Annotated in this window: 38 protein-coding genes, 1 pseudogene and 1 other annotated feature; of the genes and pseudogenes, 26 read left to right on the top strand and 13 right to left on the bottom strand. The window is 66.2% G+C overall.

Annotated features, from left to right (window positions below):
* The 9 genes and pseudogenes from ACH2AT_RS04965 to ACH2AT_RS05005 form a co-directional block, all read right to left on the bottom strand.
* A pseudogene (locus ACH2AT_RS04965) lies at positions 1-293 on the bottom strand (carbamate kinase); the annotation flags it as partial.
* 28 nt (positions 294-321) lie between these two features.
* Complete coding sequence (locus ACH2AT_RS04970) at positions 322-1,740, bottom strand: DUF1116 domain-containing protein (protein ID WP_394964096.1); 1,419 nt, start codon at positions 1,738-1,740, stop codon at positions 322-324.
* 5 nt (positions 1,741-1,745) lie between these two features.
* Positions 1,746-3,287: an acyl-CoA synthetase FdrA gene (gene fdrA, locus ACH2AT_RS04975; protein WP_394964097.1), complete on the bottom strand. Its 1,542-nt coding sequence runs from the start codon at positions 3,285-3,287 to the stop codon at positions 1,746-1,748.
* Entirely contained in the window at positions 3,280-4,140 is an 861-nt protein-coding gene (locus tag ACH2AT_RS04980; protein ID WP_394964098.1) for a DUF2877 domain-containing protein, read from the bottom strand. The genes fdrA and ACH2AT_RS04980 overlap by 8 nt, the downstream gene beginning before the upstream one ends.
* 69 nt (positions 4,141-4,209) lie before the next feature.
* The gene (locus ACH2AT_RS04985; RefSeq protein WP_394964099.1) at positions 4,210-5,832 is read right to left on the bottom strand and encodes a hypothetical protein; all 1,623 of its coding nucleotides are present in this window, start codon (positions 5,830-5,832) and stop codon (positions 4,210-4,212) included.
* A gap of 34 nt (positions 5,833-5,866) precedes the next feature.
* Positions 5,867-6,541: a cysteine hydrolase family protein gene (locus ACH2AT_RS04990; protein WP_394964100.1), complete on the bottom strand. Its 675-nt coding sequence runs from the start codon at positions 6,539-6,541 to the stop codon at positions 5,867-5,869.
* A 27-nt stretch (positions 6,542-6,568) separates the two neighbouring features.
* Complete coding sequence (locus tag ACH2AT_RS04995; RefSeq protein ID WP_394964101.1) at positions 6,569-8,107, bottom strand: hypothetical protein; 1,539 nt, start codon at positions 8,105-8,107, stop codon at positions 6,569-6,571.
* A 287-nt stretch (positions 8,108-8,394) separates the two neighbouring features.
* On the bottom strand, positions 8,395-9,993 hold the full coding sequence (locus tag ACH2AT_RS05000) for a PucR family transcriptional regulator (protein ID WP_394964102.1): 1,599 nt from the start codon (positions 9,991-9,993) through the stop codon (positions 8,395-8,397).
* A 78-nt stretch (positions 9,994-10,071) separates the two neighbouring features.
* Positions 10,072-10,887, bottom strand: coding sequence for a hypothetical protein (locus ACH2AT_RS05005; protein ID WP_394964103.1), 816 nt, complete (start codon positions 10,885-10,887; stop codon positions 10,072-10,074).
* Between the two features lie 97 nt (positions 10,888-10,984).
* Positions 10,985-11,235, top strand: a binding site (T-box leader).
* Between the two features lie 87 nt (positions 11,236-11,322).
* On the opposite strand from ACH2AT_RS05005, the gene asnS reads away from it, so the two are divergent.
* On the top strand, positions 11,323-12,708 hold the full coding sequence (asnS, locus tag ACH2AT_RS05010) for an asparagine--tRNA ligase (RefSeq protein ID WP_394964104.1): 1,386 nt from the start codon (positions 11,323-11,325) through the stop codon (positions 12,706-12,708).
* A gap of 224 nt (positions 12,709-12,932) precedes the next feature.
* Here asnS and ACH2AT_RS05015 read toward each other — a convergent pair whose 3' ends face one another.
* Positions 12,933-13,247, bottom strand: coding sequence for a helix-turn-helix domain-containing protein (locus tag ACH2AT_RS05015; RefSeq protein WP_394964105.1), 315 nt, complete (start codon positions 13,245-13,247; stop codon positions 12,933-12,935).
* A gap of 190 nt (positions 13,248-13,437) precedes the next feature.
* Here ACH2AT_RS05015 and ACH2AT_RS05020 point away from each other — a divergent pair, with 190 nt between their 5' ends.
* From ACH2AT_RS05020 to ACH2AT_RS05140, 25 genes are all read left to right on the top strand, one after another.
* On the top strand, positions 13,438-15,132 hold the full coding sequence (locus ACH2AT_RS05020) for an LPXTG cell wall anchor domain-containing protein (protein WP_394964106.1): 1,695 nt from the start codon (positions 13,438-13,440) through the stop codon (positions 15,130-15,132).
* Between the two features lie 91 nt (positions 15,133-15,223).
* Entirely contained in the window at positions 15,224-16,039 is an 816-nt protein-coding gene (locus ACH2AT_RS05025; RefSeq protein WP_394964107.1) for a class B sortase, read from the top strand.
* A gap of 294 nt (positions 16,040-16,333) precedes the next feature.
* Entirely contained in the window at positions 16,334-17,344 is a 1,011-nt protein-coding gene (locus tag ACH2AT_RS05030) for a LacI family DNA-binding transcriptional regulator (RefSeq protein WP_394964108.1), read from the top strand.
* A gap of 67 nt (positions 17,345-17,411) precedes the next feature.
* Positions 17,412-18,734, top strand: coding sequence for an extracellular solute-binding protein (locus ACH2AT_RS05035; protein ID WP_394964109.1), 1,323 nt, complete (start codon positions 17,412-17,414; stop codon positions 18,732-18,734).
* Positions 18,735-18,819: 85 nt separating this feature from the next.
* Positions 18,820-19,671, top strand: a complete 852-nt coding sequence (locus ACH2AT_RS05040) for a carbohydrate ABC transporter permease (RefSeq protein ID WP_394964110.1) — start codon at positions 18,820-18,822, stop codon at positions 19,669-19,671.
* Positions 19,668-20,516 carry a carbohydrate ABC transporter permease gene (locus ACH2AT_RS05045; RefSeq protein WP_394964111.1) on the top strand — a complete coding sequence of 283 codons (849 nt, stop codon included), beginning with the start codon at positions 19,668-19,670 and terminating at the stop codon, positions 20,514-20,516. Before ACH2AT_RS05040 ends, ACH2AT_RS05045 begins: the two co-directional genes overlap by 4 nt.
* The gene (gene malQ, locus ACH2AT_RS05050; protein WP_394964112.1) at positions 20,513-21,991 is read left to right on the top strand and encodes a 4-alpha-glucanotransferase; all 1,479 of its coding nucleotides are present in this window, start codon (positions 20,513-20,515) and stop codon (positions 21,989-21,991) included. The genes ACH2AT_RS05045 and malQ overlap by 4 nt, the downstream gene beginning before the upstream one ends.
* Positions 21,992-22,164: 173 nt before the next feature.
* Entirely contained in the window at positions 22,165-22,902 is a 738-nt protein-coding gene (locus ACH2AT_RS05055; protein WP_394964113.1) for a lysophospholipid acyltransferase family protein, read from the top strand.
* 14 nt (positions 22,903-22,916) lie between these two features.
* A complete protein-coding gene (locus ACH2AT_RS05060; protein WP_394964114.1) occupies positions 22,917-23,666 on the top strand; it encodes a hypothetical protein in 750 nt (249 codons plus the stop codon).
* 51 nt (positions 23,667-23,717) lie between these two features.
* Positions 23,718-24,515 carry a hypothetical protein gene (locus tag ACH2AT_RS05065; RefSeq protein ID WP_394964115.1) on the top strand — a complete coding sequence of 266 codons (798 nt, stop codon included), beginning with the start codon at positions 23,718-23,720 and terminating at the stop codon, positions 24,513-24,515.
* Positions 24,512-24,670: a hypothetical protein gene (locus ACH2AT_RS05070; RefSeq protein WP_394964116.1), complete on the top strand. Its 159-nt coding sequence runs from the start codon at positions 24,512-24,514 to the stop codon at positions 24,668-24,670. The genes ACH2AT_RS05065 and ACH2AT_RS05070 overlap by 4 nt, the downstream gene beginning before the upstream one ends.
* Positions 24,671-24,765: 95 nt before the next feature.
* Positions 24,766-25,857 carry a bifunctional chorismate mutase/prephenate dehydratase gene (locus tag ACH2AT_RS05075; protein ID WP_394964117.1) on the top strand — a complete coding sequence of 364 codons (1,092 nt, stop codon included), beginning with the start codon at positions 24,766-24,768 and terminating at the stop codon, positions 25,855-25,857.
* Positions 25,858-25,861: 4 nt separating this feature from the next.
* On the top strand, positions 25,862-26,884 hold the full coding sequence (aroB, locus tag ACH2AT_RS05080; RefSeq protein WP_394964118.1) for a 3-dehydroquinate synthase: 1,023 nt from the start codon (positions 25,862-25,864) through the stop codon (positions 26,882-26,884).
* A 4-nt stretch (positions 26,885-26,888) separates the two neighbouring features.
* A complete protein-coding gene (aroC, locus tag ACH2AT_RS05085; RefSeq protein WP_394964119.1) occupies positions 26,889-28,001 on the top strand; it encodes a chorismate synthase in 1,113 nt (370 codons plus the stop codon).
* 15 nt (positions 28,002-28,016) lie between these two features.
* Positions 28,017-29,267 carry a shikimate kinase gene (locus ACH2AT_RS05090; RefSeq protein WP_394964120.1) on the top strand — a complete coding sequence of 417 codons (1,251 nt, stop codon included), beginning with the start codon at positions 28,017-28,019 and terminating at the stop codon, positions 29,265-29,267.
* Positions 29,248-29,682: a type II 3-dehydroquinate dehydratase gene (locus ACH2AT_RS05095; protein ID WP_394964121.1), complete on the top strand. Its 435-nt coding sequence runs from the start codon at positions 29,248-29,250 to the stop codon at positions 29,680-29,682. The genes ACH2AT_RS05090 and ACH2AT_RS05095 overlap by 20 nt, the downstream gene beginning before the upstream one ends.
* Positions 29,683-29,714: 32 nt before the next feature.
* Complete coding sequence (gene aroF, locus ACH2AT_RS05100) at positions 29,715-30,731, top strand: 3-deoxy-7-phosphoheptulonate synthase (protein ID WP_394964122.1); 1,017 nt, start codon at positions 29,715-29,717, stop codon at positions 30,729-30,731.
* 16 nt (positions 30,732-30,747) lie between these two features.
* A complete protein-coding gene (locus ACH2AT_RS05105) occupies positions 30,748-31,866 on the top strand; it encodes a glycosyltransferase family 2 protein (protein ID WP_394964123.1) in 1,119 nt (372 codons plus the stop codon).
* Between the two features lie 36 nt (positions 31,867-31,902).
* On the top strand, positions 31,903-33,174 hold the full coding sequence (aroA, locus tag ACH2AT_RS05110; protein WP_394964124.1) for a 3-phosphoshikimate 1-carboxyvinyltransferase: 1,272 nt from the start codon (positions 31,903-31,905) through the stop codon (positions 33,172-33,174).
* Positions 33,171-34,037: a prephenate dehydrogenase gene (locus tag ACH2AT_RS05115; RefSeq protein ID WP_394964125.1), complete on the top strand. Its 867-nt coding sequence runs from the start codon at positions 33,171-33,173 to the stop codon at positions 34,035-34,037. The genes aroA and ACH2AT_RS05115 overlap by 4 nt, the downstream gene beginning before the upstream one ends.
* A gap of 3 nt (positions 34,038-34,040) precedes the next feature.
* Positions 34,041-35,033: a helix-turn-helix transcriptional regulator gene (locus tag ACH2AT_RS05120; protein ID WP_394964126.1), complete on the top strand. Its 993-nt coding sequence runs from the start codon at positions 34,041-34,043 to the stop codon at positions 35,031-35,033.
* Positions 35,030-36,088, top strand: a complete 1,059-nt coding sequence (locus ACH2AT_RS05125) for an A/G-specific adenine glycosylase (RefSeq protein WP_394964127.1) — start codon at positions 35,030-35,032, stop codon at positions 36,086-36,088. Before ACH2AT_RS05120 ends, ACH2AT_RS05125 begins: the two co-directional genes overlap by 4 nt.
* Before the next feature lie 107 nt (positions 36,089-36,195).
* Complete coding sequence (locus ACH2AT_RS05130) at positions 36,196-36,396, top strand: phosphatase (RefSeq protein ID WP_394964128.1); 201 nt, start codon at positions 36,196-36,198, stop codon at positions 36,394-36,396.
* Positions 36,397-36,563: 167 nt separating this feature from the next.
* Positions 36,564-37,841 (top strand): murein hydrolase activator EnvC family protein, encoded by a 1,278-nt coding sequence (locus tag ACH2AT_RS05135; protein ID WP_394964129.1) that lies wholly within the window; start codon positions 36,564-36,566, stop codon positions 37,839-37,841.
* 85 nt (positions 37,842-37,926) lie between these two features.
* A complete protein-coding gene (locus ACH2AT_RS05140) occupies positions 37,927-39,225 on the top strand; it encodes a M23 family metallopeptidase (protein ID WP_394964130.1) in 1,299 nt (432 codons plus the stop codon).
* A gap of 153 nt (positions 39,226-39,378) precedes the next feature.
* On the opposite strand, the gene ACH2AT_RS05145 is transcribed toward ACH2AT_RS05140, so the two are convergent.
* The 3 genes from ACH2AT_RS05145 to ACH2AT_RS05155 form a co-directional block, all read right to left on the bottom strand.
* Complete coding sequence (locus ACH2AT_RS05145) at positions 39,379-40,497, bottom strand: SLC13 family permease (RefSeq protein ID WP_394964131.1); 1,119 nt, start codon at positions 40,495-40,497, stop codon at positions 39,379-39,381.
* A gap of 103 nt (positions 40,498-40,600) precedes the next feature.
* On the bottom strand, positions 40,601-42,670 hold the full coding sequence (locus ACH2AT_RS05150) for an AAA family ATPase (protein ID WP_394964132.1): 2,070 nt from the start codon (positions 42,668-42,670) through the stop codon (positions 40,601-40,603).
* 3 nt (positions 42,671-42,673) lie between these two features.
* The coding region (locus tag ACH2AT_RS05155; RefSeq protein WP_394964133.1) for a hypothetical protein at positions 42,674-43,308 on the bottom strand (635 nt) is incomplete at its 5' end.

Here is a 43,308-nt window from a genome sequence, read left to right on the forward strand (position 1 = left end):
GCGGTCAGCTCGTTGTTGATGGCGTTCTGCAGGTGATAGCCGATGTAGCCCTGGCTCATGGCCCCGCACTCGGGGAAAGGCATGTCGGCCTTGATGGCCCCCGCCGCCGCGGCGGTGGAAAGGCCCAGGTTGATCATGCCCACCTGGGGGCCGTTGCCGTGGGCGATGATGACCTGGTGGCCCGCCTCGATCAGGTCCACGATGGGCTTGGCGGTGCCGGTGACCAGCGCCAGCTGCTCGGCGGGGGTGTTGCCCAGGGCGTTGCCGCCCAGGGCAATGACGATCTTAGACATGTCGAATTCTCCTTAAAGATTTTGAGGCTCAGGCTTTTTCATAAGCCTCGGCGCAGGCGGCCACGGCCTTTTCGAAGCAGAGGACGGGCGGGTGCACGATGCCCGCGCCCACCTGGCCCACGCCGGCCTCCTTGTGGGCCATGCCGGTGTTGATGACCGGCAGGATGCCGCTGGCCAGCACCTTGCGGATGTCGATGCCGGTGGCGGCCCCGCGGAAGTCCAGCGGGGGCAGCGAATAGCTGGGGTTCTCGGAGGTGGTGATGTCGTACATCTGGGTGCTGTAGGCCAGCGCGTCGGACACGCTGCCGCCCACGAACTGCACGATGGAGGGGGCCGCCGCCATGGCGAAACCGCCGATGCCGGTGGTCTCGGTGATGGCGCTGTCGCCCAGGTCGGGGGCGGCGTCGGTCTCGTCAAAGCCGGGGAACATCAGGCCCTCCACCATCTGGGCGGGGCCGGTGAACCACATATCGGCGGGCATGCCGCTGACCTTGATGCCGAACTCCACGCCGTTGCGGGCCATCACGGTGACCACGGTGGACTTGGGCACGCCGTGGGCGGCCTCCAGCATGCTCTTGCAGGCGGGCATGGACAGGTTGAGGAAGTAGTGCTCGTTGCCCCGCATGAAGGCCAGGGCCTTCTTGGCCGCCGCCTGGTCGATAGAGTCGTCCAGGAAACAGGGCAGCAGGTCGCGGATGAGCAGGGCGGTGGCCGCCTTGTTGCGGTTGTGGCACTCGTCGCCCATGTTCAGCGCCTGAGCGATGAGGTTCTTCAGGTCCACGCCGCCGGCCAGGGCGATGACCTGTTTCAGCACCGGCATGAACTCGTTCTGGATGTAGCGCAGGCGGTCCAGCACTTCGGGGCTGTTGGCGCCGAAGCGCAGCACCTTGCCCAGGCCCTCGTTCACGGTGGCGTAGCTGCAGTTGCCGTCGGTGACGTTCTTCACCACATGCACTGGCATGCTGGGGGAGATGATGCCCGCCATGGGGCCCACGGCGTGGTGCTCGTGGCAGGGCGAGAAGGTGATCTCGCCGCTGGCGGCAAGGGCGTCCGCCTCCTCGGGGGTGGCGGCCAGGCCCTCGTACATCAAAGCGCCCATGATGGCGCCCCGCATGGGGCCGCACATGTCCTTGTAAGCGACGGGCGGGCCGGCGTGGAGGATGGTCTTGGCCGTCATGCCGGGGATGACCCGGATGGCCTGGTCGATGTCCACCAGCACCGGATGGGCGTTCTTGATCTTCTCGGCGGCGATGCGGTTGGCCTCGTCCACCTCCGGGTCCTCCAGCAGGCGGTCCAGCGCGTCGATGAGCACCGGGTCGCCGCCGGCGGCGGGCTTCCAGTCCACATGCAGGCAGGGCACCTGCTGGCGGGCGATCTCTTTCTGGAACAGCGGCGTGCCCACGTTCAGGATGTGCAGCTTGCTGCCGAACAAATTCTGTTCGCTCATTTCCCTTACCTCCCATTCACCGCGGCCAGCGCCATGCGCACCGCATCCAGGTTGCTGGCGGCCACCAGAACGCCCGCCTCTTCCAGCGCGGCGCGCTGGGCGGCATAGTTCTGGAAGTCGCTGTCGGTGCCGAGGATATAGCCCACAAAGAGAACCTCGCGGCCGGCGGCCCGGTTCTTCTCCCGGGCGGCGCGGATGGCCTCCAGCGCCACGCCCGCCGGGTCTTCGTGGGAGCCGTAGCCCAGCTCAAAGTCCAGCAGCACCACGGCGGTCTCGGGGTCCAGCGCCTCCGCCAGCAGGCGGTCGTTGCGCAGCTCCGGCTCGATCATCGGGTGGGGACGGCCCACGGTGAAGGCGTCGTCGCCCAAGTCGATGATGGTGTGCGCCTCGCTCACCGCCAGGTCCTTCATCTTCTGTTCGGGCTTTTTGGCCACATTGCTGTAGACGGGGCTGCACTCCTTGGCGATCTCGTAGAGGGCCTCGGAGGCCAGGGTGCCGCCGCAGTAGAGGCCGCGGATGTACTTCTGCCCGGGCTGCAGGGCCTTGACGCTCTCCAGCAGGGCCGCGGGAGCCTCGAAGGGAGCCTCCTCTTCCAGCGGCTGGCCCTTGGAGAGGGCCACCGCCTTGCGGGCGGCGTCGTCCAGGCTCTTGGCAAACACCGCGCCGGGCACGTCCTCGCCGCCGGCGGCGCCGATGAAGCAGACCACCACCGGCTTTTTGCACCGGGCCACCCGGGCCAGGACCTTCTCCGCCACCTCTTTCACCGGGGGCTTGGAGATCAGCACGATGACGCGGGTGGCTTCGTCGGCGTCCAGCAGGTCGATGCCGTCCAGCATCATGCGGCCGCCGATGTCCGCCGACAGGTCGCGCCCGCCGGTGCCGATGGCCTGGGAGACGCCGCCGCCCAGCCGGTCCACCAGCACGGTGACCTCCTGCAGGCCGGTGCCGGAAGCGCCCACCATGCCGATGTCGCCCCGGCGCACCTGGTTGGCGAAGCACAGGCCCACCCCGTTCAGGATGGCGGTACCGCAGTCCGGGCCCATGACCAGCAGGCCCTTTTCGTGGGCCATCTCCTTGAGCTCCTTCTCCTGCTCCACGGTGACGTTGTCGGAGAAGAGCATCACATGCATGTCGTTTTTCAGCGCCTGACGGGCCTCCCGGGCGGCGTATTTGCCCGCCACCGAGATCACCGCCAGGTTCAGTTCCGGTTCGGCCGCCTTGGCCTGGGCGATGGTGCGGAAGGTCTGCTCGGTCTTTTTCTTGCCGCCCTTGCCGTTCGCGGCCAGCAGCACGTCCACCTGCTCGCTCACCTGCCGGCAGAGTTCCTCGCTGTCGGCCCGCACGGCGATGAGCAGGTCGTTGGCGCCGGCAGCCTCCACCTCGCTGTTGGACAGGTCGATGCCCGCCAGCAGCTCCTTGTTCATCTCGGTGGCCATGGAGACCACCGCGTCCTGCACGCCCTCCATCTTCTTGAGCTTGTTGGAGAGGGTCATCAGGGTGACGGAATCGTAATATGCGTTTTGTCTGACACAGATCAGATCAGCCATTGTCTTCACTCCTATTCAGCCGGCTCACAAGGCAAAGGGCCCTGTACACGCCGGAACACATGTCGTAGCCGGAACTGGCCCCCACCGCCAGCAGCGAATCCACCGCCGAGGGCAGGTCTGTCAGCGCCGGGTCGGCGCAGGCGGCGAGCACCGCCTGCAGGCTGGCCCGCCAGCGCCCGTCCAGCGCGCAGGTCAGCATCCAGCCGCCCACCCGGGTGGTGCGTCCGGCGCAGGCGGCCAGGGCTTCTTCCAGCCCTTCAAGCTCCGCCGCTCCGCCGCCCAGCACCCGCAAAGCGGCGTAAAGCCCGGTGAGGATGTCATCGCCCGAAGGGGTCAGCCCCGGGCCGAAGCCCACCAGCCGCCGCACTGCCTCCGCCGGGTCGGCGCGCTGTTCCAGCGCCGCGCAAACGCCGCCCGCCCGCAGCTCGAGAGCCTCGCGCAGCTCCTCGCCCCAGCGGGCGGCGTTTTTTTGCGCGGCGGGCGCCAGCAGCGCCTTCAGCCGGCAGGCAGCGGCGGCGGGGTTCGGAAGGGGCAGCGCCCGCGCGCCGAAGCGGCAGTCGCACACCTTCGCGCCGGCAAAAGCCAGCCGAAGCCCGTCCGTCTCCAGCACGCCCCGCTCCCAGCGGACGGCCTGCCCGGGCGAAACGCCCAGAGCGGAAAAATCCGCGCCCTCGGCCAGGATGGCGCAGGCGGGGCCGCTGTCCGGCGTGGGATGCAGCACGGTGAAAAACAGCCCCTGTGTCTCCACATTGACACTGTGACGGTAAACACCGCGCACCACGCCCTCGCCGGGCGTTTGCAGCCGCCGGTGCAGCAGCTGCTCCAGGCGCGTCACATCGATGGTTCGGTCCACTGGGCTCACCTCCCGGTCCTTGCAAAGACGCGCGGGGCGGTCAGCCACCCCGCGCGCTTTCAGGCCCGCTTATGCGTGCTCTTTTTCTTCTTCCGCCAGCACTTCCGGGTCGAGGACGTTGTCCTGCTTGCGGTAGTAGGTCATCACCACCAGCACAATGGCCATGCCCAGGTAACCCATGGTCATTGCCGGGCCCACGTTGATGCCGAAGGTGGCCGCGTGGATGATGCCGAAGAAGGAGAGCACCGCGCCGATGCCGCAGTAGACCGCGGCCTTCAGATAGTGCTTGTCGATGACGTAGATGACGATGGAGGCCAGCAGCATGGCGATGATGATATCGCCCTTGCTCAGGCGCAGCCAGCCCAGATAGGGCACGCCGTTGCCGCTCATCACCGCGTTGGTCACGTTCGCCACGCCCTCGGAGGCCACGTCGGAGATGACCACGGTGAGGTTGGAGCCGGCGGCGGCCAGCGCGCTGTTCACCGCGGTGATGGTGGAGTCGATCTTGCCGGCCAAAAAGCTGCCGATGTAGGGCAGGAAGGCCAGCACGATGGCGGGGATGTGGCGGGCCTTGGCGGTGGAGAAGGCCTGGTTGCCGATGACCATGCCGATGTAGATCAGGATGGGCAGCAGCGCCACCAGAGGAATGACGGCGGACACCAGGGCCAGCAGGCCGGTGAAGGCCAGCACCAGGATGGCCGCGCCGGTGAGGAAGGAGTAGCCCACGCGGGCGCCGGTGGCCTTCCAGCCGGGATGGCCGATGTAGATGATGGTGGGGAACACGCTGCCGATGCAGGCGCCCAGGATGGTGAGGATGGCGGGCACGCTCATGCACAGGGCGACGGGGTAGTGCTCGCCGGCGGCGTCGGCGCTTTCCAGGTTGTCAAGGCTCTCCAGGAAGTCGTAGATGCCCAGGGGGATGGCGGCGGGCAGGAAGGGAGCGATCTGGGCGAAGCCGATGCCGAAGAGGTTCACGGTGAGGCCGGGGATGGGGATGCCGAAGTCCTGCACGGCGGCGGTGACGTCGGCGGGCTGCAGGTAGCCGGTGGCCCAGGCGATGGCGGTGCCCACCAGGATGGCGAAGGCGCCGGCGGGCATGTTGAAGGGCAGCCGCTTGTGGGCCATCCAGCCCACCATCAGGATGATGAAGCAGACCAGGCCGATGTAGGGCGCGCCGAACACTTCACCCATGGGCACGCCGGAAATGAAGGTGAGGGCAAAGCCCGCCAGAGCACCCAGCATGGCCGAGCGGGGGATGTGCTTTTTCAGGGTGGGGCCCACGAAAGCGCCCACCAGCATGATGATGCCCTCGATCAGGTTCCACACCACGCCGGTGGCCCAGGCCACGGTCCAATCGCCGGTGGCGGCGTAGGTGGGAAGGATGACCGCCAGCGCCACCGCGAAGTAGTGGGGCACGCTGAGGCCGTAGGGCATGGCGGTCACGTCGCTGCGGTTCTCCTTCACCGACATGCGGCGGGCGAACCAGCCCAGGATGAAGTTGCCCAAAGCGATGCTCAGCGCCGCGCCGGGCACGATCTTGCCGAAGACGATGTCGCCGGGCATGGCGATGCCGGAAAGCAGGCCCACGGCGGTGAGGAAGTTGGTCAAGGAGTTGGAGAACAGGCCGAAGAAGCCGTTCAGGTCGCCGGATGCCCACAGCGGCGTGCCGACCGTTTGTTTCGCGTTGTTCATTATGTATTCCCCTCTCAAGTTAAAGCGTTGCGGGTCAGGCGTTCAGCGCGGCGATCACCTTGTCGGAGGTGGTGGCCCAGCCGAAGATGCCGCCCTGCTGCCAGATGTTGCGCACCGCGGCCTCGTGGTCCGCGGGGTCGAAGGCGGCGGAGCAGTCGCTCAGCAGCAGGCAGTCGAAGCCCCGGTCGTTGGCGGAGCGGATGGTGGTGCTGACGCACACATGGGTGGTCACGCCGCAGACGATCAGCTTGGTGATGCCCTTGTTGCGCAGGATCAGCTCCAGGTCGGTGGCGTAGAAGGCGTCCTTGCCGGGCTTGTCGATGATGGGCTCGCCCTCGATGGGGTACAGCTCCTCCACGATGTCGTGGCCGTACTCGCCCCGCACCAGGATGCGGCCCATGGGGCCCATGTCGCCGATGCCGGCGCCCTGCTTGCGGCCGCGGTTCAGCTTGGCGGGCGGGCAGTCGCTCAGGTCGGGACGGTGGCCCTCGCGGGTGTGGATGACCATCATGCCCTTTTCACGGGCGGCCTCCAGCATGGTCTTGACGGTGGGGATGATGCCCTTGGTCAGGGCGATGTCGTTGCCCAGCTTTTCGCCGAAGCCGCCGTGCTCGCAGAAATCGCGCTGCATGTCGATGATAACGAGGGCGGTGTGTTCCAGGTCAAAGTCGAACTCGTAGGGCAGTGCCTGGGCGGAATAGGTCTTCATATGGGTCTCCTCCTTTGATGTGGGATGTCATGCCGCGGGTGCGGCGTCGTCGGTTTGTTCGGAACGGCCGGAAAAGCGGAAGATCAGCACGCTGATCACCGCCACCAGCAGATAGCCCGCCACGGCGGACGGCTCCTGGGCCACCCCCACGCCGTTTGCGTGGATGACCCCGAAGAAGGTGAACACGGCGCCCACGGCGCAGGCGGCCAGCACGCCTTTGAGGTTGCGCTCCAGCATGAACACCAGCAGCGAAGCCCAGAGCATGCTCACCAGGATGTTGCCGTTGCCGGTGATCTCAAAGCCGCGGTAGTAGATGCCCGCGCCGCTCAGAGCCTCCAGCCCCACGGCGGCGGCGCTGGTGCCGGCGGCGGCGAGGGCGTTGTCGATCTGGGTGATGCCCCAGTCAGCCAGCCAGGGCAGCAGCGCCAGGATGACCGCCGGGAAATGGGCCTTGGGCACATGCTCAAAGGCCTGGGAGCCGATGAGGATGCCGATGTAGATGAGGATGGGCTGCAGCGCCGCCATGGGCACGATGTTGATCATGACCGAGGTCATGCCGAACACCGAGATCAGCAGCACCGCCAGGCCGTTCATCCAGGAATAGCCCAGCCGCGCGCCCACGCTCTTCCAGCCGGGATGGCCGATGTACACCGCGGTGGGCACCACGCTACCGAACAAGGCGCCCAGAATGCTGGTGGCGCCGTCCGCCAGCATGACCTGGCGGGTGTCGTAGGAGTCGCCGGCAACGGCGGCGCTCTCCAGGTTGTCCAGCGTTTCCATGAAGTTGTACATGCCCAGGGGGATGGCCGTCACCAGATAGGGCGAGGCCGCCTTGAAGCCGCCCAGCAGCGCGTCCAGCGCGGGAAGGGGCGCGTAGACCCCCATGTTGGAGAAGGACTCGGTCAGGGCCGCCGGCTCCATATAGCCGGACACCCAGCCCAGCACTGTGCCCAGCAGGATGGCCACCAGGCCCGCCGGCAGCTTGAAGGGCATCCGCATCCTGGCCACAAAGCCCAGCAGGATGACCGCGAAGCTGGCCAGGGCGATGTAGGTCACCTCAAAGCTCTGCAGCGCGCCGTTGGTCATGATGCAGGTGATGGACGCGCCCGCCAGCGAGCCCAGCAGGGCCGCCCGGGGCACCACCTTGCGGATGGCGGGGCCCAGCACAACGCCCACCGCCTCCACAACGCCTTCCACAAAGCACCAGGCAACGCCCGCGTACCAGGCAAGGTACGGGTCGCCGGTCTGAAGCTTCACCGGCAGCATGATCATGTAAACGATCAGGAACATGTGGGGCACGCTGATGCCGGTGGGCATGGCCGTCACATCGGTGCGCCCCTCTTTTTTTGCCAGCCGCCAGCCCATGAAGGCGTAGAGCAGCCCCGCAACGAAGATGCTCAGCCCCACCGCCGGCAGCACCCGCCCGAACACCAGTTCCCCGGGCATCTGCACCGTGTAGAGCAAAAGCCCCGTGAGCACCAGCACGTTGGTCAGGTTGTTGGTGAACAGGCCGAAAAAGCCGTCCACATCCGACTTTTGAAACAGCGGAATGGTCGTTCCTCTCACAAAGAAATCCCTCCTTGCACTTGCTCTGAAAACCCTCCTGCAGGAGATATCCCACCCGGCCGGCCGCGGCGTTTGTGCCCGCGCGCCGCCCCCGCGTCGGTCGGCGCGCCGCATCGGCCGTCCGGGTCGTTCCTGCTTTTAATGTTAGCACATCACAGAGCAAAAGTATTTATCTCCCGGTGACAAAACAGCTTGCCAAATTTTGTTTCTCAAAAACAATTGACAGCCCTGCCCGCCGGGGCAAAAGACAAAAAAGAGCCGGCAGGACCGGCTCTTTTTTGTCTTGTTCAGGGCTTGCGCAGGCGGTATATCTTCATGGCGAGGTTCAGGTCCTGGTAGTCGTCCAGGCTTGAAAGGCGCTTGCCCAGCTGCTCTTCGATAAGGCGCTGGCGGTAGCGCACGGTGTTGTAGTGCAGGAACATCTTTTTGGCCGCTTCCTTCAGATTGCCGTTGCAGGCCAGGATGGCGTCCAAAGTGGCCATCAGCTCCATGTTGTGCTGGGCGTCGTAGCGGATGAGGGGGCCCAGAGTGTCGCGGCAAAACTCGGTGAGTTCCCGGCTGCCCGCCGCCGCGTGGAGCACCCGGTAGGTGCCGATGTCCCGGAAATAGAGCGAGCGGTCCTGCCCGGTCTGGCGGGCGATGCGCATGGCGTCCTTGCTTTCCTGGTAGGCCCGGGGCAGCTGGCGCAGGTTCTCCGCCGGGCGGGAAAGCCCCGCCGCGTAGCCGATGTGCAGGCCGGTCAGCACGTCGCCGAAGATCTGCACCACCCGCTCGGGGTTCTCGGCGGCCTTGGCGTCCAGAAACGCCACGATGTACTTGCCGGTGCTGGCCAGGAACAGCGTTTCCAGGCTGCCGCCCCGGGCGGCGGCGGGCAGGGCGCGGTTCTTCAGCGCCCGCAGCACGCTGCCCCGGTCCCCTCCCCGGGCGGGCAGCTGCACGTCCATCAGCAGGATGCTCACCGGGAAGGTGAGCTTCCATTCCAGGGCCTTCGCCCGGGAGGCGGCGATCTGCTGGCTTTCCACCTTGCCGAACAGCAGGTCGCAGGTGAACTCCTCCCGGTAGCGGCGCTCCAGCTCGTCCAGCGCCCGCTGGCGCTGGGTCATCACCCGGAAGGCCATGGCGAACTGTTCCACCCCCATGCGCTCCATGGCGGTGAGGGTGAACCGTTGGCGGCCGGACAAAACGATGTAGCCCGCTTTCTCCGCGCCGTAGTGTACTTTATAGAAGACGGCGCAGCCGTCCTCCAGGAAAAAGCGCTTGTAATCCTCCTCGGAGGAGGTCTGGTCCAGCCGCACCGCGTCGAACACCTGCTGCTGCTCGAAATCGAAGTCCTGGTCCACCCGGTATTCCGCCAGCTTCTCCACCGCCGCGCTGTAGAGGGTGACGTTCTTGCCGGTCTGCATCGCCAGCGCCCGGGCCAGGCCCTCGTACTCCTCGCCCCGCAGCATGATCTCCATCACCTTGTTGTGGATGCCGTCCCGGTATTCCAGCTCCATGCTCTTGCGGTGCAGGCTCTCCTTCAGAAAGGTGTTGATCTGGCTGGAAAAATTGCTGCCCTCCGGCAGCACGATCACCGGAAAGCCCAGCCGGTCCGCCTCTTCCAGGCAGGCGGGAGGCACCCGGTCCACATAGCGGTTCAGCTTGACCCCCAGCCCCGAAAGCCCCAGGCTCACCAGCCGGGGAATGAACACCTCCAGCTTTCTCTTGTCGCTGTGGATGGGGTAGAGGGTGGAGATGAGGAAGTCGCCCTTTTTCACATAGTCCTCGATGTCCGGCACCTCCATGATGGCGATGTCCTCCACCATCCGGTCCAGACCCTGCCCCCCCGCCGCCACCGTGGCACCGCGGAAATGGTCCAGCGCCAGCAGCTCCCGCACTCGCAGCATCCTCGTTCCTCCCCTTCCGGCCCGCGCCCGTTTTGTACCATCTTAGCACACCCGGATGCCCCGCCGCAAGGCGGGCCCTCACGACGGCCAGCGCCGCCCCTGGGGCAGGCCCCAGACCTGCACCGTTTCGAGCAGCGGCGAAAGGGAGATGTCCCGCGGGGTGACGGGCCAGCCGCCGGCCCCGCCGACGTCGTACCCAAAGGCGGCGCAGGCGCACCACACCAGATGGGCGCACTGGGTGGCGGGCGGGCCGGCGCTCTCCCCCAGCCAGGGCAGGCCGGAAAACAGCCCGTAGGGCAGGCCCGCCAGGTTTTCCCGCGCCCAGTCGGCCATGCGGGCCCGGCGCGCCTCGCTTGCCCCTTTAAGGCGCAGCACCGCCACGGCGGCCTTGTCCTGCCAGGTGGAGAGGGGGCTCAGCCGGCTGGGGCAGCCCAGGCTGTAGGCCTCCAGCACCAGGCCCTCCTGCGCGTCCACCACCAGCGCCGCGTGGCCGTTGCGCCAACCGCCGCACCGGCTGGAGGGGGTGAGCAGGATGTCCCCCTTTTCCAGCGGGGCGAACTCAAAATCCCCCTCGGTGACCTCCAGCCGCACCACCGCCGCCCCCTTCACCGTTTTCCAGCCGCAGGGGGCGAAGTACCGGGCCTGAAAGTCCGCAAGCTCCCCGCCCCGGCCCGCTTCCAGCAGGGCGTCCACCGCCGCCGGCCCGAGGCCGGTCTGGGCAAGCAGCAGCGCGTAGTCGGCTTTCCCCGCCTCGGCCCGCGCCACCACCCCCGTCAGGTCCACCATGGGGTAATCGGGCAAGGCGTGGGCGAAGCGGGGCGCGCGGCCCGCCCACACCGCCGCCGCTGCCGCCAGCCCCAGGGCCAAAACGGATGCCGCCAGCCTCTTTTTCATGCCGCCGCCCCCCTTCCCTGCTGATAGCATACCGCCCCGGCGGCGAAAAAATGCGGCGGGCCTTGACACAAGGCGGCGAAAGGGGTACACTGTTTTCACAAAAGCTGTGAAAAAGAGCAGTACGCCGGCAAACGGCGGCCCAGCGAGCGGGGGACGGTGCGAGCCCCGCCCGGCGCCCGGCGGAAGGAACACTTTGGAGCTGCGCGCCCCAACCCGCTTTGAAAAGCGGCAGTAGGGCGCGACGTGGGCGGCGCGTTAAGCCGCGACGCTTAGATTTTGAGCGGAAAAGGGGCCGTGAAAACGGCAAGTTAGGTGGCACCGCGGATCCGGCAGCGATTCGTCCTAATGAAGGGGACGAACCAGGCTGCCGGTCTTTTTTTACCGTTTCACCGCAGAGCAAACGGAAACACACCTTATGAAAAAGGAGAGGGAACAATGGAACGCATCATCATCAAAGACCTGCTTTCCCGCCCCCCTGCCGACGGCGCCGTCGTGACCGTCTGCGGCTGGGCAAAAACCGTGCGGGACTCGAAAAACATCGGCTTCATCGAGCTGAGCGACGGCTCCTGCTTCAAAAACCTGCAGGTGGTGTTTGAGGCCGCCAAGCTGGAAAACTACAAGGAGGTGGCCAAGGCGGGCGTGGGCGCCAGCATGCGGGTGACCGGCCGCGTGGTGCTGACCCCCGGCGCAAAGCAGCCGCTGGAGGTGAACGCCGACAGCGTCCAGCTGCTGGGCAGCTGCCCGCCGGAGTACCCCCTGCAAAAAAAGCGCCACACCGTGGAATTTCTGCGCACCATGCCCCACCTGCGCCCCCGCACCAACACCTTTGCGGCGGCCTTCCGGGTGCGCAGCACCGCGGCCTGGGCCATCCACCGCTTCTTCCAGGAGCAGGGCTTCGTCTATGTGCACACCCCCCTCATCACCGGCTCCGACTGCGAGGGCGCGGGCGAGATGTTCCGGGTGACCACCCTGGACCTGAACAATGTGCCCCGCACTGAGGACGGCAGGGTGGACTGCTCCAAGGATTTCTTCGGCCGGGCCACCAACCTGACGGTGTCGGGCCAGCTGGAGGGCGAGGCCATGGCGATGGCCTTCGGCAACGTCTACACCTTCGGCCCCACCTTCCGGGCGGAGAACTCCAACACCCCGCGCCACGCCGCGGAATTCTGGATGATCGAGCCGGAGATGGCCTTCGCGGACCTTTCCGACTTCATGGACAACGCCGAGGCGATGGTGAAGTACGTCATCGGCTATGTGCTGGAACAGTGCCCCGACGAGCTGGCCTTTTTCAACCAGTTCTTCGACAAGGGCCTGCTGGAGCGGCTGAACGCCCTGGTGGGCGCCGACTTCGCCCGGGTGAGCTACACCGAGGCGGTGGCGGTGCTGGAAAAGCACAACGACCAGTTCCAGTACAAGGTGGAGTGGGGCGCCGACCTGCAGACCGAGCACGAGCGCTTCCTCACCGAGAAGGTGTACGGCAAGCCGGTGTTCGTGACCGACTACCCCGCCGCCATCAAGAGCTTCTACATGCGCGCCAACGACGACGGCCGCACCGTGGCCGCCGCCGACATGCTGGTGCCCGGCGTGGGCGAGCTGGTGGGCGGCAGCCAGCGCGAGGAGCGGCTGGACCGGCTGGAGGCCAGGATGCAGGAGCTGGGCATGAACATGGCCGACTACAAGGAATACCTGGACCTGCGGCGCTTCGGCAGCGTGCCCCACGCGGGCTACGGCCTGGGGTTCGAGCGGCTCATCATGTACCTCACCGGCATCCCCAACATCCGGGACGTCATCCCCTACCCCCGCACCGCCGGCGGCTTCTGAGCCGCGGCTCCCAAAAAGCAGAAAAGCGGCGGCCTCGCGTTTGCGAGGCCGCCGCTTTTGTTGATGTGTTTTACTGCGCCACGGGGGTGATGGAGGCGATGGAGTCTTCAAAGGCCTCGGCCCAGCCGACGGTCATGTCGGTGTAGGTGAAGGTGTAGGCCCGGAGGCCGGCGCGGAGGCAGGCTGGGAGGCCGGCGCAGACCCGGAGGCCGGCGCGCCGCCTTTTACAGACGGTATTTCTTTTTCAGCTGCTGCAAAAACTCTTCCAGCTCCCGCGCGGCGGCGGGCGGCAGGTCTTTTATGTATAAAAAGGCCGCGCCCTGGCGCTCCTGCGGCTTCTGCCTGTCCGTAAGGCCCATCAGATAATCCATCGATACTTCAAACCGCCTTGCAAGCAAAATTTTTGTCTCGTCGTCCGGGTCGGCAAGCCCCCGCTCCCAGCCGGACACGGTGTTCAGCGAAACGTGCAGCTGCTGCGCGAACTGGCGTTGGGTCAGCCCGGCGTCCTTTCGCAGCTCTGCCAAACGATCTCCGCGCATGGTTTCGTCTCTCCCTTCTCTCCCCCGCGGCATGCCGCGCACACTGTTTTTGTGTTCGTTTCTTTGAAAAACATAACATTATTTTGTTTTTATGCTTGAAAAACACATTATTACTGTGTATAATTTTGGTTAACACACAAGATCATTGTGTGTTAATATTGCGCAAATACTGCAAGATCGGGAGGAACTTATGAAACGGAAACTTTTGACGCTGGCGCTGTGTGCGGCGCTGGCGCTCTGCGCGCTGCCCATGGCGGCGTTTGCGGACGACTCTGTCGCCGCCATCGGCGACGAAAAGTATCCCACGCTGCAGGCGGCGGTGGACGACGCGCCTGACAACATCCAGATCACCATCACCCTGCTGGGCGATGCCTCCGGCGACGGCGTGATAGTGCCCAGCAACAAAAATATCACGTTCGATCTGGCTGATTCCACCTACACCGTAAGCGGCAAAACCGTCGGCTCGTCCGGTACCGAAACCAACGGCTTCCAGCTGCTGAAAGATTCGACCATCGTTTTCAAAAACGGCGGGATCAAATCCACCAGCGACACCTGCAACGTGCTGATTCAGAACTACTCTAACCTCACCCTGGAAAACGTAACGCTGGACGGCCAGCAGCTTGCGGCCGGGGCGAATTCCTACGTCCTCTCCCACAACAACGGGTCCGCCAAGCTTCTCGGCAAAACCAGCATCACCGCGCCCGACGGCGGCGTTGCCTTTGATATGTACTACTGGCCGTCAAACGGCTATAGGGACGGCGTAAAGGTCACCGTGAACACCACCGGCACCATCACCGGCAAGATCGAGTACACCAAGGACAGCATCTCGACAGATGCGGATGCCGCGGAAAAGAATGTGCTCAACATCGAGAACGTCAAACACGAGGGCGCTTTCAATGTGCCGGTAAGCGGCGCGAACATCACCGTTTCCGGTGGCACTTTCTCCAATAAAGTTCCCGATGCGTACCTGAAAAACGGCTTTGCCCCCACCCTGGGCGCCGACGGCAAATACACCGTGAGCGCCCTCTATGTGGCCCAGGTCGACGGGAAGAATTACACCGACCTTGCCAGCGCCCTGACCGCCCTGGCCACCGCCGAGAACAAGACCCTGGTGCTCAGCCCCAGCCACCCCGACGTGCCCATTGAGGTGGGCGCTCCCCTGGTCATCAATGTGGAGGGGGCCATCGTCAAGGGCGGCATCCTGCAGCCCTCCGCCAACTTCACCCGCAATGACCAAGACGGCAGCGTGATCACCGTCACCGCCAACAATGTCACCCTGGACGGCGTCACCGTGGACGCCGGCGCCGTGGACGCCGGCGCCGTGAAGTACGCCGTGCAGTTTTACAATGTCAACGGCGGCAAGGTGAGCGGCGGCACCATCAGGAACGACGGCTGGGCCGGCATCCTGCTGAACGGCAGCACCGCCACCGTCACCGGCACCGCTTTTGACCTGTCCGGCAGCTGCTACGCCGCCATCGAGCTGGGCAAGGGCAGCGGCGTGACCACCGACCCCAACCTCACCCTGGCCGGCACCGTGAGCTTTGCCAACAGCAACACCAACACGGCGGATGCGAACCGGCTGATCTGGGTGGACCTTGACCCCAACAACGACAACGAGAGCATCCCCGCGGGCATGGTGACCGCCAACAACCTGACGGTGAAGACCAGCGCCGGCGACATGACCTACGACGCCAACGGCTTGCTGGTGACCAAACCCGCCCCGCAGCCCGAGGAGCCCGACGAGCCCTCCGCCCCTGCCGCCACCCCGGCCCCCGCGCCGGTGCTGGACTCCACCCCCAAGACCGGGGCGGTGAGCCTCTCCCTGCTGCCCCTGGCGGGCCTCGGCCTCGCCGCGCTGGGCGCTGTGAGCCGCAAGCGCCGCTGAGGCGGCCCCCGGCCCAGCCTTTTCCGGCCCGAGAGGGGCCGCCCGCCGGGCGGCCCCTCTTTCCCGTTTTCACCCTGTAAAGGAGCCTTTTATGCCTTTCGACCCCTCCAAACTCAAAGCCCTCCTTCTGCGCCGCCTGCCGCTGGTGTGCTTTTTGGCGGCGCTGGCGTGCTTTCTCGTGTTTGGCGGCCTGCTGCTGCGCCAGGCCCTGGGCGGCGGCCAGCCCCAGCCGCCCTCCCTGCCCGCCTCCTCCGCCTCTTCCGCCTCTTTCCCCGCCGCCTCCGCCGCCTCCGCCGACCCCTGGGCGCTGAACGAGGAGGGCATCCTGAACGCCTACGCCCCCTACTACGAGCAGAACCCGGACATGATCGGCTGGCTGTCCATCGAGGGCACCGTCATCGACTACCCGGTGGTGCGCACCCCCGGCGACAACGAAAAATACCTGCGCCTGGGCTTTGACGGCGCCTACGCCACCGGCGGCACCCTGTTCCTGGACGAGCGGTGCGACCCCGGCGTGGAACAGGTCACCGCCAACCAGATGATCTACGGCCACGACATGCACGACGGCACCATGTTCGGCAAGCTGCACCTTTATGCCGGCGAGGAATACGGCAAAGAGCACTCCCTCATCCGCTTCGACACCCTGTATGAGGTGGGGGAATACCAGCTTCTGGCCGCCTTTTACACCCAGGTCTACTACACCACCGACACCTGCTTCAAGTACTACCAGTTCTTCGACGCGGAAAACGAGGCGGAATTCAACAGCTATGTGGAAAACGTGAAGGCGCTGGCGGAATACGACACCGGCGTGAGCGCCGAATACGGCGACACCCTGCTCACCCTCTCCACCTGCTCGGACCACGTGGAAAACGGCCGGTTCGTGGTGGTGGCCAAACGGGTGCGCTGAGGCTTTTTCCTCTGCTTTTCCCCATCGCCCCGCCCGGCCTTTTGGCCTTGGGCGGGGCTTTTTTGTCTTTTTTTGCGCCGTTTGCGCCGAATGGTTACAGCCCGGTGACAGCCTGCGCGCCATTTCTGTGGCATTTTGCACAAGAATTTTCCTTGCAGCGTTTGCATACTGATGAAAATGACTCGAACGCCTTGCAAAACGCAGTTCGGGAAGCTATAATGAACTTGCTTGGAAACGTTTCCGGCAACGTTTTTTTGCAGCAATTCCGCCGGGGGAAGCGAGGGCGACGCCGCTTTGACCATCAAGGACATTGCCCGGGAAAGCGGCTACGCCATCAGCACCGTGTCCCGGGCGCTGAACGACCACCCGGACGTGAGCGAAGAGGCCAGGCGACGCATCGCCGCCATCGTGGCGGCGAAGGGCTTCGTGCCCAACTCCAACGCCCGCCAGCTCAAGCGCCAGCAGGCCAAAAGCGTGGCCTTCATCGTGCGCGGCACCTCCAACCTGTTCTTTGCGGGCATGCTGGTGGAGCTGCAGCGCCTGGTGGGCGAAGCGGGCTACGAGGGCGTTGTGGAATATGTGGGCGAGACCGCCGACGAGGTGGCCGCCGCCCAGCGGGTGTGCCGGGAGCTGAAGCCCCGGGGCATCATCTTCCTGGGGGGCGACAGCCGCAACTTCCGCAAGGGGTTCGGCAAGATCGGCCTGCCCTGCGTGCTGGCCACCACCGTGAGCGACGAATTGCAGTTCGAGAACCTCTCGATGGTGGGCGTGGACGACCGGGCCGCCGGCAGAGCGGCCATCGACTATCTGGTGGAGCGGGGCCACCGGGACATCCTGGTGCTGGGCACCGACCCGGAGTGCTCCAGCCCCGGCAAGATGCGCCTGGAGGGCGTGCGCCAGAGCTTTGAGGCCCACGGCATCCCCTTCGGCCCGGCCCGCTTTTTGCAGGCGGAGTTCAGCATGGCGGGGGGCCACGCCGCCATGAAAGCCTTTCTGGAGGCGGGCGGCCGGGCGAGCGCGGTGTTCGCCATGAGCGACGTCACCGCCATCGGCGCGGTGCGGGCCATCCTGGACGCGGGCCTCTCGGTGCCGGGGGACATCTCGGTGCTGGGGTTCGACGGCATCCCCATGGCCCGCTTTTACAACCCCCAGCTGGCCACCATGCGCCAGCCCGCCGCCGAGATCGCGGGCCAGAGCGTGAAGCTGCTTTTGCGCTGCATCGAAACGCACCAGCCGGCGCGCACGGTGCTGTTGCAGGCCGAGCCGCTGGACGGCGAGTCGGTGCGGTCCATTAAACATCGGTAAGCGAAGCGGAACGTCCGCTTTTGTTTAAAATCGCCCCGCAAGGGGCCACAAAAAAAGGAGAACACATATGAAAAAGGCACTTGCACTCGTGCTGGCCGGCGTCATGGCCCTGAGCCTGGCCGCCTGCGGCAGCACCCCCAGCAGCACCGCCACCTCCGGCGGCGATTCCACCGGCACCAGCACCCCCGCTGCCGCCGGCAAGGTCTATTACCTGAACTTCAAGCCCGAGCAGGATGAGGACTGGCAGAACCTGGCCAAGGTCTACACCGAGCAGACCGGCGTGCCCGTGGAGGTCGTGACCGCCGCCTCCGGCACCTACGAGACCACCCTGATGGCCGAGATGGGCAAGTCCGACGCGCCCACCCTGTTCCAGGTGAACGGCCCCGTGGGCCTGGCCAACTGGAAGGACTACTGCTATGACCTGGCCGGCAGCGACATCTACAGCCAGCTGACCAGCGACACCTACGCCCTGAAGGAGGGCGACGTCGTTTACGGCATCGGCTACGTGATCGAGAGCTACGGCATCATCACGAACAAGACCCTGCTGGCCGAGGCGGGCTACACCGTGGAGGACATCCAGAGCTTTGAGGACCTGAAGGCCGTGGCCGAGGACATCACCGCCCGCAAGGACGAACTGGGCTTCTCCGCCTTCACCAGCGCCGGCATGGACTCCTCTTCCGACTGGCGCTTCAAGACCCACCTGGCGAACCTGCCCATCTACTTCGAGTACCAGGATGAGGGCATCACCAGCACCGACGCCATCAAGGGCACCTACCTGGACAACTACAAGAACATCTGGGATCTGTACATCAACAACGCCACCTGCGAGCCCACCGAGCTGGCCGCCAAGACCGCGGACGACAGCCTGAACGAGTTTTTGGCCGGTGAAGCCGTGTTCTATCAGAACGGCTCCTGGGAGTATGGCAACGTGACCGGCGAGGGCAAGTTCACCGACGACGACCTGGCCATGATCCCCATCTACATCGGCGTGGGCGACGAGGCCAACCAGGGCCTGTGCACCGGCACCGAGAACTACTGGTGCGTGAACAACATGGCTTCTGAGGAAGACATCCAGGCCACCCTGGACTTCATCAACTGGTGCGTCACCAGCGAGGAAGGCACCACCGCCATGGCCACCGACATGGGCTTCGTCATCCCCTTCAAGGCCGCGCAGGAATCCGCCAACCTGTTCGTCAAGACCGACGCCGAGATGACCGCCGCGGGCAAGACCCCTGTGTCCTGGAACTTCACCACCATGCCCTCTGAGGAGTGGAAGAACGTTCTGGGCACCGCCCTGACCGCCTACGCCGCCGGCACCGGCAGCTGGGACGACGTTGTCACCGCCTTCGTGGACAACTGGGCCGCCGAGTATCAGCTGGCCAACGGCTGAACCCTGCGATGAGAATAAATGGGGGAGCCTCTCGCTCCCCCATTTTTCGGTGCGGGCCCCATTGTAAGGAGGGATAAAAAGCGGCATGAACAAAACACTGAAAAAGTATTTCCCGATCTTTGTGCTGCCCACGCTGGCGGCCTTCGCGATCGGCTTCCTCATCCCCTTCGCGGAGGGCATCTATCTGTCGTTCTGCAAGTTCACCACGGTGAACAACGCCAAATGGGTGGGCATTTCCAACTATGTCACCGCCCTGAAGGACGAGGCCTTCCTGCACTCGTTCTGGTTCACGGTGGCCTTCACCGTGGTCAGCACCATCTCCATCAACCTGCTGGCCTTCGCCGTGGCGCTGGTGCTCACAAGGGGCATCAAGGGCACCAACATCTTCCGCACGGTGTTCTTCATGCCCAACCTCATCGGCGGCATCGTGCTGGGCTACATCTGGCAGATCCTCATCAACTGCGTGCTCAGCATCGTGGAAGAGCCCCTGCTGGGCCTGAACACCCCCGCCGGCTACTGGGGCCTCATCGTCCTGATGGCCTGGCAGCAGGTGGGCTATATGATGATCATCTACATCGCCGGGCTGCAAAACGTCTCGCCCGACCTTCTGGAGGCCGCCGCCATCGACGGCGCCAACAGCTGGCAGACCCTTGTCAAGATCAAGCTGCCCATGGTGATGAGCAGCGTGACCATCTGCCTGTTCCTGACCCTGACCAACAGCTTCAAGCTGTTTGACCAGAACCTCTCCCTCACCGCCGGCGAGCCCAACCACGCCACCGAAATGCTGGCGCTGAACATCTACAACACCTTCTACGCCCGCTCCGGGCCCCAGTGGAAGGGCATCGGCCAGGCCAAGGCCGTGATCTTCTTCGTGGTCGTGGTCATCATCGCGCTGGTCCAGCTGCGGGCCACCCGCTCCAAGGAGGTGCAGCAATGAACAATCTGAAAGCGAAACACGCCCTCAACATGGCGTTCACCGTGGTGTTCGCCGTGCTGGCGGTGCTGTATGTCTACCCGGTGTTCATGATCCTGATCAACTCCTTCAAGGTGGAGACCGCCATCAGCACCAGCACCGTGTTCCAGCTGCCCACCGCCGACACCTTTGCCGGCGCGGCCAACTTTGTGGCCGCCGTGGTCAGTCAGGGCTTTTTGCAGAGCTTTTTCTACAGCGCCTTCATCACCGTGACCTCGGTGGCGCTGATTCTTCTGTGCTGCTCCATGTGCGCCTGGTACATCACCCGCATCAACGGGCCCATTTCCAAGGCCATCTACTACCTGTGCGTGTTCAGCATGGTGGTGCCCTTCCAGATGGTGATGTTCACCCTGGCCCAAACCGCCGACAGCCTCAAGCTGAACACCCCCTACAACATCTGCATCATCTACCTGGGCTTCGGCGCGGGGCTGGCGGTGTTCATGTTCTGCGGCTTCGTGAAGAGCATCCCGCTGGAAATTGAGGAGGCCGCCACCATCGACGGCTGCAACCCCCTGCAGACCTACGGCCTGGTGGTGCTGCCCATTTTGAAGCCCACCCTGATCTCGGTGGCCATCCTGCAGGCCATGTGGGTGTGGAACGACTACCTGCTGCCCACCCTGGTGCTGGACATCCGCAAATACCGCACCATCCCCATGCTCATCCAGTACTTCCGCGGCAGCTACGGCCGGGTGGAGATGGGCCCCATGATGGCCTGCATCCTGCTGACCATCGTGCCCATCATCATCTTCTACCTTGCCTGCCAGAAGTACATCATCGAGGGCGTCGTTGCCGGCGCGGTGAAGGGATGAGAGCCGCGGGCGTCCTGCTGCCCCTTTCCAGCCTGCCGGGGCCCTGGGGCATCGGAACCCTGGGCGAAGAGGCAAAGCGCTTCGTGGATTTTCTCGCCGCCGCGGGCCAGAGCTACTGGCAGATCCTGCCCATCGGCCCCACCGGCTACGGCGACAGCCCCTACCAGAGTTTTTCCGCCTTTGCGGCGAACCCCTATTTCATCGACCCGGCCCTGCTGGAGGCGGACGGGCTGCTGGAAGAGGGCGAAGCCGAAGCCCTGGGCTGGGGCGGCGATGCGACGAAGGTGGACTACGGCGCGCTCTACCGGGGCCGCCACGCCCTTTTGAAAAAGGCGGTGGACCGGCTGGAGCCGGAGGACGAGGGCCTGGCCGCCTTCTGCGCCGAGAACGCCTTCTGGCTGGAAGACTACGCCCTGTTCATGGCCCTGAAGGGCGAAAACGGGCAGAAGAGCTGGCTGGACTGGCCCGACCCGGTGCGCCTGCGCCGGCCGGAGGCTCTGCGCCGCGCCGCCGGGCGGCTGGCGGGGCCGGTGCGCTACTGGAAGGGCGTGCAGTACCTGTTCCACCGCCAGTGGACGGCCCTGAAGGCCTACGCGAACGAGAAGGGCGTTTCCATCATCGGCGACATCCCCATCTACGTCTCCCCCGACTCGTCGGACATCTGGGCCGGGCCCCGGCTGTTCCAGCTCACCGCCGACCGGCGCATGGCCGCCGTGGCGGGCTGCCCGCCGGACGCCTTTGCCGCCGACGGCCAGCTGTGGGGCAACCCCCTCTACGACTGGGACTACCACTACACCACCGGCTACGCCTGGTGGGTGCGCCGGCTGGCCCACGCCTGCACGGTGTACGACGTGGTGCGCATCGACCACTTCCGGGGCTTTGAGAGCTATTTTGCCATCCCCGCCGGCGAGCCCACCGCCAAAAACGGCGTGTGGCGCAAGGGGCCGGGCATGGCGCTGGTGCGCGCGCTGCACAGGCAGCTGCCAAACGCGCGCATCATCGCCGAGGACCTGGGCTATCTCACCCCCGAGGTGAAGGCCCTGCTGGAGGCCAGCGGCTACCCCGGCATGAAGGTGCTGCAGTTCGCCTTTGACCGCCGGGAGGCCGGGGACTATATGCCCCACAACTACATTTCCAACTCGGTGGTCTACACCGGCACCCACGACAACACCACCACCGCCGCCTGGCAGGCCGAGGCCGACCCGGAGGACGTGGCGCTGGCCCGGGCCTACATGGCCTGCGGCGAGGGCGAGGCGCTGGTGGACGCCTTCATCCGCACCGCCTTTGCCAGCGTGAGCGACACCGCCGTCATCCCCATGCAGGACTGGCTGGCCCTGCCCGCCTCGGCCCGGATGAACACCCCCAGCAAGGCCGGGGGCAACTGGCAGTGGCGGATGGCCCCCGGCGCGGCAAGCCCCGCGCTGGCCCGGCGCATCCGCGCCCTGACCGAACTCTACGGGCGGCTGGCCCGCTAAAGCCTTTCGTTTGTGATCCCTCCTCCCGCCCCGGGCGGCGGGCCGAAGCAGAGCGCGCCTGCGCCGGCCCCGCCGCCCGGGGCGGATTTTGTCTTTTTATTTTCACAATTTCGTGCTACAATAATTTTTAACGGCCTTTTTGGGCCGAATCCCCTGTTTTGGAGGCCCGCTTCATGCGCACACTTGTCTGGTTCATCTATTTCTGGGGCTACATGCTGCTTCATCTGCCCGCGCTGCGCCGGGGCCTCAAGGCGCTGGAGGCGGGCGACTGGGCCGCGGCGGACGCCCTGGCCGCAGAGCACGTGCCCCGCTGGGCCGGCCGCCTCTTGAAGCTGGCGGGGGTGACGGTGACGGTGGAGGGGCTGGAGAACATCCCCAAGGGGAGGCCCTGCGTGTTCGCGGGCAACCACCGCAGCTACTACGACATCCCGCTGGTGCTCACCCAGCTGGACGCGCCCCACGGCCTGGTGGCAAAAAAAGAGGTGGCAAAGCTCCCCCTGGTGCGCAGCTGGATGCGCCTGTTGCACTGCGTCTTTCTGGACCGGGAGGACCCCCGCAAGGCCATGGCCGCCCTGAACGAGGCCATCAGCCTGGTGAAGCAGGGCTACTCCCTGACCATCTTCCCCGAGGGCACCCGCAACAGGGGGGCGGAGGGCAGCCTTCTGGAATTCAAGAGCGGCGCCTTCCGGGTGGCCACCAAGGCGAAGGCCCCCATCGTGCCCCTGGCCATCACCGGCAGCCGGGACATCATGGAAAACCACCACATGTTCATGCACCCGGCCCATGTGACCATCCGGGTGCTGGAGCCCATCGAGACCGAGGGGCTCACCAAGGAGGAGATCCGCGCCCTGCCCCAACGCACGGCGGACGTCATCGCGGCGCATCTGCCCGCTGACAGCGGCAACCGCTGAAAGGAAGGTCGTTTATGGCAAGCGCCCGCTACACACTGAACATCAAACCCGAGGACCTGGAGCCTGAGCAGCCCCGGGAACTGACAAAAAAGGAAAAGGCCGCCAACTGGTGGTATTATCACCGGGTGCATGTGTTCATCGCCGCCGCGGTGCTGGCGGTGGCGGTCTGGCTGGCGGCGGACTTTTTCGGCCGCACCCTGCCGGACTACCAGATCGCCCTGGTCACCGAGCAGTACATCCCCGACGCCGTGCTCTATGAGCTGGGCGGCGCTTTGAGCGCCTTCGGGCAGGACCTGAACGGCGACGGGCAGGCGGTGGTGCAGGTGAACGGCTACCAGCTTTCGCTGGGCGGCGAAGCACAGGAGAGCGGCGCTTTTGCCCCGTCCTCCTCCGCTGTGCCCGCCACGGTGGACGTTTACACCCAGATGGCGGGCATGACCACCCTTTCCGGCGACTTGACCACCCGCACCAGCCTCATCTTCCTCACCGACGACCCGGAGGCCCTCCAGAGCTCCTTCGAGCTGCTGGCCGCGGCGGACGGCAGCCTGCCGGCGGAGGGCGCGGGCCTTGAGGGGGTGGAGCTTTTCGCCTTTCCCGACTGCCCGGCGCTGGCGGGGCTGGCTTTGAGCGAGGAGACCCGCGCCTATCTGGACGGCTTTTACATCGCGCGCCGGGGCTTTGCCGGGGGGCAGACGCTGGCGGAATACCCGGAGGAAAACCAGGCGCTTTATGAAATGCTCACCGCCGGGGCCGCCGCGCAATAAGTTCAGCATCAAAAAACGCGGCCTTCGGGCCGCGGCAAAGGGGAATGACCGATGGGATTTTTCAACCGCAACTTTGACCGGCCGGGGCCGGGCGTTTCCAAGGACGCCCCCCGCAAGACCGGCCCCGCCCGCTTTTTTGAGGTGCTGGGGCGCGACTGGGGCAGCTTTTTCAAGGCCAGCCTTCTGTGCCTTCTGGGCTTCGTGCCCTGGACGCTGCTGGTGGGCATCGGCGTGCTGGGCCAGAACATGATCTTCACCCTGCTGGGCGGCCTTGTGGGCGGCGTCATCGCCGGGCCCGCCCTGGCGGGCATGCACGACACGGTGCTGCGCTCGCTGCGGGATGAGCCGGGCTTCTGGTGGCATGTCTACAAGCGGGCCTTCAAGAACAACTGGCGGGCCTCCATGGCCCCCGGCGCGCTGCTGGGCGTCCTCACCGCCGGGCAGCTGTTCATGTTCTGGTGCCTTGCCATGGGCCTTGTGTCGCTGAACCTTGTCAGCGCGGCGCTGCTGCTGCTGAATCTGCTCATCACCGGCATGTGCGTGCCCTTTGTGTTCGGCCAGCTGGTGATGATGGACATGGGCCTTGCCACCCTTTTGAAAAACAGCCTGTTCCTGGCGCTGGGCCACGGGCCGTGGGCCCTGCTGATGGCGGTGGTGCAGATCGCCTACTGGGCGGCGATGCTGCTTTTGTTCCCGGTGTCGGTGCTGGCGCTGGTGCTGCTGGGCTTTGTGCCGGTGACGGTGTTCTGCCAGCAGATCGCCTGGCGCATCATGGACAAGGTCTTCGGCCTGGAGGACCAGTTCCGCAAAAAGCGGGAGGCCCAGCTGGCGGAGGGCACGCAGGAATGAAGCTGCCCGCCTTTCTGCGCCGGGGCCCAAAAAAGGCCCAGCGCCCCCTGAGCGCCCAGCTGGGCAACCCCTACCGCCCCATCTTTGGCCGCGAGCGCCGCTTTGAGGAGCTGGTGCGGGGCAAAAAGGCGGACAAATCACATAAGAAGCCGTGAACCCCGGCGGGCGGCGCCCGCCGGGATTTTTTTATTGTGCAGCAGGCCCGTTTATGGTATACTTTACTGCGACAGAGCAAAAAGGGGGTTCGAGGATGAGCGAGCTGGACGAGGCGCGCCGCACCATCGACGAGGTGGACCGGCAGATGGCCGCGCTGTTTGAGGCGCGGATGGCCGCGGCCGGGCGGGTGGCCGCCTACAAGGAGGCCCACGGCCTGCCGGTGCTGGACGCCGGGCGGGAGGCCCAGGTGGTGGAAAAGAACCTGGCCCTTTTGAAAAACAAGGACCTTGCCCCCTATTATGCCGACTACATCAAGCACCAGATGGCCCTCTCCCGCCAGTACCAGACCAAGGTGCTGGGGCGGGACAAGGCGGCTTATCAGGGGGTGGAGGGGGCCTTTTCCCACATCGCCCTGACCAATCTCTTCCCCCGGGCCCGGGCCGTGGCCTGCCCCACCTTCGGCGGGGTGTTCGAGGAAGTGGAAAGCGGCCGCGCCGCCTTCGGCGTGCTGCCCTTTGAGAACAGCCACGCCGGCGACGTGGCGGCGGTGCTGGATCTGTGCTACGCCCACAGGGGCATCTTCGTCACGGCGGTGTACGACCTGCCGGTGCGGCAGAACCTGCTGGGCCTGCCGGCAGCGCAGCTTTCGGACGTGCGCAGGGTGTTCAGCCACCCCCAGGCCATCGCCCAGAGCGAGCGCTTTTTGAAAAGCCTTTCCCTGCCCGCCGAGAGCTGCGCCAACACCGCCATGGCGGCAAAGCGGGTGGCCGAAGGGGGCGACAAATCGCTGGCGGCCATCGCCAGCGCCGAGACCGCCGCGCTCTACGGCCTCAAAGTCCTGGCGGCGGACATCAACTCCGACGGCGACAACACCACCCGCTTCATCGTCATCAGCCGCACCCGGGCCGCCGCAGGCGACCGGTTCAGCCTTCTGTTCACCGTGGAGCACAAGGCAGGCATGCTGGCCCGGGTCATCCAGGCCATCGGCGCGGCGGGCTTCAATATGGAAAGCATCAAGAGCCGCCCCAAGCCCGGCGTGCCCTTTGAATATTATTTTTACGTGGAACTGGTGGGCCGCACCGACAGCGACAGCGCCCGCGCCTTGCTGAAAGAGCTGGAAAAAGTGTGCGACACGGTGCGGGTGCTGGGGGTCTATTCCCGCAGCGCAAAAGAGGAAAGGGTGTAAGCAGATGAAACTGACCATGCGCCTGGGCGCGCGAAGCTACGACATCATTTTGAAGCGCGGGGCGCTGAAAAGTCTCTCCGCCCTCATCAACCTGAACCGCAAGGTGTTCATCGTCACCGACAGCGGCGTGCCCGCCGAATATGCCGAGGCTGTGCGCGCCCAGTGCAGGGAGGGCTTTATTTACACCGTGCCCCAGGGCGAGGGCAGCAAAAGCCTTGCGATGTATCAAAAGCTGCTGGAGGCCATGCTGGACGCGGGCTTCGGCCGCTCCGACGCGGTGGTGGCCGTGGGCGGCGGCGTGGTGGGGGACCTCGCGGGCTTCGTGGCCGCCACCTACATGCGCGGGGTGGACTTCATCAACTGCCCCACCACCACCCTCTCCCAGATCGACTCCTCCATCGGCGGCAAGGTGGCGGTGGACCTGGGCCGCACCAAGAACATCGTGGGCGCCTTCTGGCAGCCCAAACTCGTGGTGGCGGACCCCGACACCCTGGCCACCCTGCCCCGCCGCCACTTCGTGAACGGCCTGGCCGAGAGCGTGAAGATGAGCCTGACAAGCGACGCGGAGCTGTTCCAGATGTTCGAGACCTGCGACGTGGACGCGGAACTGGAGACCATCATCCGCCGCAGCCTGCTCATCAAAAAGAGCGTGGTGGAGCGGGACGAGACCGAGCAGGGCCTGCGGGCCATCCTGAACTTCGGCCACACCCTGGGCCACGGCATCGAGGCGGTGAAGGGCGTCGGCGGCCGGCGCAAAACGGGGCTTTACCACGGCGAGTGCGTGGCCCTGGGCATGCTGCCCATGATCGAGGACCGCCAGCTGCAAAAGCGCGCCCGTGCGGTGCTGCGCAGGCTGGGCCTGCCCTGCCGCGCGGCCTACAACAAGGAAAAGGTGCTGGGCTACATGCTGCACGACAAAAAGGCCCGGGGCGGCCAGATCACGCTGGTGAAGGTGCCGGGCCTCGGGTGCTGGCGGCTGGACAGGGTGCCGGTGAGCGAGCTTGAAGCCATTGTGATGGGGAAGTGACGAGATGAGCAACTCTTTTGGCGGCGCGGTGAAACTGACCATCTTCGGCGAAAGCCACGGCCAGGCCATCGGAGCGGTGCTGGACGGCCTTGCCGCCGGCCACCCGGTAAACGAAGCATACATCGCCTTTCAGATGGACAAGCGCCGCGCCAAAAAGGACGGCCTTTCCACCGCCCGCGCCGAGGCGGACAAGGTGCGCATTTTGAGCGGCGTGTATAACGGCTTCACCACCGGCGCCCCGGTGACGCTGGTGATCGAAAACCAGAACGCCCGCCCGGGCGACTATGCCAAAACCGCGGGCCTGGCCCGGCCCGGCCACGCGGACTTCACCGCCCATGTGAAATACGCCGGCTTTGAGGACCCGAGGGGCGGCGGGCATTTTTCCGGCCGCGTCACCGCCGCCCTCACCGCCGCAGGGGCGCTGTGCCAGAGCATCCTGGCGGCGAAGGGCGTCCTTATGGCCACCCACATCGCCCGGGTGGCGGGCGTTTCGGACGCGCCCTTCGCCTTTGAGGAAAGCGCCCTGCGCGCCCAGCTTGCGGCGCTGGAGGCAAACACCGGCTTTGCGGTGCTGGACGAGGCCGCCGGGGCCGGGATGCAGGCGGCCATCCGCGCCGCCGCCGCCGAGGGCGACAGCGTGGGAGGCGTTTTGGAAACGGCGGTGCTGGGCCTGCCGGCGGGCCTGGGCGAGCCTTTCTTTGACAGCGTGGAAAGCGTTCTCTCCCACCTGCTTTTTTCCATCCCGGCGGTGAAAGGGGTGGAGTTCGGGGCGGGCTTCGGCTTCGCGGGCCTTCGGGGCAGCGAGGCCAACGACCCCCTCGCCGTGAAGGATGGGCGGGTGACGGCCCTTTCCAACAACGCAGGCGGGGTGAACGGCGGCATCTCGAACGGCATGCCTCTTGTTTTCCGCAGCTGCGTGCGGCCCACCCCCAGCATCTACAAACCGCAGCAGACGGTGGACCTGGCCAAAAACCAGGCGGCCACCCTTCAGATCCAGGGCCGCCACGACCCCTGCATTTTGCACCGGGCGGCCATCGTGCAGACGGCGGCGGCGGCCTTCGGCCTGCTGGACCTGCTCACCCGGAACGGCGGCGGCCAGCGGCAGGCCGGGCGGTAAGGGGGCGCGGGAAGTATGGAATACGGGCTCATCGGCGCCACCCTCAAGCACAGCTATTCCAAGCTCATCCACGAGCAGCTGTACCCCTGCGACTACAAACTCATCGAACTGCCCTGCGAGGCCGAGGCGCGGGAATTCCTGGAAAAGCGGCCCTTCAAGGCCGTCAACGTGACCATCCCCTACAAGCAGCTGGTCATCCCCTACTGCGCCGTGCTGGACGAAAAGGCGAAGGCCATCGGCGCGGTGAACACGGTGGTGAACGAAGGCGGGGCGCTCCACGGCTTCAACACCGACTTCGACGGCTTCGCCTTTCTGGCGGCGGCCCACGGGGTGGAGTTTTCCGGCCGGCGTGTGCTCATTTTGGGCACCGGCGGCACCAGCCGCACCGTCACCGCGGTGGCGAAGGCGGCGGGCGCATCCGAAGTGCTCTACGCCAGCCGCACCCCCGGCGAAGGGCGCATCTCCTACGCCGAGGCCCTTTGCTGCGGCGCGCAGGTGGTGGTGAACACCTCCCCTGCCGGCATGTACCCGAACAACGGGGCGCTGGCGCTGGATGTGGCGAAGATGCCCGGCCTTGAGGCAGTGCTGGACGCGGTGTATAACCCCTTCTCCACCCGGCTGGTGCAGGCCGGGCGGGCGGCGGGGGCCAAGGCCGCCGGGGGCCTCGAGATGCTGGTGGCCCAGGCGGTGTTCGCCGCGGCCCTCTTCACCGGCACCCGGCCTCAGACAGAGCGCATCGCCCCGCTGGCCAAGGCCATCTTTGCCCAAAAGGCCAACATCAGCCTCATCGGCATGCCCAGCTGCGGCAAGACCACCATCGGCAAACAGCTGGCCAAAGCCTTTTGCAAAAAATTCGTGGACCTGGACGCCGAGATTGTGAAGGCGGCGGGCAGGCCCATCCCGGCCATTTTTGCCGAGGACGGGGAAGCCGGCTTCCGGGATTTGGAACAGCGCGTCACCGCCCGCTTCGCAAAAGAAGGCGGGCAGGTGCTCTCCACCGGCGGCGGCGCGGTGCTGCGCAGCGAGAACGCGGCCGCTCTGCGCCAGAACGGGCCGGTGGTGTTCATCGACCGGCCGCTGGAACTGCTCTGCACCGGGGGCGGCAGGCCCCTTTCCACCGACCGGGCGGCCCTGGCCGCCATGGAGCAAAAGCGCCGTCCTCTTTACGAGGCGGCGGCGGACATCCGCATCCCCAACGACACTGACGTGTTCCGCAAAGCGGCAAAGGCCGCAGAGGAGGCATTGCATGCGTATTTTGGTACTTAACGGCCCCAACCTCAACCTGCTTGGGGTGCGGGAGCCGGGGCTTTACGGCACCGTGGACTACGACGGGCTCCTTGCCCTCATTCAGAAGGAATGCGACGCATTGGGCGTTCAGGCGCGCTTTTACCAGTCCAACCACGAGGGGGACCTGGTGGACGCCATCCAGGCCGCGCGGCTGGACTGCGACGGCATCGTGCTGAACCCGGGGGCCTACACCCACACCAGCATCGCCATTCTGGACGCGCTGAAGGCGGCGGCCCTGCCCGCCGCCGAGGTGCACATCACCGACATCAACCGGCGGGAGGAATTCCGCAGGGTGAGCTACGCGGGCATGGCCTGCCAGGCCCACTTCATCGGCCAGGGCCTTGCCGGGTACCTGAACGCCGTGCGCTGGCTGGCCGAAACCCACGGCAAATAAGGGAAATCGCAACATAAGGGAGAGAGAATCACATGATCATTTCCACCAAAAAGGGCACCCCCCAGGAGGAGCTGCAAAAAATCATTTCCGGCTTCGAGGCCCAGGGCCTGGAGGTCACCCTCATCCGAGGCACCGACTACAACGTCTTTGGCCTGGTGGGCGACACCACCAAGATCAACGACAAGGTGGTGGCTGCGAACCCCTGGGTGGAGAGCGTCACCCGCGTGTCCGCCCCCTACAAAAAGGCCAACCGCCTGTTCCACGCCGCCGACACCATCGTGGATGTGGCCGGCGTGAAGGTGGGCGGCCAGGAGAAGGTGGTGGTCATCGGCGGGCCCTGCAGCGTGGAGTGCGAACAGCAGGCGGTGGACATCGCCAGGGCGGTGAAGGCCGCCGGCGGCAGGATGCTGCGGGGCGGCGCCTACAAGCCCCGCACCTCGCCCTACGCCTTCCAGGGCCTTGGCACCGAGGGCATCCTGGACCTGGTGAAGGCCCGGGAGGAAACGGGCCTGCCCATCGTGAGCGAACTGATGAGCGAAGACCGCATCGGCGAGTTCGAGGAGTATGTGGACCTGGTGCAGATCGGCGCGCGGAACATGCAGAACTTCCAGCTTCTGAAGGCCGTGGGCAAAATGCACAAGCCCGTGCTGCTCAAGCGGGGCCTTGCCAACACCATCGAGGAGTGGATCATGAGCGCCGAGTACATCATGGCCGGCGGCAACGAGAACGTCATCTTCTGCGAGCGGGGCATCCGCACCTTCGAGCCCTACACCCGCAACACGCTGGACCTGTCGGTCATCCCCATCATCAAGGAGAAGACCCACCTGCCCATCATCATCGACCCCAGCCACGCCACCGGCAACTGGCGCTATGTGGAGGCCATGAGCCTGGCCGCCGTGGCCGCCGGGGCGGACGGCCTCATCATCGAGGTGCACACCGACCCCGAGCACGCCTGGAGCGACGGCGCCCAGACCTTAAAGCCCGAAAAATTCCGTCAGGTCATCGAAAAGTGCCGCGCTGTGGCCCACGTGGTGGGCCGGGACATCTGACAAGGAGAATCGTTTCATGGAAAACCACGCCCCGCTGGTAAGCATCATCGTGCCGGTGTACAAAGCCGGGGAATATCTGCCCGCCTGCGTCGCGGGCATACGCGCCCAGACCTTCGAGGGCTGGGAGTGCATCCTGGTGGACGATGGCAGCCCCGACGGCAGCGGCCATCTTTGCGATGAAGCCGCCGCGGCGGACGGGCGCTTTCGGGTCATCCACAAGGAAAACGGCGGCGTTTCCAGCGCACGCAACGCCGGGCTAAAGGCGGCCGGGGGCCGCTGGGTGGTATTTTGCGACGCAGACGACGCCCTGGCCCCCTGCGCCCTGGAGCTGGCGCTGGAGGCGGCGGCGCGCTGCCCCGGCGACCTTGTCTGCTGGCGGCTGGCCCGCAGTGAAGGGGAGCTGCCGGCGGCGGGCTGGCGCGGCCCTGCGGCCGAGACGCTTTACACCGCCTCCCAGCGGCGGGTGTACGCCACCACGGTGGACGGCCACTCCAGCTGCAACAAGCTGTTTGAAACGGAACTTCTGCGCGCCTTCGGCGTCCGCTTTGACGAAAGCCTTGCCAAGGCGGAGGACTACATGTTCGTGGGGGCCTTTCTGGATTCCTTCTTCGCCGCCCGGCCCGACGCGGCGGTGCGCCAGCTGGAAGCGCCCCTCTATTACTGGCGGGTGAACCCGGAAAGCGCCACCAACAAGCGGGTGGCCGGCGACCGCCGGGGCCGGGTAGAGTGGGACCCCGAGGAATTCCGCGGCTACGCCCGCCGCCTGGCGGAGGAATACGCCGAGACCCGCGCCGCCATGAACGGCTGGCAGGGCATGGCCGAAGAGGACCTGGCCCCCCAGCTGCGCACCTATCTGCGGCGGTTTGCCTTCGCGGTCTGGGCGGCGGGGCAGCTGGGCGAGCGCCTGCCCGCGGACTTTTTCACCGCCGGACCGGTGGCTGAGCTGCTGGACCTGATGCGCCGCCACCGCTTTTTCACCCCCTATTACCTTCTGTTCCGCCTGCGGCTCGAGGGACTCATCGCCCGCTGCTACGAATCGGAGGAAAGCGGGCGGATGACCCTGTACCGGCGGCTTTACACCCTCACCTATTACACGCTGCTGCTTACCACCGGTCATCGCTGGAAGCAGGCGTGAGGCCTTATTCAACTCACAAAAAAGGAAGCTGATACCATGCTGGCAACCATCCATCCCGGCCCCATCGGGGGCGTTGTGGCCGCGCCCCCCTCCAAAAGCATCGCCCACCGCACGGTGCTGGCGGCGGGGCTGGCGAAGGGGCTTTCCCGCATTTATAATCTCGACCCCAGCCAGGACATCGCCGCCACCCTGGCGGCGGTGCGGGCCTTCGGCGCAAAAGTGAAGCTCACCGAGCGCTACGCCGACATCGAGGGCCGGGGCGGCTTTGCCACCATCCTGCGCCCGGTGGACTGCGGCGAGAGCGGCAGCGCCCTGCGCTTTCTGGTGCCGGTGCTCAGCCTCACCGGCCAGCAGGTGGAATTCACCGGCAGAGGGCGCCTCTTCCAGCGGCCGATGGACGTTTACCGGGACATCTTCGCCGCCCAAGGGCTGCTTTTCTCCCAAAGCGACAAGGGCCTTGTCATCCGGGGCCGCCTTGCCCCCGGCGACTACCGGGTGCGGGGGGATGTGTCCAGCCAGTTCATCACCGGCCTTTTGTACGCCCTGCCCCTGCTTCATAAGGAGAGCCGGCTGGAGATCGTGCCCCCCTTCGAGAGCCGCAGCTATGTGCAGCTGACCCTGGACGTGCTGCGCGATTTCGGCGTGGCCGCCGGCTGGGACGAAGAACGGGAGAACACCCTTTATATCCCCGGCGGCCAGCGGTACCACAACCGCAGCTGCACCGTGGAGGGCGACTACAGCCAGGCCGCCTTCCTGGCGGTGCTGGGCGCGCTGGCGGGCGGCGTGACGGTGACGGGCCTCAAAGAAAATTCCTCCCAGGGCGACGCGGCCATTCTGGACATCCTCGCCGCCTGCGGCGCAAAGTTCACCCGCACGGGCGACGCCGTCGCCTTTGAAAAAAGCGAACTGCACGCCACAGAGATCGACCTGGCCGACTGCCCCGACCTTGGCCCCATCCTGATGGTGCTGGGCCTCTTCTGCGAGGGGGAGACGGTCATCCGCAACGCCGGGCGGCTGCGCATCAAGGAGAGCGACCGCATCGCCGCCATGGAAGAAGAACTGCGCAAATTCGGCGGCAAGCTGCAAAACGATGAGACCACCGTCACCATCCAGGGCTCCGCCCTGGCGCTGCCGGGCCTGCTCTGCGGCCACAACGACCACCGGGTGGTGATGGCCCTGTCCGTCGCGGCGCTGGCTGCGGGCTACACCGCCCGCATCTCCGGCGCCCAGGCGGTGGCCAAAAGCTGGCCGGGATTCTTCGCCGTGCTCCAGCAGCTGGGCGCGGGCATCGAGGTGGAAAAGGAATGAACCAGCAAAGCCGTTTCGTCATCGTGGGCCTGGGCCTTTTGGGCGGGGCCTACGCCCTGGGCCTGCGCAGGGCAGGCTTTGAGCATGTGGCCGCCATCGACCTGAAAGAAGAGGCCCTCGCCTTCGCCAAGGAAAAGGGCTATATCGAAGAGGGCCGCGCCGAGGGCTTCGAAAGCCTGCTGGCAAAGGCCGATCATGTCATTTTTTCGTTGTACCCAACCGCATTTATACAATGGGTAGAAAAATATGGCGCGCTTTTGCCCGCCGGTTGCCTTTGCACCGATGTGTCCGGCGTGAAGGCGGGGCTGGTGGAAAGAGTGCAGGCGCTGCTGCCCGAAGGGGTGGAATTCATCGCCAGCCACCCCATGGCGGGCAGGGAGCGCAGCGGGGTGGAGAACGCCCATCTGGTGGATTTTTCCCCGGCGAACTTCCTCATCACCCCCACCGAAAAGAACACCGAGGCGGGGGTGGCCTTTGCCCGCGCTCTGGCAAAGGCGCTGGGCTTTGCCCACATCCACGTCATCAGCCCGGAAGAGCACGACCGCATGATCGGCTATGTGAGCCAGCTGACCCACGCCATCGCGGTGAGCTTGATGTGCGCCCCCAACGCCGAGCGCTTTGCCGACTACACCGGCGACTCCTTCCGGGATCTGACCCGCATCGCCTATCTGAACGCCCCCATGTGGGCGGAGCTGTTTTTGTGGAACCGGCAAAGCCTTGTGGAGGAGATCGACGCCTTCACCGCCCGGCTGCAGCAGCTGAAAGTCTATCTGCAAAAGGGGCGGCGGGAGGAGCTGGAGGCGATGTTCCGGGCCTCCTCGGCGGCCCGCGCCGCCTTTGACAAAAAAGAGAAGGAGGGGTGAACCATGCCCCGCGCGGAAGGTCAGAAGGGGAAGATCCTCCTTCTGCTGCGCATCCTCGAGCGATACACCGACGAGGAGCATCTCATCAGCGTTCCCCGCATCCTGGAGCTGCTGGAGGCCCAGGGCGTGCCCGCCGAGCGCAAAAGCGTTTATTCCGACATCCAGACGCTGCAGGAACTGGGCTACGACATCGTGCTGCAGCGGGGCCGCTGCGGCGGCTACTATCTGGCCAGCCGCCAGTTTCAGCTGCCGGAATTGAAGCTGCTGGCGGACGCGGTGCAGGCCAGCCGGTTCATCACCCGCAAAAAGAGCGACCAGCTCATCCGCACGCTGGCTCAGTTCGCCAGCGACTGGCAGGCGGCGGACTTAAAACGGCAGGTGTTCGCCTCCAGCCGCATCAAGACCATGAACGAAAGCATCTACTACAACGTGGACGCGCTGCACCGGGCCATCGCCGAGGACAAGCAGGTGCGCTTTGTCTACCAGGAGTGGGATTTGAACAAGCGCAAGGTGGCCCGCCGGGGCGGCAGCGCCTATCAGGTGAGCCCCTGGGCCCTTTTGTGGGAGGATGAAAACTACTATCTGGTGGCCTGGGCCAAGGGCCAGGGCCTGCGCCACTACCGGGTGGACAAGATGGCCTCCATCGCCCTGCTGAACGCCCCCCGCCAGGGCGCGGCGGACTACGACCCCAAACAGATGCAGGACTATGCAAAGCCCATGTTCCAGATGTACGCCGGGCCGGTGAAGCGGGTGCAGCTTGCCTGTGACAACAGCGTCATCGGCCCCATGCTGGACCGGTTCGGCACCGACGTGACGGTGACGCCCCAGCCGGACGGCGCCACCTTCCATCTTTACGCCGACGTGGCGGTGAGCCCCACCTTCTATGGCTGGGTGTGCGGATTTTCCGGCAAGGTGCGCATCGTGGCCCCCGCCGAGGTGAAGGAGGACTTTTGCAGGATGCTGCGCAGCCTTGCCGCCGCCGAGGAGGCGCTGTGAACGGGCCCGGGCCCATCGCGCCGGCGCTGCTGGCGTGGTTTCGGCAAAACGCCCGGGCGCTGCCCTTCCGCCAGGACCCCACCCCCTACCACATCTGGGTCAGCGAGATCATGCTGCAGCAGACCCGGGTGGCGGCGGCGCTGGAGCACTACCGCCGTTTCATGGAGGCCCTTCCGGACGTGCCGGCCCTGGCCGCCTGCCCCGACGAGAAGCTGTTCAAGCTGTGGGAGGGGCTGGGCTACTATTCCCGGGCGCGCAACCTGAAAAAGGCGGCAAAGCTGATCTGCGAGAAGTACGGCGGGCAGCTGCCCGCAAGCTGTGAGGAATTGCAGAAGCTGCCGGGCATCGGGGAATACACCGCCGGAGCCATCGCTTCCATCGCCTTCGGCCTGCCGGCCCCCGCGGTGGACGGCAACGTGCTGCGGGTGTTCGCCCGGCTTTACAACGACAAAGGCAACATCGCCGACCCGGCCACCAAGCGGCTGTTCACCCGCCGGGTGATGGACCAGCAGCCCGCCGATGCGCCCGGCCCCTTCAACGAGGCGCTGATGGAGCTGGGGGCGCTGGTCTGCCTGCCGGGGGGCGCGCCCCTGTGCGGCGGGTGCCCGCTGGCGGGGCAGTGCCTTGCCAGGGCGGCGGGCGCCCAGCTGGAACTGCCGGTGAAAACGCCGCCCAGGGCCCGCCGGGTGCAGCCGGTGACGGTGCTGGTGGCACGAAACGCCCGGGGGGAGCACCTTTTGCAGAAGCGGCCGGAAGCGGGGCTGCTGGCGGGCCTTTGGCAGCCCTTCCTCTTTGAGGAACAGCTGACGCTGGACGAGGCCCTCCACCGGCTTGCGGCCCTGGGCCTTTCGGTCAGCGCCGCCCCGCCCCGGCCCCTGAGGCCCGCCAAACACATCTTCAGCCATGTGGAGTGGCACATGGCCGGCTGGCAGCTGGAAGCGGCGGGCGAAGCCCCCGCCGGGTGCCTTTGGGCTTCGCCGGAGGAGGCCGCCGGGCGCTGTGCCCTGCCGGGGGCCTTCAAGGCCTACCGGCCGCTGCTCACCGGCGGGAAGTAAAGCGCAAGTTTTGGTTGTAATCCGGCCTGCCGCGGGCTATAATAAAGGTAATCACTTTGGAGACCGTGCCCCCCGACGGGGCAGCCAAAATAAAGGAGGTATCTTCCATGAAACAATCCACCTTTGCCGCGCTGGTGCTGATGCTGGCCGCCGCCGTGGGCGCTCTGACCGCCGCCTGGCTGTATGTGCGCCGCCGGGAGAAGGAGCTGGACGAGTACGAGCAGCTGCTGTTCAGCGAGGACCTGGACGAGGATGAAGCGCCCGCCGGGGACGCTGCCGCCCCCGCTGCCGGGCCCGACGCCGAATAACCCCAGAACAAACCGCGGACGGAAAAACTCTCCGTCCGCGGTTTTTGTTTTGCCCTTTTTTGCCCTTTTCGCCCCTTTGTGGTATAATGCGGTTATGCATGCCCCAAAAACCGGGGCGAAGCTGTTCCCGGGCCTTTTTCGGCCCGCCGCGAAAGGAGGCGCAGGGCATGAAGCGCGCGCTGCTCTGGCTTTTGATGGTCCTTGTGTTCACCGCCCTGGTGCTGGGCGGCGCCCTGGGCTTTTTCTACTTTTCCACCGGCGAGGACGACCTGCCCGCCAGCGGTGTGACCTTCGCGGGGCAGCTTCTCACCATGCCTGCCGGTTTTGATTGGAAGCTGCCCGTGCTGGGGGGCGTTTTGTGGCGGGAGTTTTCCTTGAGCCCCATCCTTCCCAGCCTGGAGCTGGAGCCCATCACCACCCCCTCGGCGGCGCTGGAACTTTCGGAGGACATGACCGCCGGCGGCACCACCCTGCTGTTAAAGACCGCCGGCGGCGTGACGGTGTTTGACGGCACCGCCAGCGAATGGAAGGACTTCACCTTCCCCCAAAACGGCGAATACTACCTCACCATCCGGGCGGGGCGGCAGGCATCCGGCCAAAAGCCCGCAAAGCCGGTGGGCTATTACCAGTATCAGTGCCGCTTCTGGGTGGACGTGCAGCCCACCCTCACCCTGCCCTCCGGCCAGGCGGCCCAGGGGGATGTGGCGGCCATCTATGTGTCCGGGGCGCTGGGCGCGGGCGGCGCGCCCCCCACGGCCCAGTGCGAGCTGGGGCCGGTGTGGTTCCGGCCCACCCAAAACGGCTGGCTGGGCTATCTGCCGGTGGCCTACAACGCCGAGGGCGGCGAATGGCCCATCACCGTGACGCTGGACGACGCGACCCTTTCCGCCACCCTCACGGTGCGCAGCACGGAGTACCCCTCTGTCCAGGCCTCCCCCGGCGAGGCGGCCACCGCCGGGGCCAATGAAGAGTTCCGCCGGGTGATCTGGAGCCTCTACGGCCAGGGCTCCAATGAGGCGCTCTGGACCGGCGCGTTCCAGTATCCCGCCCAGGGGGCCAGCATTTTTCAAAGCTACGGCGCATATCTCTACGACGGCGAAACGTCTGCCGGGCGGGCGGCCAACCTGACGCTGCTCACCCCGGAGAACGCCCTGGCGGTGAGCCCGGCGGCGGGCCGGGTGGCCTATGCGGGCGAGCTGCAGCTCACCGGCAACACGGTGGTCATCGACCACGGCTGCGGGGTGAAGAGCTATCTCTTCGGCCTTTCCAGCATCGCGGGCATCAAGACCGGCGACGAGGTGGCCGCCGGGCAGGGCCTGGGCGTGGCCGGGCGCAAGCTCATCTGGGAAGTGCGCATCGGCAACAAGAGCGTGGACCCCCAAAAGCTGACCCGGGGGGGCAGCAACGGCCTGTTCTACCGCCCGGTGGGCGATGAACTCCGCTGAAAGACAAAACAGCCCCTGCCCCGCGGCGCGGGGCAGGGGCGAGGGCGGCCCGCCGCGGGCCGCCGCTGATGTGAGGTGAACCATTTTGCAGGACATCCTGAAAGCCGTGGGCAAATGGCTGGCGCTGGTGGCGGTGCTGGTGGCGGTGCTGCTGGGCGCGGCCCTGGGCTTTATGTACACACAGGTGAATGTGGGCGACCTGCCCGCCTATGCCGTGACCTTCGGCGGCGGCGCGCTGCCCCAGACCGGCTACCAGTGGAAGGTGCCCATCGCGGGCAACTGGCTGGCCCGCACCCTCAGCGAGGAGGGCGAGGCCGCCGACCTGGGCGAGGTGACCGACGGCCACCCGGCCCTGGCGCTGCCCGCCGGCACCGAAGGCCGGCTGACCATCACCGACGAGGCGGGCGAAACAGTGTTTGAGGGCGACGCCGCCGAATACGCCGATTTTTCCTTTGGCAAAAACGGCAGCTATTCCGCCCGGCTGACGGTGAGCCCCCAGGTGAACGAGCTGAACCCCTCCACCAAAATGGAGGGCTTCTGCCTTTATGATTTCACCTTCCAGCTGCGGGCCCAGCCCACCCTTACCCTCTCCCACACCAGCATGGTGCAGGGCGGCGTGATCGGGGTGAAGCTGACCGGCGTGGTGGGTGACGCAACCCCCATCCTTTCCTGCGAGCTGGCCCCGGCGGTGTTCACCTACCACGACAATGCCTGGATCAGCTACATCCCCGTGGACTACAACCAGTTCGGCGGCGACTACGAGATCACCGCCACGGTGGACGGCCAGACGGTGAGCGCCTCGGTGTATATCTACGGCCGCGAGAACCGGGAGCTGGACACCTACACCATCGACGGCTCGGCGGCCATCCCTTACATGGCCTCCATCCCCAGCCAGCTGGAGGATGTGATGAGCATCTGTGACCCGGACGTCTACTGGGACGGCGCCTTCACCCAGCCGGTGGACGGCAAGGTGGTGCGGGACTACGCCGTGCTGGAATACACCGACCGCATCGACGAGCTGACCCTCTCCATCTACCCTGAACTGGCGGCGCTGAACGAGGCCATCGCGCCCCGGCGCAGCGTCAACGTGACCATGGCCGTGACCCCTGGCAAAAAGGTGCTCAGCCCCGCGGCAGGCCGGGTGGTCTATGCGGGCACCACCAGCGGCGGCGGGCGCACGGTGGTCATCGAGCACGGCTGCGGCCTCAAGAGCATCCTCTACCTGCTGGGCCGCATCGACGTGAGCGAGGGCGAGTATGTGGCCCAGAACGATGTGCTGGGCACCACCCAGGGCCACATCATCTGCGAAATGCGCCTTTATGACATCCCCATCAGCCCCTGGGAGGCCTGGCGCGGCCAGGGCGCCCTGATGTGGCAGGGTTGAGCGGAGCCTTTCTCCGGCCCGGGCGGGGCGCGCTTTGCGGCGCAAACCTGCGGGCTTTTCCCGCAGCCCAACCGCCTCACAACTGAAAAAAGCCCGGCGCGGTGGACCCACCGTGACGGGCGTTTGTTCGTCTTATAGTTATACAATATGTATTTATCGGATGACATAATACAATATCATCAGCGGCGCCAGCAGTCCCGCGTTGGCCAGGGTGAACCAGAGCAGGTATCTGCCCTTTTGGGCAGGGTAGCGCCGGGCGAAGAACTTGTAGGAGATGAGGCTGGCCATGGAGGCGATGAGGGTGCCCAGGCCCCCCAAATCGCAGCCGATGATGAGGGCGGGCCAGTTTTCGCTGTAACCCGCCAGCAGCAGGGCGGCGGGCACGTTGCTGATGACCTGGCTGGCGGCCACCGCCACCTCCACTTCCCGCCCGGCCAGCGCCCCGGCCAGGAAGGCGGAGAAGGCGGGCAGGCGGCCCATGTTGCCGATGAACGCGAAGAACGCCACGAAGGTGGCCAGCAGGGCGTAGTCCAGCTTTTTTAAAAGGGGCCGGTCGGCGATGAGCAGCACCACCAGGGTCAGCCCCGCCGCCGCCAGCGGGGGCAGCAGCTTTGCGATGCAGAGCAGGCACACCCCGCCCAGGGCGGCGAAGAGGGCGATGCGCCTGCCGCTGCCCTTTCCTTCCGGCTGCACCGCCGCGTGCATGGCCTCGCTTTTGGGCAAGAGGGCCAGCAGGGCGATGGCCGCCGCCGACAGTGCCGCATAGGGGGCCAGCAGGGCGCAGAACTCCAAAAAGCCCATCCCCGAGCGGTTGTAAAGGTAGAGGTTCTGGGGGTTGCCCATGGGGGTGAGCATGCTGCCCAGGTTCGCCGCCGCCGTTTGCAGCACCACCAGCGGGATGGCCAGCCGCTCGCACCCGGCCATTTCCAGCACCACCAGCCCAAAGGGCACAAAGGTGATGAGGGCCACGTCGTTGGTGACCAGCATGCTCACGAAGAAGGGCAGAAAGGTCAGCACCAGCAGCATCTGCCGGGTGGTGGAAAGCCGCCCCAGCAGCCCCGCGCCCAGCGCGTCGAACACGCCCTGCCCCTGCAGGCCCTTGCTCACCGCCATCAGGCTGAACAGCAGGGCCAGGGTGTCCCAGTCGATGTAGTCAAGATAGCCCTTGTCCGGCGGCACCGCCGCCATGGAACCCACCGCCAGCAGCGCGGCGATGCTGAGCACCGCTTCGCTTTTGGCAAAGCCGAGCGCTCTTTGAAAACACTGTTTCATCAAAATTCCTTCCCACTCTCTTTATTTTCGCAAAGAGGCGCCCCCGACGGGGCCGGGGCGCGGGCCGCGCCCGCGTCCCGCCCGAAAGGGGCGCTTGTTTGTTTTATTCGTCCAGTTCAAAATCTCCCGGCCGCAGCTCGTCCAGCGCGGCGTCCGGCTCCGCGGCCAGCCGCCGCCCCTGGTTCAGGATGGCCGCCTCCAGGGTGTTGCGGGCAAGGCGGCCGTTGCCGTTTTCGGCGGCGTTTTCCGCCTGCTTGCGGTCGTAATAGGCCAACAGCGGCCCGTCGCAACCCTCGGTCAGCCGGTAGCCCTTGCCCTTCGCGGTGAGCTTGGTGATGGCCAGCAGTTCGGCCCCTGTGTAGTCCGGGAATTCGATTTTATTGGGGAAGCGGCTGCGCAGGCCGCTGTTCGCCTGCAAAAACTCCTCCATCTCTTTGGTGTAGCCCGCCAGGATGACCACCAGTTCGTCCCGATGGTCCTCCATGCCCTTCACCAGCGTGTCGATGGCCTCCAGGCCGAAGGTGTCCTGCTCGCCGCGGTAAAGGGAATAGGCCTCGTCGATGAAAAGCACGCCCCCCAGTGCCGACTGGAGCACCTTCTGGGTCAGGGGCGCGGTGTGGCCCACATAGCGGCCCACCAGGTCCGCCCGGCTCACCTCCACCAGCTGCCCGCCGGAGAGAGCGCCGATGGCCTTGAGGTACCTGCCCACCAGCCGGGCGATGGTGGTCTTGCCGGTGCCGGGGTTGCCGGTGAAGATCATGTGCATGGAAACGCCCGCCGTCTTCATGCCGGCGGCGGCCCGCCGTCGCTGGACGGCGATGGCGTCCTCCAGCCGCAGCACATAGTCCTTCACCTCGTCCAGGCCGATGATGCGGCCCATCTCGGCCTTCACTTCTTCCAGGCCGGCGGTGTATTCCCCGGGCAGGACGGCCAGCAGGTCGGTCTGTTCCCCGCCGTCGAAGGCGGCCAGCACCTGCCCGCCCTCCCCCGCTTTCAGGGCAGCGGCGGCGGCTTTGCGGCCCCGCAGCTTGTGCTCCGCCAGGGCGGCGAAGCACTTCTCGCAGAACTCGGCCAGGCGGCCCACCCCCGCTTCGCCCTTTTGGGCGACCAGGTCCGCCAGGCCTTCGCCGGTCACGGTGAGGGTCCAGCCCAGCCGTTCTTTGGTCTTGCGGGCCAGCTCGTTCAGCTGCCGCCCGGCGATGGCCAGCAGTTCTTCCCGGCTGAAGGCCGGGGCCTCGCACTCGTCCCCCACCGCGGTGGCAAAGGCCGCGCCCAGCAGCCCCGCCAGTTTGTTTTTTCCGCCGGGGCAGAGGAACACGAGGTACTTGTCTTTGGCGCTCAGAGAGCCCACCGCGCCGGGGGCCAGGGCGGTGCCGGTCTCCACCAGCAGGCCCTTTTGCAGCACATAGCGGCTGGCCAGCCGGGCGCTGCCGCTCACCGCCAGCTGGGCCAGCAGAGAGAGACAGCCGGGATGGCACTGCTCCGCGTTTTCAAAGGCCAGCACCGGGTCGGGCCCGGCCAGCGCGGCGTAAAGGTCCTGCAAAAAAAGCTTTTCCTGGGCCGGGCTGCCGTAAAGGGCAAGGTCCATCCAGGCCACGCCCCCAGCCAGCAGGCCCTCGTCCTTCAGCGCCTGCACCGTCTGGGCGAGGGCAAAATGCCGCCCCCGGCCCGCCTTGCCGGACAAAACGATGACGTTGCGGGGCTTTTCCCCCTGCCCGCCCAGCACGAAGGGCCGGCGGAAGGCCGCCAGCAGCGCGGCGCTAAACTCCTGCCGCCCCGCCAGCGCGGCCTGCTGGCGCTTTGCCGCCGCCTCAAAGGCGGCGTCGGTGTTTTGGGGCACGGGGATCGCAGCCCGGCTTTGAGCCGGGGTGAGCAGGCCGTCCTGCTCCATTTCCCGGGCAAGGCCCTGGCCCAAGCGGCTTATCTCCCGGCTTTGGGCTTCCAGGCGCTTGGTCAGCTCCTCGCTGTTCTGCAAAAGGCGCGCGGCGTCGGCGCGCCGGGCCGCCCCGGCGGCAGCCTGGGTGCGCTGGGCTGCTTCTTCCAGCTTTTTCTGGGCGGCGGCAAAGTCCTCGTCCACCGCCGGGCGCTTTTCAGCGCCCGCCCCGCCGCGAAAGCGCCCGCCGGGGCCGAACACCCCGTTCATCAGGTCTTCCCAATCGGTGCTGCCGGCCATGGCTCACTCCTCCTTGTCCTTTTTGAGAATGGCGCAAAGGGCCGCGGCGTCCACCGCGCCCTTGAAGTCTTTGGCGCTGCACCCGGCGCGCCCGCCGCCCGCGCAGGCACAGGCGCAGGCGCAGGAAACGCAGGCGCAGGCACAGGCGCATCCGCCGCCACTGCGCCGCCCCGCGCCGGAGCCACGGCCCGAACCGCCCCCAAAGCCGCCAAACCCGCCGGAGCCGCCGGAGGGGCCGCCATGGGGCGGGCGGGGCCCGCCGTGGTGGTGGGGCCAGAACCAGCCCCCAAAGCCGCCCAGGAAATAGCCGCCGGACATCCGGCGCACGATGATCCAGGCGATGACCGCGCCGGCAAACGCCAGCCACAGCACTTCGCCCACATCAAGGCCGCTGCCGGCCAGGTTGTCCCAGTCCACGCTGCCGGTATCGGCGCTGTTCCGGTCCATGCCCGGGTCCAGGGGGCCGGCGGCGAAGGCGGACTGGTCCGCGTAGTCGGCGGTGAAGGTGAGGCGCGCGCCCTCGGGCAGGCCGGTCCACTCGCCCTGCACCCCGTTGGGTGTTCCGGTGAGGTCGCCGGTCACCGGCGCGCCTTCCAGTTCGGCGGCGTAGCTGGCCCGGGCGTCTCCGTCCTCCCAGG

It is taken from the genome of Candidatus Allofournierella excrementigallinarum (assembly GCF_944388085.1).
Classification (GTDB): Bacteria; Bacillota; Clostridia; order Oscillospirales; family Ruminococcaceae; genus Allofournierella_A; species Allofournierella_A excrementigallinarum.

Coding starts and splice junctions, on each gene's coding strand:
- ACH2AT_RS04970 (WP_394964096.1), bottom strand. CDS start 1,740: ATGAGCGAACAGAATTTGTTCGGCAGCAAGCTGCACATCCTGAACGTG.
- fdrA (WP_394964097.1), bottom strand. CDS start 3,287: ATGGCTGATCTGATCTGTGTCAGACAAAACGCATATTACGATTCCGTC.
- ACH2AT_RS04985 (WP_394964099.1), bottom strand. CDS start 5,832: ATGAACAACGCGAAACAAACGGTCGGCACGCCGCTGTGGGCATCCGGC.
- ACH2AT_RS04990 (WP_394964100.1), bottom strand. CDS start 6,541: ATGAAGACCTATTCCGCCCAGGCACTGCCCTACGAGTTCGACTTTGAC.
- ACH2AT_RS05000 (WP_394964102.1), bottom strand. CDS start 9,993: ATGCTGCGAGTGCGGGAGCTGCTGGCGCTGGACCATTTCCGCGGTGCC.
- ACH2AT_RS05005 (WP_394964103.1), bottom strand. CDS start 10,887: ATGAAAAAGAGGCTGGCGGCATCCGTTTTGGCCCTGGGGCTGGCGGCA.
- asnS (WP_394964104.1), top strand. CDS start 11,323: ATGGAACGCATCATCATCAAAGACCTGCTTTCCCGCCCCCCTGCCGAC.
- ACH2AT_RS05015 (WP_394964105.1), bottom strand. CDS start 13,247: ATGCGCGGAGATCGTTTGGCAGAGCTGCGAAAGGACGCCGGGCTGACC.
- ACH2AT_RS05020 (WP_394964106.1), top strand. CDS start 13,438: ATGAAACGGAAACTTTTGACGCTGGCGCTGTGTGCGGCGCTGGCGCTC.
- ACH2AT_RS05025 (WP_394964107.1), top strand. CDS start 15,224: ATGCCTTTCGACCCCTCCAAACTCAAAGCCCTCCTTCTGCGCCGCCTG.
- ACH2AT_RS05035 (WP_394964109.1), top strand. CDS start 17,412: ATGAAAAAGGCACTTGCACTCGTGCTGGCCGGCGTCATGGCCCTGAGC.
- ACH2AT_RS05040 (WP_394964110.1), top strand. CDS start 18,820: ATGAACAAAACACTGAAAAAGTATTTCCCGATCTTTGTGCTGCCCACG.
- ACH2AT_RS05045 (WP_394964111.1), top strand. CDS start 19,668: ATGAACAATCTGAAAGCGAAACACGCCCTCAACATGGCGTTCACCGTG.
- malQ (WP_394964112.1), top strand. CDS start 20,513: ATGAGAGCCGCGGGCGTCCTGCTGCCCCTTTCCAGCCTGCCGGGGCCC.
- ACH2AT_RS05055 (WP_394964113.1), top strand. CDS start 22,165: ATGCGCACACTTGTCTGGTTCATCTATTTCTGGGGCTACATGCTGCTT.
- ACH2AT_RS05060 (WP_394964114.1), top strand. CDS start 22,917: ATGGCAAGCGCCCGCTACACACTGAACATCAAACCCGAGGACCTGGAG.
- ACH2AT_RS05065 (WP_394964115.1), top strand. CDS start 23,718: ATGGGATTTTTCAACCGCAACTTTGACCGGCCGGGGCCGGGCGTTTCC.
- ACH2AT_RS05070 (WP_394964116.1), top strand. CDS start 24,512: ATGAAGCTGCCCGCCTTTCTGCGCCGGGGCCCAAAAAAGGCCCAGCGC.
- ACH2AT_RS05075 (WP_394964117.1), top strand. CDS start 24,766: ATGAGCGAGCTGGACGAGGCGCGCCGCACCATCGACGAGGTGGACCGG.
- aroB (WP_394964118.1), top strand. CDS start 25,862: ATGAAACTGACCATGCGCCTGGGCGCGCGAAGCTACGACATCATTTTG.
- aroC (WP_394964119.1), top strand. CDS start 26,889: ATGAGCAACTCTTTTGGCGGCGCGGTGAAACTGACCATCTTCGGCGAA.
- ACH2AT_RS05090 (WP_394964120.1), top strand. CDS start 28,017: ATGGAATACGGGCTCATCGGCGCCACCCTCAAGCACAGCTATTCCAAG.
- ACH2AT_RS05095 (WP_394964121.1), top strand. CDS start 29,248: ATGCGTATTTTGGTACTTAACGGCCCCAACCTCAACCTGCTTGGGGTG.
- aroF (WP_394964122.1), top strand. CDS start 29,715: ATGATCATTTCCACCAAAAAGGGCACCCCCCAGGAGGAGCTGCAAAAA.
- ACH2AT_RS05105 (WP_394964123.1), top strand. CDS start 30,748: ATGGAAAACCACGCCCCGCTGGTAAGCATCATCGTGCCGGTGTACAAA.
- aroA (WP_394964124.1), top strand. CDS start 31,903: ATGCTGGCAACCATCCATCCCGGCCCCATCGGGGGCGTTGTGGCCGCG.
- ACH2AT_RS05115 (WP_394964125.1), top strand. CDS start 33,171: ATGAACCAGCAAAGCCGTTTCGTCATCGTGGGCCTGGGCCTTTTGGGC.
- ACH2AT_RS05120 (WP_394964126.1), top strand. CDS start 34,041: ATGCCCCGCGCGGAAGGTCAGAAGGGGAAGATCCTCCTTCTGCTGCGC.
- ACH2AT_RS05130 (WP_394964128.1), top strand. CDS start 36,196: ATGAAACAATCCACCTTTGCCGCGCTGGTGCTGATGCTGGCCGCCGCC.
- ACH2AT_RS05135 (WP_394964129.1), top strand. CDS start 36,564: ATGAAGCGCGCGCTGCTCTGGCTTTTGATGGTCCTTGTGTTCACCGCC.
- ACH2AT_RS05145 (WP_394964131.1), bottom strand. CDS start 40,497: ATGAAACAGTGTTTTCAAAGAGCGCTCGGCTTTGCCAAAAGCGAAGCG.
- ACH2AT_RS05150 (WP_394964132.1), bottom strand. CDS start 42,670: ATGGCCGGCAGCACCGATTGGGAAGACCTGATGAACGGGGTGTTCGGC.